A 56,287-nucleotide genomic window follows, 5' to 3' on the forward strand; every position below is an offset into this window, starting at 1 on the left:
ATCCGCGACATCAACGAATCCAACTCGGCCACAACACGATCCAACACCACACAACACATCTACCAGCACCTACTCACACAGGTGTCGTTGCAGTACTAGTCGAATCCGTACCCATCATTGGGCACCATGTGAAGTTGCGCGTAACCGGTCCGATGGTCAGGCCGTGCCGGCGGGGAACAGGGCACGCGGTTCGAGGTCCAGGCAGGTGACCGGCTCGCCGTCGGGTGGGGTGAGGTTGAGCACCCAATCGCCGAAGCGGCTGATCGTGCGCGTTACGTACGGGGTGATCGTCGCGAGATCATCCGGATCCACCGGATTGTCGGGCATTTCGCTGGTGAGGCACGGGTGATGATTCACGTGTTGCGGACCGAAGCCCGCGGCGAGGGCCGGCAGTCCCTGGAGCCGCTACAGCCCCGGCACCAGGGGCAGCGGGGAGGGGTTTACGCGACAGTTGATTCCGCAAGGTCACCAGTGCCCCTCAAAATCAGGGCCGCGCCGGACCCGTTTGCCCATAGCGCCCAGATCCCTTCCTGGAATGATGAATTCCACAACACCTGTTGCCATTGCTGCTACGCTCCAGCAAGCCGCTGACCTGCACCGAGACCTTCGCTCGACTTACGCAACCTGGGGTCCCGGTAGTAACCGTGCGAAAAACAACGACAATGGCTTGACCAGCAATGATGGTCGGACCGCGGTCGTGGTCAGCGATGGGGGGTTTCCTTGCTGCCCAGTACAGGGGCTGGCAGACTGGCGCATGCTTGGTGAATCGAGGAGACGAGGTCGCTCGGGCTCGCGGTGCCACGGCGGGCCTGGCTGTCGGGTGTCGTGCTGGGTTCGGCCCTGGCGGTCGCCGTCATGTCGGCGCTGATCGTGGATCCGCAGGCGAGTGTGCCGCAGCCGGACGGATTCGCCGGTGCCGCAACGCTGCTCGTGCTGGTCGTTCCGGCGCTCGCCGGTGCCGGGCTGGGTGGCCTCATCGGCCGTCGTCGAGCGGTGCATCCCTGACCGCGAGGCACGGTCCTCTTACTACGCAGGGCGCGCCCGGAAAACGATCAGTCGTTCTGCGGGACTTCGACTTCTGCGAGAGTGCGCTCCAACCTCGAGCCGCGCCAGGAGCGGTGACGCAGTCCGGTCGCGGTAGGCGAGATCTCGGTCATGACACCGATCGCTGGAACTGCGGGGCCGAGATGTGCTCGGCGCTCATGACACTGTCCCACCAGGAGGCCAGCGGGCTCGGGTCCGGCCAGATGACCTGTTCCTGACGCTGATTGCTGATGGGCGGGACAGTGGTGTCACTCATGTGGATGATCCTCCTGGCGCACAGGACGCTTGTGATGGGGCAGCCACCACTTTGTCGCTGCTGTTCCACGATCGCACGGCAAGCAGGCCCACCACAGGAGCCGAAAGTCCGCGCTCGGGCTCCCGTCCGTCACACGGTGCACACCGACGAAGCTCGCGCTTCGCCGTGCCGCGGCCGCGCTCGCCGAAAGCTACGCACCGATGTGCCCACCGGCTGATCCATGAACTGAGTTCAGCCGATGAGCGAGGACGCGACCGGACCAAGGCTGTCACGGTCCTGCGATAGGCGTTGGCGGGCAAGGCGTTCGCCGAGTTCGGGCATGGCACCGACTGGGCTGCCGGCCAAGTCGGACAGGCTCCATCGCAGTACCGATTCCACCTGCCGGCGCGGTGTGGTGTTCCCGAACTCGACGCACAACCGTGCGACGGTCCGCGCGAACATTGCGGCATCGATCGTCGGTGTCGGCTCCAGCTCACCAATCATGATCACGGCTACAGGCTGCTCGGCATACCCACCCCCGCAGCAGAGTCGAAAGACTTCACACCACCTGCCTTGGCCACCAGGGTCCGCGACCGCGCGAAAACCAACTGATATGGCCGTAATCCGCTGGTAGGTGGAGTTCTTTTCGGTTGGGCTGCGTGTCCGGGCGGTTTTGTGCTCGGCTTGTCTGTGGCGTATCCGCACAGGGACAGTCCAGGTTTGATCGGACGCCGACGATGGTGACCTGGAAATCGGTGCGGACCAACGGGATACCGCAGACGGCGGTGTCGTCACCGAATTCGCCGGTGCGGCCGAGGGCGTCGGTCACGGCTTCCAGCCCGCCGCGATCGCGACCACCGGGCACTGCTGCGCGGCGGCCAGGCCGCTGGTTTCCAGCGAGGAGGTGTTCACCCGAGATTGGTTCGTACGGCCCAGCAACAAAGTGGCCTTGGACCCTAGACTGGTCTACCGACCAGCTGTCCGGTCGAGGAAAGGGGTGCTGCCGTCATGTCAGATTCGACAGACGCTCGCAACGACCACGGTTACGCCGGCGCCGGCGGTGGCACGATTCGGGAGACGTTGTCACAGCTGCGGTTACGGGAACTGCTCGCCGAGGTGCGTGACCGCATCGAGCAGATCATCGACGCCCGCGACCGGGTCGACGGCCTGGTGGAGGCGATGCTCGCCGTGACCGCGGGCCTGGATCTGGAGGACACCCTGCGCCGGATCGTGCGCACCGCGATCACGCTGGTAGATGCCCACTACGGCGCGCTGGGGGTACGCGGCCCCGACGGGCAACTGGCCCGGTTCATCCACGAAGGCATCGACGCCGACACCGCCGCGGCCATCGGGCACCTGCCCGAAGGCAGAGGCGTGCTCGGGTTGCTGTTCGCCCAACCCAAGGCGATCCGCCTGGACAATCTGGCCGATCACCCCGACTCGGTGGGATTCCCGCCCGGGCACCCGCCGATGCGCAGCTTCCTCGGCATGCCGGTGCGCATCCGCGGGGAAATCTTCGGCAACCTGTATCTGACCGAGAAGGCCAACGGGATGCCGTTCACCGACGACGATGAGGTCGTCGTCGCCGCGCTGGCGGCCGCGGCCGGTGTCGCGATCGACAACGCCCGCCTCTACGAGACCGCGCAGGCCCGGCACGCGTGGATCGCGGCCACCCGCGACCTCACCACCGCCTTCCTGGCCACCACCACCCCCGACACCGTGCTCGGACAGGTCGTCGACCGGGTCCGTACCCTGTCCGACTCCCAGTACGCGTGGCTGGCGGTCCTGCCGGACCCGGACCTGCCCGCCGGCGAGGCCACCGAACTGGCCATCGCCGAATGGTCCGGGCCCGGCCCCACCCACCGCGGCGAGCAGATCCCGATCACGGGCACGATCCTGGCCCGAGCACTGGCCTCGGCGACACCACTACACCTGGACACCACCACAGACGCCGATGCCGAGCAACTGCCGATCGGAGCAGGCCCCGCGCTGGTGCTGCCGCTGCACACCGGCGAGGCCACCCTCGGGCTGCTCGTGGTCCAGCGCGGCGACACCCGCCCCTACACCCGCGAGACCGCGGAGCTGACCGAAGCCTTCGCCGGCCAAGCCGCACTGGCCATGCAACTGGCCGCAGCCCAACAACGCATGCGCGAGCTGGATGTGCTCGCCGACCGCGACCGCATCGCCCGCAACCTGCACGACCACGTCCTGCAACGGTTGTTCGCGATCGGCATGGCCGCCCAGGGCACCGCCGCCCGCACCCGCAACCCCGAGGTCCGCCAACGTCTCAGCGACCACATCGACGACCTGCAAACCGTCATCACCGAGATCCGCACCTCGGTGTTCGACCTGCACGCCGGTGAGGGACCCACCCGGCTGCGCCAACGCCTCGACGAGATCATCCGCCAGCACACCGCCGACACCAGCCTGCACACCAGCGTCCGCGTCACCGGTCCCCTCGACGTCGTCGACGCGGCACTGGCCGACCACGCCGAAGCCGTCGTCCGTGAAGCGGTCTCCAACGCGGTCCGCCACTCCGGCGCCGACACCCTCACCGTCGAACTCACCGTGAACGACGATCTGGTGATCGTCGTCGAGGACGACGGATGCGGCCTGCCCGACGGGCTGACCCCCAGCGGCCTGACCAACCTCGCCCACCGAGCCCACACTGCCGGCGGACACTGCGAACTCGGCCCCGCCACCGCTGCCGGACCCCACGGGCCCGGCACCCGCGTGCACTGGTCGGCACCGCTGTAAACCCAACTATGGGTTCACAACCCCCAGCAGGCCCGGACCTGCGGGCCGTGCAGCGCGATTCCCGCAGTTCGTCGGGGTTCCGGACTGGTAAGGCCGCGTCTTCAAGTGTCGACACGATCGGGTCTTGTCCTTCCCGTTCACGACGAAACCGGGGGGTCGTTTCCAGATTCACCACAGAAGGGATGAGTGTTGCCCAGTCCGTTCGCACGCCGACTCAACACCTTGTTCGACCAGTGGGAACACCGCCACGGACGGTCACTGTCGAATGCGGACTTCTGCAGGCAACTCGCCGCGCGTGGGCACCCGGTCTCCAAGCCCTACCTTTCCCAGCTGCGCTACGGCCGCCGCGCCAACCCCGCACCCGCCCTGGCCTCGGCCATGGCCGAGTTCTTCGGCATGGAACCCGACCACTTCAGCCACCCATCCGCCCCCGACGCACCCGACCCCGCCACCCTGGCAACGCAATTCAGGACACCGGGTTTGCGGCGGCTCGTCGCCACCGCCACCGGACTCTCGGCCGAGTCGCTGGACCTACTCGCCGACATCGCGACCCGATTGCGGCACGTCGAGGACCTACCCCCCGACAACCACAGCGCCCAGCCCTAGCACCATCTGCACAACGGCGCGGAAACAACGATGTTCGACATACCGCCCTATCGCTACATCGGTGTTCGGAAGACGATGGTCAGCCGACCTTCCTCGCGTATTCGGCGGCGGTGAGCAGGCGGTCGGTAGAGGCACCCGCCGCCAGCCTGATCCTGTACAGCCACGTGCCGTACGCGTCGGCGTTCACTTCCCCGGGAGAGTCGACGGCGTCGGCGTTTGCGCGATGACCTCACCGGTGGCCGGGCTGTAGATCTCGGAGACGACCTTGACCGATTCCAGGACGCCGACGGCCTCACCAGCCGTGACCTGCTTGCCCACCGCGGGCAGCTGAAGGAACACGATGTCCGCGAGCGTGTTCTGGACGGGGTCGGTGAAGCCGATCGTCAGCGTGCCATCTGCTTCGGTGCGCACCCACACGTGGTCGTCGGTGTACTGGAGGTCGGCAGGAACATTCACCGACGAGGACGCGATCAGCGGTGTTGCCCGGCGGCGCCTTCCCCACCCGTCAGCAGGACGCCTGGTACGGGAAGCACGGCGTCAAAACGACGATGCCCGACATTGTCGAGTGCGATCGGTCGGGCCGGGCGCATGAGGTTGTTAAGGATCTTGAAAGCTGGCCTGGATACTTTCGCTTCGCGTCGGACGGAAGATGTTCGGCTACAACGGAAGTCGCTCCAGGATGTGGGATGCGATGCGGAGGGGAACGATATGAAGAAGTCGCGTGTTACTCGAGTGGGTCAGTCGGCGGACGATTCGTCGGCGCAGCGGGGAAGTCGGCAGCCGGTGCGGCTGCTCGGGACAGGAGCCGCGCTGGCCGCCGCGGCAATGGTGATCTGCGCGCCGTCGGCCTCGGCGGCGAGTATGACGCTGGTCAATGGGCTCGTTCAGGGCACGTGTCTGGATGCGCAGACGATGGACGGTGTCACATTGACGGGGGTCGCTCAAGTCATCACCTGCAACAGTGGGCCCGCGCAGCAGTGGATCAACGGATCCGCCAACAGTCTGCGAAACGGCCTCAACCCGGGTATGTGCCTCGACGCGCAGACAATGGACGGCATCTCCCTGACCGGAGTCGCTCAAGTCATCCCGTGCAACGGCGGCCTCGTGCAGGAGTGGTTCACCGGCCCCGGCAACACTCTCCACAATGGCCTCGACGGAGCCATGTGTCTGGACGGCCAAACCCTCGAAGGCAGAACCCTCACGAGCGTCGTTCAGGTCATCCCGTGCAACGGTGGACCCGCGCAGCAGTGGTGACCGCGGGCTGAACACTCGAACCAAATTCCTGCCGATTCCCGCTCAGGCCGGGCTGTTCGGAAAACGATCGGCAGCCGAACGCGAGAAGCCCTGCGCGGCGGTACGGCGTTCCCGCAGGAGGGAGCGTTCGGAAATCCGTCCGTATGGGGTCAACCCAGCGCCATACTCCGACCTGCGCCGAAAAGTGCGACTCGCAGCGGTAGATGGCAGTGTTGTCGCACCCCTCAGGTGGCGCCCGGCGCCTGAGGGGTGCGGCGCAGAACGTCCGCTCATGCCGATTACACGATGTTCACGCTAGGGGCCCGATGAGCCGATGGTGGCGTCCATATCTATGGATCCTGGGCAGGGTTACGGCATAGGTGAACCCGACCGATAGACATGCACCTGTGTCTCCGCCAGCGTGGCCAGCTCCAGAAACCGTTCGACCTTGTCGGTACTCAGGAATCCAAGAGTGTAGCCATCGCCACCGACATAGATCCCAACCAGTGAGACTCCAAGTTCCAGGCAGCGATCGGCCAAGGGCCACAAGAAGTCTTGGAGATCGCTCGAATCCCAATCCTGGATGGTGCTCCAGTCCCACCAATCCCAGGTCAATCCATGCGGATAGGTCGGAAGGTCCTGCAAGTAATCGCGGTGATCTCGCGAGGGCGACGCCCGGGGGCCTGGTCGCGGCCCCGGGCGCGCGCCTTGGATTCAGGGCTGTGCAGCAGAAAGGGGCGGACGGTGCTGCGACCATGGCCGTAAGCGCTCGAATGCTGCTGCCGCACTGAGTACTTCGAGGTCGGCTCGGATGCGGCCGGCGATCTGCAGGCCGACTGGGAGGCCTGTGGCGGTGAAGCCGACGGGGACCGAGATCGCAGGAGCGGTGGTGAGGTTGAACGGGTAGGTCAGTAGCCAGCCCATCAGCTGTTGTCGCAGGGGCGTTCCCGTGAGCGAGTCCGGACAGAACTGATCGGCGGGGAATGCGGGTACGGCGGTCACTGGGGTCACGAGGTAGTCGAAGTCCTGCATGAAGTTGGTGTACTGGTCGACCATGTGGCCGCGGGCGGCGTCGGCGCGTTGGATCTGCCGGGCGGTCAGACGGTCTCCCGCGTGCATGAGTTCGATCAATTGCTCATCGACGCGGCCGGTTTCGCGATCCCAATCGGTTACGTCGAGCATTGCCGAATAGAAGGGCGCCCACAAGGCCTCCCATGCCACCTGGTCGGGGGCCTGCCAGCCCGGATCGGCTTCGGCCACGGTGCAGCCGGCGTCGGCGAAGGCGCTCAGCGCCTGTTCGCACAGGGCCCGGACCTCGGAATCGACGTCGCTGCAGCCCAGATCTGGTGACCAGGCGATACGGGCGCCCGCGATGTCGGCATCGAGGGCCGACAGGTAGTCGATATTCGAGTCTGGAAGCGAAAGCGGGTCTGCCGCATCGAATCCGGCCATTGTGTTGAGCATCAGCGCGGCGTCGCCGACGGTGCGGGTGATGGGGCCGTGGAATACGAAGTTCACAAATCGGCCCGCGGTTCGGGTCTGTGGGATTCGTCCCAGTGAGGGCTTCAAACCGACGACGCCGTTGAGCGCGGCGGGAATTCGGATCGAGCCGCCGCCATCGGTTCCCTGTGCGAGCTGGCCCAGGCCCGCGGCGACGGCCGCGCCCGCGCCGCTGCTGGAGCCGCCCGCGGTCATGCCCGGGTGCCACGGGTTCACCGTGGTGCCGTAGAGATGATTGGAGGAAGTGGCCTTGTATCCGGCTTCGGCGACATTCGTTTTGCCGAGGAACAGTCCGCCCGCGGACTTCAAACGCGCCGCGACAGGTTCGTCGCGCTGCGCCACGACTCCACGTTGGGCGACCACGCCCGAGGTCGTGGGCGTACCCGCTGCTCCGCAGACTTCCTTGAGGCTGTAGGGAATACCGTGCAGCGGCGATATCGGCTCGCCCCCTCCGGCCAGCTGCTCGGTGAGCGCCTTGGCATCACGCAGGACCCGGTCCGGATCGTGATAGACGAAGGCATTCAACAGCGGATCCACCCGCTCGATACGCCGCACGACGACTTCGGCCACATCCAGGGGCGACACCTCCCGCGCAGCGATTCGCGCGGACAGTTCTACCGCCGACATCCAGCACAGCTCTTCGTTGTCGGACATGTGGATTTCCTTTCTGAGTGATATTCGAACTGTACAACTCCTCAGATGACCTGATGTGTTGTACGAAGGGGTCGCAGATCTGCGACCAGGTCAAGCGAGCAAGCATCCCGTAGAGTCATATGAGGACCAGAGGAATTGCCGGGCCGTCTCACATCGAGGCGCGAAATCGAGGAGGTCAGCGTTGTCGGTACGCCCCGTGCAGCACTCCTCGCTGGCCACGCAGGCCAGCGTGGAGCTGTCCCGCCTGATAACCAAGGGTGAGTGGCCGGTGGGGTCCCGCTTGCCCAATGAAACCGAGCTGAGCCTGCTGCTCGGGGTTGGGCGTTCGACCTGCCGGGAGGCCGTTCGCGCCCTGATCGCCTCCGGACAGCTGCAGTCCCGCCACGGGTCGGGAACCTACGTTTTGTCCGCGACCCCCGTGTCGGAATTCGACCGGCAGTTGCGCCGCTCCAACGTCGACGAGGTCTACGAAGTCCGATTGATGCTCGAAGTCGAGGCCGGTCGCCTGGCCGCCCGGCGCCGGACCGGCCGCGACCTCGAGGAGCTGGAAACCGCTCTGCGGCAACGTGAGTCGGCCGCCGATCACACGACCTTCATCGAAGCTGACTTACGGTTTCACACTGCGGTGGTGGCCGCGGCACACAACACTGTTCTCACCACCGTCTACAGCTCACTGCGCGATGCGTTGCGGTCCACCGCCGAGGAGGTCGTCGAGACCGCGGTGTTCGGTGACTCCCGCTCGTCCCAGCGTGACGCCAAAGCGCACGCCGACCTTTTGGCCGCGATCGAAGCGGGTGACGTGCGCGCCGCGGGGACGGTCGCTCGACGGCAGATGACCTGTGCACTGCGAGCACACTCGAGTCGGACCGCGTAGCCGGGCCGGAATGGGCGGCGAGCGAAACTGCCTGGCGCGGAACGCCTCAACGTTCGGCGACGATTTCGAGTTCGCGGTCCGTCTCGGCAGCCGAGGCGAATTCGTTCTCGGGCACGCGATCACGCAACGTCCACGCCACCGCCGAGGCGGCGAGCAGTACGGCGACCGATGCCGTGATCGCGACTCGCGGTCCGGAATGATCGGCCAGTACCCCGAACACGGGAGACATGACGCCACCGACCGACATCGCCAAGCCCAAGGTGACGCCACTGGCGGTCCCCGGACGGTTGGGCAGATAGTCCTGAGCCAGAGTCACCTGCGGAGCGAACGGCAGGAACATCGCGATACCCGCCACCACGACCGCCACCAGGGCCACTGTCGTCGACGGAGCGCTCGCCAACCCCAGTAGCGCCACGGGCGCCAGCGCGAATCCCAGTCGCACCGCGGCGATCCGCCCCCACCTATCGGCGACCAGGCCACCCAGCAGCGTGCCCACCGCATCGCCGATCGTGAACAGCGACAGCCCAAGTGCGGCAATGGATGTCGATCCACCCAGAACGTCGAGCACGAAAGGCGAAACCAGCGTCAAGGCCGTCACGTACGGTATCGACCAGCACACTGTCACCAGCACCAGCCTCGCGAAAGCACCCCAATCGTCGACCAGAGCCGACCGAGCCACCGCGACACACTCGTTCAACGGCGTCACCAGACTGTAGCCGCGCAGCCGAGCCCACGATCGTCGCGAAACCCACATCACCGCGACTACCAGCGCGGGTACCGTCAGCAGGACACTTCCCGGCAGCCCCAACCGTCCCACCACCAGCGTGACGAACGGCGGCGCAAGCGCCGCACCCACCGTGCCGCCGACCGAGAAGGCGCTCATCGCGACCTGTGATCGACCACCGGCGGCACGCGCCTCGTTTGTCGCCGGCGGGTGATACGCGGCGATGCCGATACCCGCTGCCGCCATGCACAACCAGGTGACCCAATAGCTCGACCCGAGCCCCGCCCCGGCGATGCCCGCCGCAGCCAGCAGAAACCCGCCCGGGATGAGCCATCCACGATGTTTCCGGTCGACGACCATCCCGAAGATCGGCTGCACCACACTCGACAATCCCGTTGCCGCCAAGGTGATTCCGGCTACCGCCGAATAGCTGTACCCGCGTTCGACCATCATGAACGGCAGCAGCGCGGGCACCGCGCCCTGATACAGATCATTCACCGCATGGGTACCCGCGAGAAACGCAACTTGACCTCGCTTCAAAACAACTCCTCAGAACATCGCGCCACCTTGCGCTGCGGACATACGTGCCCACAAGGAACAGGAAAAGCGGTGTCAACCAGCGGACCACGCCGCGCCCGCCCATCAAATTACTCAGGTCATCTGAGGACTTTGACGCTAGCAGGCCTCTTCGCTCGAAATAAGGCCCACCTCACGCGATGTGCCGGAGGTCACATTCCATCCGTGCAGCCGCGTGTCAGGATCCTGATCGCCGTGCCACCCACAGTGGTCGTCGAGCTCGATGGGCAGATCATGCTGTGCGACTGAACGACTGACGGCCACTCCCATGCTCACTCTTGGCGGCCTGCTCGTCGACCCCGGGCTGTTCGCAGCGGGACGTACGGCCGTCGGCGACTGCTCCAACTCATACGCGAGCGGTCCGTCGCTGTACCGACTGCATCTTCTCCGGTCGCCGCGCCGGCACGAGAAGTGTCCAACTGAGCCGCATGGCCTAGCCGCCCCGGGAAAGCTGTCGCTCGTATCAACAGTATGTTATTAGCTTAGGAAACAATTGATCAACTGGATGGGACGGAGTCTCGGCTTTGGTGGATGTACCCGCGTATTTCGATGAAGTGGACGGCGGGTTCATGCCTACGCGGTCGGCGGTGAGCGCATGGTCCGCTGAGCAGGTTGTGGGTCCTGCTCTGACCGGTCTGCTCGCCCGGGAGCTGGAACGCGAACACGCCACCGATGGCTTCGTGCCGGTGCGGCTGACGGTGGACCTGTTCAGCCCCGCTCGGCTCGACCACACCACCACGCCGACCGTCCGGGTGCGAGATGGCAGACGCATACGTGTCGCTGACGTCTCCGTGGTGCAGAACGGGGTGGTGGCTGCCCGTGCCTCTGCGGTGCTGCTCCAGCCGTCGCAACAGCCGCCGGGCGAACTCTGGCATCGTGCGCGCGAGCCGAAGCCGCCGTCACTGAAAGTGGCTCCGACCTCGGAGCTGCCGCAAGTGCCGCTGTTCAGCAGTGGCGCGGACGAGGAAAGCTGGTCGACCACACCGACCGATCATGAGAACGCCGAACGGAAACGAACCTGGCAGAACCCGATTCGTGTCGTCACCGGCGAGGAACTGACCCCGTTCGCCCGCGCCGCGATCGTCGGCGAGGCCGCCAGCATGATGACCAACTGGGGCGACAAGGGCATCGGTTTCATCAACACCGATATGACACTGGCGCTTTCGCGAATGCCGGAAGGCTACGAGATCGGCGTCGAGGCCGACAGCCACCTCAGCGAACACGGTTTGGCCGTCGGCGTGACGACCCTGTTCGACCGCCACGGCTCCTTCGGCAGTGCCATGGTGACCTCGGTATCCAATGCGGGCCGCCAGATCAGCAATGCCCAGCTCGACGTCGCGGTGACCGCGCACATGTGAGGCTCGGATCCATTGCCGGACCGAGATCGTGACGCACCGCTCTGGATTGGCGCGACGCAGGTCAGCGGGAACAGAGAGTCCGCTGACCTGCTTGGTTTCGCTGTAAGGGCTCACGCTGAGTTCGACATAGAGCGGTGCGCCGGCATTCGATACGCCGGCAGCGGGTCGTTGTCCCCGTGGCCCTCGAGCTCCCGCGAAGCCCACAACCTCAAGTCGTCGGACCCGGTGACGGCACCGAGCATGAGGCACTTCCTCAGCAACCCCGCCAGGGGTTCGTGTTCGTCTCCGACGTGGTTTCGAAGATCGCGGAGCAGACCGGCATCAGCCGTGGGGGAAACTTGCCACTACCGGCCGCCGAAACACCGTGCACACCCCGCGGACAGGCTCGGCGGGGGTTAGAAGTCCCAGTCTTCGTCTCGGGTGGGTTGCTGGGCTCCGATGACGTAGGAGCTGCCGGCGCCGGAGAAGAAGTCGTGGTTTTCGGCTGCTCCGGGGTCGAGGGCGGACAGTAGTTCGGGTGCCACGCGGCAGTCGCCGGGTTCGAAGGCGGGTGGGTAGCCGAGGTTGGCGAGGGCTTTGTTGGCGTTGAAGCGCATGTAGGGCAGGACGTCGGGGGTCCAGCCGACGCTGTTGTAGAGGTCGTGGGCGTAGTCGACTTCGTTGTCGTAGAGGGTGTGCATGAGGTCGTAGGTGTAGTCGCGGTGGTCGCGGCGTTCGGTGTCGGTGAGTGCGGCCAGTCCGCGCTGGCATTTGTAGCCGATGTAGTAGCCGTGGACGGCCTCGTCGCGGATGATGAGCCGGATGATGTCGGCGGTGTTGGTGAGTTTGCCGCGCGCGGACCAGTACATCGGCAGGTAGAACCCGGAGTAGAACAGGAACGACTCGAGCATGACCGAGGCGGCTTTGCGTTTGAGCGCGTCGTCGCCGCGGTAGTAGTCGACGATGATCTGGGCCTTGCGCTGCAGGTGCGGGTTGGTTTCGGACCAGTCGAACGCCTCGTCGATCTGGCGAGTGGAGCACAGGGTGGAAAAGATCGAGCTGTAGCTCTTGGCGTGCACCGATTCCATGAACGCCATATTGGTCAGCACGGCCTCCTCATGAGGTGTGGCGGCGTCGGCGATCATCGATACCGCTCCGACGGTCGCCTGCGCGGTATCGAGCAGGGTGAGCCCGGTGAACACGCGCGTGGTCAGCCGCTGTTCCTCTGCAGTCAGGGTCTGCCACGAGACCAGATCATTGGACAGCGGTACCCGTTCGGGAAGCCAGAAGTTCCCGGTCAGCCGGTCCCATACCTCGGCGTCCTTGGGGTCGGGTAGCCGGTTCCAGTTGATCGCGTGCACGCGATCGACCATCCGCCCGCTCATGAGCGGACCCCGCCGTCGGGGACCAACAGCCCGCTGTGGCGGCCCTCGCACGCCGCCGCGAAGCGCTCGCTGACATCAGCCCAGTTCACCAGAGACCACAACCGTTCGATGTAGCCGGTTTTGACGTTGCGGTATTGCAGGTAGAACGCATGTTCCCAGGCGTCGAATACCAGCAGCGGGGTGCTGGTCGGCGCCACGGTGATGTGATGGTCGTGGATCTGGTGCACGACCAGTCGCGCACCGAGCGGATCCCAGGCCAGCGCACCCCAACCCGATCCTTGCACGCTTGCGGTGGCGGCGGTCAGCTCGGCGCGGAAGGCGTCGAAACCACCGAAGAACTCGTCGATCGCGGCGGCGAGTTCACCGTCGGGCCGGTCGCCGCCGTCCGCGGACAGGTTGGTCCAGAACATCGAATGCAGGCTGTGCCCGGCGAGATGGAAGGCCAGCGTCCGTTCCAGCCCGGGAAGCTGGGAAAGATCGCGCGCCTGGCGCATCTCGGCGAGCTGCTCCAGCGTCGTGTTCGCGCCCTTGACGTAGGCGGCGTGGTGCGCGCTGTGGTGCAACTGCATGATCTCGCCGCTGATCACCGGTTCCAGCGCACCGTAGTCGTAGGTCAGATCGGGCAACCGGTACACGGGCATCGCAGGATTCTCCTCACCTGAACAGGTCTTCGGTCGACGTCCGGCACGCTAACTTGAGTTCGGCTATCCGAACAAACTAGTTTGGACTGCCTGTTCCGCTGTCGGAGCGGCAGCGACAGTGGTCAACGTGCATTGCTTGATCGCCACCAGCGTCAACAACGACGGCGACCCCGAAATCCTTGGCCTAACTTCCGGTGAAGACGGGGCCGGTCGGCTGGCGTTCTTCCGCGACCTGGTCGCCGGCGGCTGCCATCGAAATTCCTTGGCCGGTAAGGCTTTTCGTTCGATCGGTGCCCGGTGGGATGAACTCTGGGGGTCGACCTCGATGGAGGCCGTCGAAGCCCTCACCCGCGCCGGTTGGCGCGGGTGGACCGGGATAGGAAGGATCGTTCGTCCCGTTTTGTGTGCTCCACACTCCACGATTGCGGTTCCCTGGAACGAATCAAACGGTGGTTCAGCTCATGCGTATCGGGAAGCTCGCCATCGCCGCGGTCCCCGCGTGATCCTCGGTGATTTGGTGGCAGGCCATCTTGCCTCGGGCGTGCGCGGCGCGGTCGATTTCGCGCGTCGCCGCCTGAGCGGGGACTACCGGCTCGACGAGTTCGAACTCGACGAGCAGCTGCTGGAGTCGCTGATCCTGATCAAGCCCATTGCCGGGCCGAGCGTTGGCCGGGTGGGTATTGGTCAGCGACTCAGCGACTGGACGCCACTCGCAGTACTGGCCATTCCGGGCCATCGCCGCGTGCCGCTCGAACTGGGGGCGGTGCGGGACGCCTCGCGCCGAGCGTGCAAAGCCCACCTGAATGGCTCCGACTGGGGGCAACCTATCGGGCGCTGGCCCCCTGCTACCGCGAATGCTTGTGCGTGGCAGACGAATTCGGGGTGGCCACCGTGGCATCCCCGGCCATCTCGGCCGACGTGTACGGCCGGCCCATGGATGACGGCGCCGGCATCGCCATCGAGACCGTGCGCGTCGCCGAGACCCGGGTGCGGGAGGTGCGGTTCCAGCGCGGCGGCGATATTGGCTGGGCGAGGTGAGCTGGGCGCACCTGCTGCGCGCCGACCTGGTCACGCTCACCGGGCCCAGCGGGCTCCGGCGCGCCTTCCCGACGTGGTTCTCCGGTTATCTGCTCGCCGCCGAGACCGCCTGATCAGTGCATATGGCGAACACTGTTGGATCTTCGGCGAGTCCGGAACCCCTGTAACAGCCATCAGTGATGAATCGCGTGCAGTAGCTCTCTGCTCGTCTCGATGCACCGCTCGGTCGCCTGCGCGCACAAGCGGCAATGCTCATGCGCCTCGGCATGAACGCCACACAGCTGTCGGCTGCGTTCACACGCCAGCAGACACGCCTCGAGCTGCGCACTGATCACACTGGTGTCCGAGCCCGAATGTCGGGTAAGGAGTCTGCGCGTGGCTGCCACCACATCCGCACAGTCCAGATCGGCGGCCACCGCCGTGATCAGTGGGCCCACATTCGGTTCCGACAACATGCCCGCCGCACAGGCGGTGACGGCTTCCTCGCATTCCAGCAGAGTGTCCACACCGGCCGCGATTTGTGCACCGCTGAAGCCGCTTCGGATATTCAAGCTCTCGAAGAGTTCATGAGTACGAGACATACCGGCCTCCCGTATGGAGCTGATTGGTGTTCCTCATTCTCCGCCGCAGACCAACGTTCCGAAACACCGCACGCATTTGTGGCGGCGGTCAGTCGATGTGTCGGGTTCGGGTTGCCAGCGGCGCTCGACCTTGGGCGAATTCGCCCGAAATTGGGGCGAAGGGGACCGTGAGAACGGGACTGCTGCATGGACAGGTGACAACCGAGTTGGCTTGCCCGATGGGCGGGCCGGAAGGATGCCACTGTGCCCAAGCCGTATCCCCGTGAGTTCCGCGACGTCGTGCGTGTCGCTTGCAAACGCGATGCCGGGGTGACCCTGGAACGGATCGCCGCGGATTTCGGGGTGCATCCGATGACGTTGTCGAAATGGATGCGCCAGGCCGATGTCGACGAGGGAACCAAACCGGGCACCAACACCAGCGAGTCGGCCGAACTGCGGGCAGCGAAACGCCGAATCCGGTTGCTAGAGCAGGAGAACGAGGTCCTCAAACGGGCTGCCACCTATTTCGCGCAGGCGGACCTGCCGGGAAAATGACTCTTCTATGGGGTGCCGTCAAGCGGTCTCCATGGCGGATTGCAGTTGTCAACATCGAAGACCTGGACCTGGCCGGGCGCTGCTGCCCGGTGAAATCCAAAGGCGCCACACCACGCACCCCCCGTGACACGCAACAAGTGGGTGATCTGGCGAGGGCATCACACGGAACGGTGGGTGCGATTCGCCGATGGGCAGTGGTACGCGGCGGTCATCTTTGCCGCCGATGCCGCCGGAATCCCTTACCGGTGGCATCGCTACCCGCAAGTGGGACGACTGGGGCCGCTGGATCGGCGAGATCCGCGCCCAGGGCTACGACACCCGGGTCGTCGCGTTCAACTCCATGCACGCGATGCCGCGCCGCTGCCGCCGCGCCCCACAGTCACGGGACCGCCTGTATGTGGCGCACTGGCTGAAATCGCTGGGCCGCCAACCCGACTGGAACAAGTGGCTACGTCCCCACGCCTACTGCCCGACCTGCGACCGCGTCGTGGACGCCGTGCAGGTGTTCAAGGACCCGACCAAGGACATGGGCCGCTACGGCAAGCACGGCCAATACGTCTACCGGTGCCCGGCCATCTCGTGCCGCAACCAGATCGTGGAGCCGTTCACCGCGCGGGTGACGGAGGTCCGGTCCTCCCAGCTCATACCGTAGGTAGCGTCACCCGGCCCCGGGTTGTAGACAACGTTCTTGCTGACCTGGTGCATGTCGCTGAAGGTGTACCAGTGGCGGGCGATCTTGGCGATAACCGGGCGACTGACGGCGCCCATGCGATGCGCCAGCCGCTCCTTGTAGGGGCTGTGGGTTACGTCCACCTCGGGGACGCTGCTCGCCGGCTCTGCCCTCCAGTTCTTCCGCTGGGTCGACACGACGGCCGCCGAACACGGTGTGCCGCTGCTCGACAGCAACGCTCGCACCGCGGTGGGCGGCGATCCCGGCGAGGACGAGGCCGCCGACATTAGCGACGTGGTGTCCTTCGGCATATTTGACGCGTACGCCAGGCCGAGAAATGGCAGCCCTCCGCACGGCGGTACCCGGCCGCCACCGATGCCGAACCGATTGGTATCTATCCGGAAGGCGAAACAGAATGAGCGGCAACAGAATTGATCAGCGCGTCGTCCACACCGAGTACAGGTAACGTGACCGAATCGTCTGCGTTGCGGCAGTTGATCCTGCAGTTGCCGGCGCCGGTCGTCGCCTGGACGGCTCGGCTACACCCATGAGCAGACCGCCCGCCTGGCCGCCGAGGCCGGCCGGCAGTCCTTGGAGCCGCTACGGCCCCGGCACCGGGGGCAGAGGGGGGGGTTTACGCGACAGCTGATTCCGCGAGGTCACCGCACAGGTCAGCCTGAGTTCGCCCATCAGCCGTTCCACGGGTGCAGCGTGCCACCTTGATGCCACCCGGTTCAAGGCCGTTCAAGGCCGGCCACACCTTGCGCGCCCCGTGCACACGACCGCATATCATTGACTCGCCAAAGCACGAGACACTAACGCAGTTAGGGGTTGCGCGATGGATCCTATGAACGTGGACATATTCGCTGATGCGAAAGAAAATGAAGCCTTTCGTCGTGTTGTAGCGACAGGCCAGCATAGCCAGGTCGTGTTGATGACCGTCCCGCCGGGCGGTGACATCGGCGAAGAGGTGCATCACGTTGACCAAACGTTGGTATTCGTCGAGGGTGACGGTTCAGCAATCATCTCCGGTGAGACCACACCGATTCACACTGGAAGCCGCATTCGTCCCGGCTGGAACTAAGCACAACTTCGTTAACACAGGCTCGTCGCCCCTTCGGCTATTCACGATCTACGCGCCGCCACAGCACGCGCCTGGCACGGTGCAGCAGACCAAGGCCGACGCCGAAGCCGCGCAGCATTAGCGAAGGTCCTGAGACGACACACGACAATTGGTTCCCGGAATTCTTGAGGGGCACTGGAATAGGCCCATGAGGTCCTGCCCGTTCCTGCGTGCGGAAGGTGTTCGGGCTGGTGCGCTTGAAGGCTGGCGACCCAACTCGGTCACAACACGATCCCGCACGGTGGCCAATTGTCATTGTTGAATCCGTGATCACTTGCTGACGGTTCTCGCCGATCGAAGTGGAAGCCAACTGCCGGGAAGTCCAGTTGGGAGGAGGGCTGTTTGGCGCTAATCCGTCGAATCGTGGCAGTACAACCCATAGCGGCTCTGGTGCGCTGGTGACTGAATGAACGCATGACGGTTGATCATGACAGTGGAAGCTCCGGCAACACACCCCTCAAGCGGCGCGCGGTGCTGGGCGGCGCCATCGGAGCGGCAGGCGCTGCCACACTCGGATGGGGTGGCTACGAACTGCTGAACAAGCCCGAGAACAGCACAGCTGCACAAGCGAGCGAGCCGACGCCGCTGTCTGGTCCCACCGATAGGCGCAAGCTCGAGATCGCCATCCTTGTCGCTCCGGGCTACTGGCCGGTGGACATCGTCAGTGCGTACACGGCATTCGGCATGATGCCGGGCGTGAATACACATCTCGTTTGGAAAAACACAGACGAGGTGGTGATAGGCGTACCAACCTTTCCGACACGACCGACCACCAGCTATGAAAATTGTCCTCACGACTTGGATGTTCTCTACGCAGGCGCAACCAGCAGCACCAATTTCGAAGATACTCAGACTCTCGAATTCCTGGCTGACCGCGGTGCCCGAGCCCGCTGGATCGCAGGTTCGTGTACTGGTCCCCTGCTTTTGGGGGCGGCAGGTCTGTTCAAGGGCTACCGGGCCACCGCGAACTTCCAAGCTGTGCACCTGCTGCCCTATGTAGGTGCGATTTATTCTCCCGGCAACGTGGTTGAGGATCGCAATCGCATCACCGCAGGTCCTGCGACGGGAGGTTTCGAGATTGCGGTGCGGCTGATTCAAATCCTATACGGCGATGAAGCGGCACGTGAGGCTATCCTGCAAGCTGAATACGCGCCTGCTCCTCTTTTCAATGTGGGTACCCCGGAGCTGGCTGGGCCGGAACTGACCGCCCGAACGAAGGCGCGCACAGCCCCGATGATCGGCTCATTGCAGGAGGTCATGAAACGCGTCGCCACCAGGCTGCACGTGTCCTGAGATCGTGGGAACGCAATCTCGTTGCTGATCCCAGACCCGCAATTCGTCATCTTCGAATTCGATAGTGGCAACGGAACACCGATCCCGGATTTGGCACGTTTTTACCTGATTGATGATCCATTCCAAATACGCTCGCACGCTCGATAGTATGCCAATGGACACATAGGTCTGGATTGGCGTTCCGTTGACAATCGGTGCGGATCCGGCGCAGGCCCGCAGGCCTGTGTATCGGGCGGAACGGGGAGCGGTCGTCGCCGACCTCGGAGAGCGTAGCGACCAATGCCGAATCGACGGCGGCTCCGGGTCGCTAAGTTCAGCTGAAAGTGCGCCGGTAGGTCTGCGGGCTGACGCCGGTGGTGCGCTTGAAGCGGTCGCGGAAGGCGGTGGATGAGCCGAAGCCGACCTGGCTGCTGATGCGTTCTACGGAGTGCTCCGTGGTTTCGAGAAGGTGCTGTGCTTGGCGGATGCGAGCTCGATGAAGCCATTGGAGCGGGGTGGTCCCGGTCTGGTCGCGGAAGCGCCGGATCAGGGTCCGGGTGCTGGTCCCGGCCCGCTCGGCGATCTCGGCGAGGGTGAGGTCGCGGGCCAGGTTTTCCTGTAGCCAGGCGAACAGCGCCTCCAGCTCGGAGCCCTGCGGGGTGGGGACGTGGTCGTGGACGATGAACTGCGCTTGTCCGCCCTCGCGTTCGAGAGGCATCACCGACAGGCGGGCGGCGTGAGCGGCGACAGCCGAGCCGTAGTCACGGCGAATCATGTGCAGACACAGATCCATACCCGCGGCGGCGCCGGCCGAGGTGAGGAACTGACCGTTGTCGACATAGAGGACGTCCGGATCGACGTCGATGTCGGGATGGGTGGCGGCCAGAAGCCCGGCCGCACGCCAGTGGGTCGTGACGCGCAGCCCGTCGAGAAGACCGGTGGCAGCCAGCGGGAAGGTACCCGCGCAGATGGAGGCGATCCGGGTGCCGTCAGCAGCGGCCGACCGCAGCGCCTCACAGACGGCGGGCGAGAGCGAGGCAGTGGGATCGGTGACGCCCGGCACGATGACCGTGTCCGCGTCCCGCAGGCCCTCCAGACCCCAGGGAGCGCGAAGGGTGAAGGCTCCGGCGTCAATCTCGTCGTGCTCGGCGCAGACCCGAACCTGGTAGCCAGGTCGCCCGTCGGGCAGGCGGGTCCGTGAGAAGACCTCGATCGGGGTGGACAGGTCGAACGGTATCACCTGATCCAGCGCGAGAACGGCAACGGTATGCATGGCGAGAACCTACCTCCCCATCGGATTGAGTGAACCCCGGCCAATGCCTCGGAAGCTCCATATCAACGCAGTTCAAACCGACTGGGGAGGTGTTGGCATTATTCCGTTGGAACCTGTCACTAGTGCCACTGGGCGATCATGGCGGCAGCCTGTTGACTTCGGAGCGTCCGATAGAAATCGACCCCGAGGGAATCATCCATGCACATCCAAATTGTCCTGTTCGACGGCTTCGACCCACTCGATGTCATCGCCCCCTACGAAGTGCTGTACGCCGGCGGCTCGGCGTCGGGCGGCGCGGTAACCGTCGAACTGGTCACCGCGGAGGGCCCTCGCGAGGTGATCAGCGGCACCGGAGGACTGGCGCTGTGCGCCTCCGGCAGCCTCGATCTGGAGCGGGCGGACATCATTGTGGTGCCCGGCGCTTCGGGCCGCGTGGGCGAACCCGGCGAGGTCCCGGAAGAAGAAGTGGGCGCCGGGGAGTGGAAGCAGGACGAGTTCATCCCGGTGCTGCTGGGCCGGACGCTGACCACCGAGCTGCCCGCGCTGCTCGAGCAGGCGATGAAAGACCCGAACATCACGGTCGCCACCGTCTGTGGCGGTTCGCTGGTGCTGGCCATGGCCGGTCTGCTGGAGGGGCGTCACGCCACCACCCACCACATGGGCCTGGACATGCTCGACGCCACCGGCGCCCACGCGGTCGCTGCCCGCATCGTGGACGACGGCGACCTGATCACCGGCGCCGGCGTCACCTCCGGGCTCGATCTGGGCCTATACCTGCTCGAGCGCAAGGTGGGTCCCCGCATCGCGCACGCCGTCGAGGAACTCTTCGCCCATGAGCGGCGTGGCACCGTCTGGCGCGCCCAGGGTCTGACACCCGCCACATTCTGAGCAGTCGGCCCCTCGCAGATCAGCTGCTCCGCTCACCATCCCCATTGCACAGTCAGGAATCACATCACCATGTCCGTGGTAGGCACCTGGAACATGTCCATCTCCACCCCCATCGGCAAGATCAAGGCCGTTGTCGAACTCCGTGAGCACGACGGCATTTTGACTGGCGTCGCCCACGGCGCCGGCGAGGACGTACCACTCACCGATATCTCCCTCGACGGAGGCCGGCTGACCTGGAAGCAGGCCATCACCAAGCCCATGCGGCTGAACCTGGCATTCGACGTGACCGTCGACGGCGACAGCCTCCGGGGTACATCCAAGGCCGGCCGCCTGCCGTCCTCGAAGGTCACCGGCGAACGCCAGACCGCCCCGGAGCACCAGCCGTGACCAAGTTCCTTCTGTCCGTGCACGTCCTGGCCGCCATCATCGCCATCGGTCCGGTCACCGTCGCCGCGAGCATGTTCCCCGCCACGCTGCGCCGCGCCCTCGGCGACCCCGGTGACAGCGACGCCCGCACCACCCTGCGGACGCTGCACCGCATCTGCCGGATCTACGCGGGCATCGGCATCGCGGTTCCCGTCTTCGGCTTCGCCACGGCCAGCAGTCTCGGCGTCCTCGGCCACACCTGGCTGATCATCGCGATCCTGCTGACCGCGACGGCCGCCGCCGTACTGGCACTGCTGATCCTGCCCGCCCAGGACCGAGCCCTGGCCGCGACTGCAGGTTCCGCGTCGCCGTTGCCAAGCGCCTTGACGCCGGGCCGCCTCGCCATGCTCACCGGCATTTTCAACCTGCTCTGGGCGACGGTCACCGTACTGATGATCATCCGTCCCGGCTCCACCACGGGAGCATGACCATGCACCTCCAGCCTCCGCGCCACCTGCGCATCGCGGCTCACGCCGAGCTGATCTCGCTGATCATGATGCTGGCCAACCTGTTCACCGTCCACCTCGAGCCCATCTCATCCTTGCTGGGCCCCACCCACGGCTGCGCCTACCTGCTCGTCGTGATCACGACCTGGCGCCTCGAACAGGCTCCGGCCGCCGCCAAGGTCCTGGCCCTCGTTCCGGGCGCCGGCGGACTGCTCGCGCTGCGACAGCTCGACCATGTCGCTGCGACCCGTCAGACGGAAGACATCGTCCCCTCATGAAGCCTGTATCACCGAGTCGGCGCCGCCGATGACGGCCGCGCTCATCGCAACCACGCCAAACGCGGCACGAATCACGTTGCGCGACAATTTGTATGCCACATTCCGAAATCCTTACCGCGATGAATGGGGTGGTGGGGCGTCAGCGCACGACCGAGTAACGCACGCAGGCGAATTCGCCGTTATGGGCGACTTCCGTGGTCTTCAGTTCGAGACGGCGGGGAAGCAGGGGTGCGCCCGCGCCCAGCGTGACGGGGGCGATGGAGACGATGATTTCGTCCAGCAGGCCCTGATCGGCGAATTGGCCGACCAGCTCGCCGCCGCCCATCAGCCAGAGGTCTTTGCCGTCGGCGGCCGCGGCCATCTCCTTGTGTACGACCTCCACCGGCTTCGAGGTCGATCGGACGTCGCGGCCGTCGTCGAAGGCCGGGAACTCGCGATGGGTGAACACCCAGGTCGGCATGTTGTAAGGCCAGGGCTCGGTGGAATTCTCATTGATCCATTGATAGGTGCTCGAGCCCATGGCGATCGCGCCCGCGCCAGCCGCGAACCGGTTCAGTCCCAGCGGGCCGTCCCAGTCGACCTGCCGAGACAGCAGCCAATCCAGGTTGTGGTCGGGGGTCGCCAGGAATCCGTCCAGGCTGGTAGCGGTGTGGTAGACGGTCTTGAAGGTCACGTCATCCTCTCTGGTGTAGCCATTCGATGGGATCGCCGTCTCCGATTTCGGTTCCGGCGATGGATAACTCGGTTCGCAGCCAATGCCGTACGAGATACCTGCGGTGGGTGGAGTAGCTGAGGATGTGGGCGATCACGCTGCCGATGACGAAGCTCTGCGGCGGCTCGCACAGCGCATCGATCAGGGTGTCGTCCCACCCGCCACGCCGGGTGAGATCGCGGATGGTATCCAGCCACCGAACCGCTACGCGCTCATGGCGTTTCACCAATTCCGGGAGGGCGTCGTCGGCGTCCGTCGGGATGTCCTCGCCGTCGATCGCGGCCAGCCACACCTCCTTCGACTCGATGAGATGGGCGAGCACGGTGGCAATGGATTCCTCGGGCCCCCGGAACGACTCCACCAGCAGGCCCGCAAATCGCACCCGCCGGTACTGCGATTCGTCGAGTTGCGCTGCCATACTGAGGAGTTCGCGGGTGTCGTCGATATCGTGATGGATCAGCAGGGTCGTGGGATCCAGCACGGCCTGTTCTTTCGGCGCACTCGTCACCCACAGCGACATGGGCGGGTGAAAGTGGATGCCATTGCTCGTGGGCAACCACCGTCGGCGCTCGTCCGCGGGAGTCAGGCTCGGCGGATGTCCGAAGGCGGCGCTGAACGCGCGGCTGAAACCCTCCACTGAGTCGTACCCGGCCGCGAACGCGACGTCGGTCACCGACTTACCCGTCGACAGCTCCCACGCCGCCCGCTCCAGCAGCACCCGCCGCTTCAGCGCCACCGGCGGCTCGCCGGTACCGCGCGAGAACTGCCGGGTGAAATGGAACGGCGAAACGAAGGCATCAGCCGCCATCGCACCGAGCGTGGTGTTGTTCTCGTCCAGCACCGCGTCGAGCAGTTCGCGTAGTCGATCTCGTCCGGTCTTGGCCACACGACGAGTCTGCCAACGCGGCCCCGAAACCCGCTTGACCGATCTTGCTCAGCCTCCGACTCCACCTCGGGGCGGGGCCCGCTCGCCGAGCTGACCGCGGTGCGTGACACGCCGCGCCGGCAGCCGGGTGCGGCGATCCGGCGGTGTGCAGCGAGAACCCGGACCGACCGGTACCTACGCGGATCAGCGAGCGGATTCGGAGCTGAAGGTCACCGGGTTGCCGAGGTCCATGCGCAGGAATTCGGTGATGCGGAACAGCTTCGGCGGGCGGGCGGCATCCGCGGGCAGCGCCTGGAATGCCTCGGTCTCCCCGACGATACGCGGGGCGGCGAGTTCCACGTCGCGGCCGCCGATCCGCAGAGATGCGCCACCGGCCGCCAGGACATTGCGCACCCAGTCCGCGCGCGAGCCGTAGACCAGCACGAACAGATACCCTCCCGGGACGGGATAGGCGTCGAGCGGGGTGCGGTAGGTCTTGCCCGAGGTGCGGCCGATGTGCGTCAGCACCGGCCACTTCCCGTTCGCGATCGCGCGCGGGTTGAACAGTTGCTTGTTGACGTGCCCCCACCATCTCGGCATCGGCATCGGAGTCTCCTTCTCTTACGGGCGTAAGGTTGACTTACAGCTGTAAGGTAGGCTTACGGGCGTAAGCCTGTCAATACCCTTCGAACCGGGAGCCGCCGTGCCACGAGGATCGCAACCGCTCAGCCGGGAACGGGTGCTGGATGCCGCCATCCGGGTCGCGGATCGCGGTGGCGCGGAATCGATCTCGATGCGGCGGGTGGCCCAGGAACTTGGGGTGGAGGCGATGTCGCTGTATCACCACGTACCGAACAAGGAGGCCATCCTCGACGGTGTGGTGGATGCGGTGTTCGCGGCGATCGACCTACCCGATACCGGCCGCGTGGACTGGCGGGACGCGATTCGGGTACGCGCCCATTCCGCCCGGCAGGTGTTGTCGCAGCACCGCTGGGCGCTGGGGCTGATGGACTCCCGCCGCAATCCCGGCCCCGCCACGCTCCATCACCACGATGCGGTGCTCGGAGTCCTGAAAGCGGCCGGGTTCACTCTCGCCGACGCCTCGCATGCCGTCTCCCTCATCGACAGCTACATCGGCGGTTACGTTCTGCAGGAAGCGAATCTGCCCGCCGCGACCCCTGCCGATGTCGAGGACGTGGCGAGCGACATCCTCGAGCGTCTGCCCGCGGATCGGTACCCGCACCTGCGCGAGCTGATCACCGATCACGCCCTGCGACCGGGCTACGACCATACGGGCGAGTTCACCTACGGCCTGGATCTGATCCTGGATGCGCTCGAAGCTCGCCGCGGCCCCGGGCAAGCCGGAATACCGTGACTCGCAGCGGTGGATGACAGATGGCTGCCCGACGAGGGACACCTCGCCCCCGAGGGGTGGTCAGTTGAGCACTGGCGCCGCCATTCAGTTCGGAAAGGCCGCTGGCCCTGCCAGTGACGCCTCTGCTCTGTACGGAGGAGCCGAATTGCCCTGTTTCCGGGGCATCGTGCTGGGAGACAATCAACAGGTCGATACCGCGCGTTGCGTCGGTTCACACATCAGGAGCTGCTCATGATTGCGCCGGTCATACCCCACCGGCAACGGTCGACAGCACCAGAGCGCTCGGCTACCAGAGCGCGCGGCCACTGCCTGTGCTGGGCCATGTCCCGAAATCGCCGCAGAGAACACAATGACGACATCTCGCGACCGTGACTCCTGGTCACAGGACCCCGCACACCAGCATGAGCTGATACATCGGCACGAGCTGACTGCCCGCCACGTCACCCGTACGGCTGGACAATACAAACACAGTGGCGGTCACCGCAGTCGGTCGGTGCATCCGCCGAAGATTCTCCGGACTACCACCGTCATACTCGGATCCCTTGCAGCCGCGACAGTGACCGCGTTCGGTGCGTCGGCGAATACGCCGACCATCGAACTCCCACAAGTGCCCAGCAGTTTCTCTGGCGAACTGTGCGGGGGCAACCTTGGCACCTGCGCGGGTATCAGCCCGGACTCCCGGGGTCGTGCTGGCATCCTGGTCTGCTCCTTCGACGGTCCGGAGGCAACGCATACGCCGCCTCCGACAACCACCACCACCACACCGCCGTTGCATCCGCCACCGCCGGTGAATCCCCCACCGCCGGTGAATCCCCTCGGTGCATCACCGATATTCTAGGTCTGAGCATCGACATCGCTCGCAGGGTATGAGGCGCAATCAGATTCGGCCGTCGCGGACCAGCCGCATCAGCGCCTCGAACCCGAGGCAGTTGCGCCAGCCCGCCGTGACGGTTGTTGTCATTCCTTGCTCCTGATGGCCAGGGACCGAACACCAGAATTCCTGACCACCGGCCCCCAGTGTCGTAGTCAGTCGAGCGCTGGCGCCGCCGAGGGCACGGCTAACAAACGCTGCTCCCAGTACAAGGGCTCAGACAGTGCCGACGTTCCCTCCGCCTATGAGCGAGGAATTGGCAGGATAGCGGTGTTCGGCGGCGGAGAGTTCACGACCAGGCGGGGCGTCCCGCATTCGGCATGAGCGCGCACTGCCGGCGGTCGTATGACGCTCTGCCGGTGGATCTTCCGATGCCCCACGCTGGCCGGTTCGGTCAGCGCCGTGCGCCATGAGAGCGCGTTCGTCAGCGAAGGGCGTCGTCTCTCGCGAATGTGTTCCGGCGCCACCTATATAGGGCAGATTCTGGCGGAGGTGTCTTCGGTTCATCCGGAGGGCACCGAATCACCAACAGTGCCCACGAGTCGTCGTGGCCTCTCAATTCCGACGGGGTACCCGCCCTCGCCTTGCCCATCGCGGCCGGCCTCGCCGTCGGCGTGGGTCTCGCCGCGCCGACTTGTCGGTCCTCCGGGGTAATTTGCATCGTGTTGCGGCAATACTGTTGCAATGCTTGATATTTCGACGCCCCGGACATCGGGGTAGATAGTGGGTGACTCTGTGGGATCACGGGGACGACGGCCGACGCACGCGGTCGTCAAGTGTGGAATCGTGGCCGCGGTGGCGGTCGCGACGGTGACGGTGACGGTGGGCGGAACGATGGCGACGGCCGGCGCCGACCAACCGGCCTCGGGCTGCACCTATGCCTCGGGGTCGAACCCGGCCAACCAGCCCGCGGTGTCCAGCACAACTCCGCAGGTGAATTCGACCTATACGGTCAGCGCCGCCGTACTGAATCCGAACACCACCATCGCCTTCAGTGACGTCGGTCCCGACGGGACGAGCGTGGCGATCGGCTCTCCGGTTGTGATCGCCAATGGCGTCGGCACCTCCGCCAGCGTTCAGTGGACTCCCGCGACGGCGGGCACCCACCGGCTCTATGCCGCGGAATCCGGCCCCGGCTGGAACTTCACCTACGGCCCGACCACCTGCGCCGTCGCGGCAGCATCCTCGGGAACCGGTTCCGCCAACGGTATTCCGTTCCTCAGCGGGCTCTGAGGGCTCACTGGCCGGGTAACGCGCCGCCGCGGCCCCCGGCGCCGGGGGCAGCGGCGGCGCGAATCTCGGGACAACCAGCGACGAGTGGGAACAGGCGTGCCGGCCCATGGAAGCGGCGATGCCTCACCGGGCACCAATTCGACACATTGGTCGGCTATTCGGATCTGGGCCGTTCAGGTTCTGCGCGAGATGAACATGATGTATTCGCAGGGAGCGTTCGTTCGGTTGGCGAAGCCGTGGTCCGCGTCGGCCTGGAAGAACAGGGAGTCGCCTGTGTTCAGGGTCTCGCTGATTCCGCCGATCGCGACGGTGAGGGTGCCTTCGAGTACCACAAGTTGTTTCTCCGTACCGGGCGGATACGCGGGCAGCAGCCCGGTAGAGACCTGCGCAGGGAGGTAGTGGGCGACCATCTCGGCTCCTCCCGCGCCCGGGGCCGCTGACACCATGTGCCGTTCGAAGCCGGTGTCCGGGTCACGGAAAACGGGGCGATCGTTCTTGCGCAGGACAACGGCCACACCGGACGCGGCAGCAGCCGCCCCACCGATCAGCTCCGAGAGCGACGCGTCGAGCGCGTGGGCGATCCTGGACGCGACGCCGATCGTCGGGCTCTTCTCGCCGCGTTCGACCTTGGACAGCATCGCCCGGCTGACCGACGACTGCGTCGACAGCTGTTCCAGCGTCAGGCCCGCCTCCTCGCGGCGTCGCCGCACGTTGGCGCCGAACGCGCCGGCCAGGTCGTCACCGCGCTGCGGTTCCGCGTTTCCGTCTTGCTCGACCACCATGCTCCTCGATCGATGGGTACCTTGCCGCCCACAGTGTAGATTTCTCCTAAAGAAGATGTACTCTTCTATCGGAGACGGATATGCGCCCAACACGACGGAGGTTCCATGCGTTTGATCTCGAGTGGCCAGCACCATGCCACGTTCGAATTCGGCGATCTGCAGGTGATCTCGTTGCGAGACGGGTATATCGACATGCCGCCGACACGGCTCCGCGACGAGGATGGGCGTGAGCTCGTTGAGCTGCCGGCGGCCGTGCCGCTGGCCGGCGACAACTTGCGGCTGTCGGTCAACGCCTTCTTCGTCACCGACGGCACGCGGTCGGTTCTCATCGACACCGGCGCGTCCAACGTCTGGCACGACCCCACCATGGGATTGATCTACGCCGCGCTCGACGAAGCGGGCATCGACCGCGCGCACATCACCGATGTGGCCATCACCCACAGGCACGAAGACCACGTGAGCGGCCTGATCGCGCCGGACGGTTCAGAGGCGTTCACCGAACTCGAGCGCGTGTGGATCGGCGCGGGCGACACCTCGGTGTTCACCGGGCGGCTCGAGCCGATCCGCGACCGGGTCGTACCCGTGTCGGAGAAGGTCGCGATCAACGACTGGACCACCGCGATCCCGACACCGGGCCACACACCCGGTCACACCGTCTACGACGTCAGGAGCGGCACCGGCCACCTTCTCCTCTGGGGCGACACCGTTCACGTTCCCACGCTCCAATTCGATCAGCCGAACGTGTCCTGGGAGCTCGACGGCAACCAGTCCCAGGCCCGCGCCGCGCGAGCGGCCCTCCTCGAACAACTGACCCAACCACACCACTTCGTAGCCGGCGCCCACCTCGACTCACCCGGCATTGCCCGCGTAACCCCCTCCGGCGATGGTTATGCGCTCGAATACCTCGCACCACCGATCGGCTGATCGAGCCTGCCGATTCCGGGCGTCGAATCCGCGAAGCTTCGAGGGCTTCCTGGCCGGTTGAGCGAAAGCGACTCGACGGCTTGGCGATTCGGCGGCAAGATCGACAATTATGAGCGATATCGCGCTGGTCACCGGCGGCAACCGCGGGATCGGCCGGGAAGTCTGCAGGCAGCTGGCCGAACGCGGGTTCACTGTGCTGCTGGGTGCGCGGTCGGAGGAAGCCGGGAAGGCCGCGGCCGCAGAGGTGGGGGCACTCCCGTTGCTGCTGGATGTCACCGACAACGCCAGTGTCGTGGCGGCGGCCCGGGAAGTGGAAGGCGTGCACGGTCGACTGGATGTCCTGATCAATAATGCCGCAATCACCTACGACACCTGGCAGCGCGCGGCGACCGCGGATCTGGCGGTCGTGCACGAGGCCGCGGAAACCAATCTCTACGGCCCCTGGCGCATGGTCCATGCCTTCTTGCCGTTGCTGCGCAAGAGTTCCCACCCCCGCATCGTCAACGTCTCCAGCGAAGCCGCCTCCCTCACCGGCATGGGCGGCGGCACCCCCGCCTACAACACAACCAAGGTGGCCCTCAACGCTCTGACCCGCATGCTGGCCGCCGAGCTGCGCTCCGACCACATCCTGGTCAACTCCATCTGCCCGGGCTGGGTGGCCACCGATATGGGCGGCCCCGGCGGCCGCCCGGTCGCCGAGGGCGCGGCCGGAATCGTCTGGGCCGCAACCCTTCCCGACTCCGGCCCCACCGGGGGCTTCTTCCGCGACGGCCACCCCCTGCCCTGGTGACAAGCTTTCCCGCAACAGAGGAGTTTCATGAGGCACCTGGTAATCGGAGGCACGGGCCGCACCGGCCGGCAAGCCGTCGAGCTGCTCCGCAACCTCGGTCACGAGGTGGTCGTCGGCACCCGGCGTCCTCGGGATGAGCAGAGTGTCGCGGTCGACCTGGCGAACCCGCTCGATCCCCGGTTGCTGTCAGGCGTCGACGGCATCATCGTCTCGGTCGAGCCGCCCGTGGATGACGCGGCCGCCGACGCGGTGATGCACATCGGAGTCGGACAGCTCGCCGAACTGGCCGCCGCACAGAAGATCCCCGTTGTTCTGATCTCCCAGATCTACATCACCCGCGCCGCCGAACATCCCGACATGGCAGGCATCATCCGCGCTCGCGGAGCCGGTGAACAGGCGCTGCGGAACAGCGGCGCACCCTATGCGATCGTCCGCCCCAGCTGGCTCACGAATTCACCTGCCACCGGTGTGCATCTCGAACAGGGCGATCGCGGCGACGGTCGCGTCAGCCGCGAGATCGTCGCCCAGGCAGCGGTCGCGGCCCTGCTCTACCCCGAATCCCAAGGCAAGACTTTCGAACTGTATGACGGGCATGCCCCTGTGGACTGGCCCACGGCCTTCACCGCCCTGACCGCTGATTGACCCGAACTGGCCGCCATCCGGCATCACGGCGCCTTCGGTCGGCCCCGGATGGTCACGGCCAGTTGATCTTCCGTCCCCCGTGCTGGCCGGCTCGGTCAGCGGGTGCTCGCTTTCGGCTGCCCAGACAGGCGCGGCTGGTTCGCCAATGGGATTGTGTCGCCGCTAGCCACCCCCAGAAGCCGATGAGGTCTTTGTCGGCTGCCTTCGATTCGCGCAGCCACTCAATGAAGCGTCGACCGTAGCGTCGCCGTAGTCGGGATCTTCGGCAAGCCTGCTCTCCCAATGGTTCAGCTCCTCGGCGCAGTCCTCCTTGCTCATGTGTCCGATCCCACACGCCCTGATTCACGTTGCGACCGGCCCAGCCTTGACTCGGGTGAATCAAAATGATTCGATCTGAATCATCATGGTTCCAGTGAATCAACCGACAGAGGGCGCGACGGTGGCGGCGGCGGTAACCGCCGCGAATTCCGTTGCGCGCCAGTCGCACCCGCGCCAGCAGTTGGCCGCGGAGCTGCGCCGGTTGCGGGACATGGCCGGAATCTCCGGGCGGGAGTTGGCCAAGCGAGTCGGAATCAGCCAGTCGACGTTGTCTCGGATCGAAGCCGGCCAGGTGGTTCCCCCGCTACCGCAGGTGCTCGACTGGGCCAAAGCGGTTGGGGCAGAAGCGGATTCTCAGGATTCTTTGCGCACTCTCACCGCAGCGGCGCACTCGCCCGAGGTGCAGGACTGGGCGGCCTCACTCGCAGAGCGCCCGCACTTGCAGGACGACGTACGGGCGTTCGAGGAGGACGCGCACGTGGTGCGGAACTTCCAGCCCGCACTGGTGCCGGGTCTGCTCCAGACCGCAGACTACGCGCGCCGGGTGTTCGCCACTTTCGATCCACCCTATGCGCCCGACGCTCTGGCGGCCGCGCTCGCCGCACGCCTGGATCGCCAGCGTGTGCTGTACGACCCCGCGAAGCGCTTCGAATTCCTGATCACCGAAGCGGCCCTGCGCTTTCGGCCCGGCCCGCATCGCGTGCTCCTCGCGCAACTGGACCGGATCATCTCGATCGAGACCCTCGATACGGTCACCATTGGGGTGATTCCGCAGGATATCGAGGCGAGCACCACGATCCCGCACGGTTTCGTCATCTACGAGAACGAGGACCACGCACTCGCCTCGGCGGAACCGATCCCGGGAAGCATGGTCACTCGCGGCCCCGAACTTGTCGACGCCCATCGCCGCCGCTGGGTTGCTTTGACTCGAATGGCCGTGTTCGACACCGATGCCCGCGTATTCCTCGCCGAACTCCGGGACGAAATCCACGGCATCGTAACCAATTGACCTGTTTCCAGCGGCCGTCGAGGGGTCGGCCGCACGTGGGGGTGGTGGTGTCGCAGCGAACTCGCTGCGACACCACCTTTCCCGTCAGAGGCCGAAATCGAATTCGCCGGCCCGCACACCTGACATGAATGCTCGCCACTCGGATTTCGTGAACCACAGTGTCGGACTGTGCCGATCCTTGGAATCACGCAATGCGATCCGGCCTTCGTGGTACGCGACCTCGACGCAATCGCCGCCACCGTAACTGAAACTGCTCTTGGCGAACCTCGGGCCGCGATGCTCCCCGCGAATCATATTGCGGTTCATGACATTCATTCCTTCCCCCGGAGGGCCACTCCCCATGACCCTTCGTCCGAATCACTTACGACAAACACAGTGCTATCCGAACCACCGGCCGCGCAACCGAATTCGTCCCGGCCTGCGCCCCGACACATCGAAATGCTCATGAACGCAACTCTACGGCGACCCACCGACAAACCACCGTGGCGCACGGATCGCAGGTACGAGACGCATCTGCCACAGGCGGGCCGCTACGTGGCCACCAGCCGCCAGTTCAGGCTGGTATCAGCGGAAAGCCGCAGGTCACGACCGCGTAGGTTCGAACCCCACCCACCAAGACCCAACGCAGAGCCGGCACCCGGCCACACCCAGATACTGCACCGACAAGACCCCTGCCCTGGTAACAGAGCAGACCGACGCTGGCAAACAGCAGGCACGATCGGCCCCACCGGTCAGACACCCCCAGCGCGTCGATCTCGCGCGGACCCGCCAGCGGGGCAAGCGGTCCTTCCGTCCGCTGCGACAACCCAACACCACGCGAGTTGTTTTCGGAGCGTTGACCTTCCGACCGAACCACGTGGCCGATTCCAACTGCGCAGCATGCGGCGGAATGGTGAGTTTCGTCGATTGAGGAACAGTTCGAACGCCGCAAAGATCAAGTGTGAGAATGAGATGGCCCCTCGGAGTCCCGGCCGGAAACCGGTGGGACTGCTCCCATTTCGGAGAAGCTCAACACCACGACGACGCTCGACCCCCGTGCCGGGCTGCAGGGTGCGCCAGATCGACTACCTCGCGGGTTCTACCCGTCGCCGGCCGACCCGGTCGGGACAGTGCAGCCGCCCTGCTGGCGGGTGCCCCAACTGCCGCCGAGAAGGGTGCACAGGATGATGCGCGTTCCCGCGACTGGCAGAACCGACGGCCGGCTGATCGAGAAGCGAGGGCATCGTCGGGCAATCAACAGCGTTGCAGCTCTGCTGGGGCGTGACGAGTCCAGCCGAGCCCGGCCCGCGCCGCCTTCTGGTAGACAGGGACGGCCCGGACGCTGCGGAGACGGCGTCCGGGCCGTAGGTGCCCTGGCACTGCATGCGCTGCCCAGCGCTACCGCTGGACACTGGAGGTCCTACGGAGAGTCACCGGGGTGACGGGAGTCCGAAGTCCGCCACCGGTGACACGAGGGGTGTGTATTTCCTGCGCGGTGCCGCGCGCAGTGCCCGGGCTTTCCCGGCAGCACCGAAGTACGGCCGGTGCCAACGAGTTTCACGTATCCGGTCCGCCCGTGCACTTCGAAAACACTGGTAGGCACTGGAGGTCGCCGGTCTGGCACAACCGGTCGGCCTGTAATGCTGCAGCGCGCATGGCCCGCAATGGGAGGGTCTAGACGACCTTCGCGGCGATGAGCAGATTCCAGATTTCGGCTTGGTCGACGACCGCGACACCGAGTTTCTCCGCCTTGGCCAGCTTCGACTCACCGACTCCCCCACCGGTGATGAGCATGTCGGTGTTGGCCGAGACCGACGACGAGGCTGTCGCGCCGGCTTTCTCGCACAGGCGTTGGAATGTCGGGCGCGCGACTTTCTCACCGGAGCGCGGGTCGCTGATGGCGCCGGTGATCACGACCGTTTTGCCTTCCAGGGGCGCGCCGGCCGCGACGACCGGGGGAAGGTCTTCCTCCCGAACGTCCAGGCTGACACCGGCTTCGCGGAGCCGCTGCAGTTCCGGGCGCAGGCGGGTGAGGTGCGCGGCCAGGGAGGCAGCGACTTTCGGGCCGATGTCCTCTACCGCCACCAGGCGTTCCTCGCCTGCGTCGGCGACCTCTTCCAGGGAGCCGAACCCGGCTCGGGCCAGGCGCGCGGCGGTGCCGTCGGAGGCCATGGGGATGGCCAGTCCGATCAGTGCGCGGCGCAGGCCGACCTGGCGGCTGGCGTCGATCGAGTCGATCATGCGCTGCGCCGAGATCTCGCCGACGCGGTCGAATTCGAGCAGGCGTTCCTTGGTCAGCGTGTAGAAGTCCGACGGGTGTTCCAGGATGCCGGCCTCGGCGAGGCGTTCGATCCACACCTGCCCGATGGCATCGATGTCGGCGGCGGCGCGCGACGCCCAGTGGATGAGCCTGCGCACCGTCTGCGCGGGACAGGAAACGTTGGTGCAGAACAGTTCTCGGCTGTTGCCCTGCTCGCTCACCGGCTGCCCGCAGGACGGACACGCGGTGGGCGGCACGATCTCGCGCTCGGCGCCCGTGCGCTGGGAGGCGTCGAGCACGCCCGCCACGAACGGGATCACGTCGCCCGCACGGCGCACCAGCACCGTGTCACCGATCTTGATGTCGCGGGCGCGAATCACCTCCTGGTTGGCCAGCGTGGCCTTGGTGACCGTGGTGCCGCCCACGAACACCGGCTCGAGCCAGGCGACCGGGACGATCTTGCCCGTCTTGCCGACGTCCCAGACGACGTCGTCGAGCACCGTGGTCTTCTCCTCGGCGGCGAACTTGAACGCCAGCGCACCACGCGGGGAGTTCGACCGAGTCCCCGCCGCCGCGTAGGCGCCGCGGTCGGCCAGCCGCAGCACCGCGCCGTCGAGGTCGTAGTCCAGCTCGTTGCGGCTCTGCTCGATCGCGGCGATCGCGGTCTGCGCCTGTTCGGCGTCGGCGCAGTGCCGCATCTGCGCACCCGCGATGCCCAGCGCCCGCAACCCCTCCTCCAGGTCGACCGCGGCACTGTCGGGCGAGGTGTCCAGGTCGAAGCCGAAGAACTGCAGGCGCCGCTCGGCGACCGTGGCCGGGTCCTTCGCCCGCAGTGTGCCCGCCGCGGCATTACGCGGATTGATCAGTGGCTTGTCCGGATGCGCGGTGTTGTAGGCGGCGAAGGTCGAACGCAGCATCACCGCCTCGCCCCGCACCTCCACCCGCCCCGGGACGTCGATGCGCTCGGGAACACCATCGACCAGCGCACGGACCAGCACGGTCACATCGTCACCGGTGGTGCCGTCACCCCGGGTCACCGCACGCGCCAGCCGCCCGTCCTCGAAGACCAGGGCCAGCGATAGCCCGTCGAGCTTCGGCATCACCACCACCGGCTGCCCGGGAAAGCGGGCGAAGAACGCCTCGACCTGCTCGGGCTTGGTCGCCTTCTCGAGTGACAGCATCGGACGCGAGTGCCGGATCGGGGCGTGCAACACCGCGGGCGCGCCGACCTGCTCCAGCGGATTCGGGTCGGGCGTGAGGTCGGGATGCGCCTCGATCAGGCCACGCAGTTCATCCTCGACCGCGTCGTACTCGACGTCCGCGACCAGCGGCGAACCCTGGTAGTAGGCGTCACGCAGCGCCACGATCCGGTCCGCGAGTTCTTGTATACGTTCCCCAGTTTCCACGGCCCCCGACGCTACCGACACTCACCGACACCAGGGGGTGTCTGCGACGCGTGAATCGGCGCACCGTTGACAGGGGTCACACCTGAGTACCGAGGAGGCTGAAACGTGGTACCTGACGTTGCACCGGTGGCTCGGCGATCGAGGCACGGCGACCGACAGCAGCCTCGACGATCACCTGGCCTGGATGCGCGAGCATCAACTGGCCGGCAAGGTGTTGTTTTCCGGCCCGAGCCTCGACGGCGAACTCGGAATCATCGTCTTCGGGCATATGTCCAGGGCCGAACTCGATGAGCTGTGCCGCTGAGAACCGTTCGTCGCCCGCGGATATCGCGGTTTCGAAGTAATCCCATGGGAAGTCCACCAGATCCTTGGGATCGGCGGTTTCGACGTCAAGACGCTCACGGCGATGGCCCGTTCCGAGCGAGCGTAGGGATAGACACCGAACCGTCCTGCTCTCACAGCCGAGTCATTCGTCCGACCGATTTCGTTGAGGAGTGAACCATGAGCGATTCTCCACGTCTGGCCGGCAAGCGAGCACCGGTTACTGGTGGCGGGCGCGGCATCGGGCCGCGATCGCGGGACGGCCGGCCGCCGATGGCGCTGCGGTCGCGGTCGACTACGTCTCGAACCGGTCGTCCGCAGACACGCTCGTCGCCGAGCTGACAGCGGTCCGCCAACCAATCTCCCGCACAAGGAATTTCAATGAGCACCGCCTCGACTTACGCGTCGGCGCCCGGCTGATCATCGGATGCGCATGCGGATGCCCGCAGGGTTCGCGGCGAGGCGGTCCGGATCCGATTCACAGTCACCGCCATCGGCTGGGGTGCGCCGTTTCGCGACGCCATCACAACCTGCTCAGATTCATCGACCTACCGGATCTTGTGATGCGTCGAAGTCTATGAATCCGCCCAGGTGGCTGGTGTTCCGCCATTCGTCACCAGCCACCTGGCGTTCTTGTGAGGCGGTCACACCGTCGGCGCGCCTTACGCCCCGCCTTTGCAGCATTAATTACCTTTTCCGCATGGACTGGCTGAAACTGCTTGTTCCACCGGTTGCCGGTGCGTGCATAGCTGGCGTTGTTGGCCTTCTCGCTGCGTTAGTCGGCCCCGGAACTTACCGAGGCTGGCGGATCAAGAAACTACTGGACCTGGTGAAGGACCTTGATAGAGACCGATTTCCCGGACAGCGTGCGGTGCTTCTAGACCAGGTCGAGCATCTTGCGACGCAGATGGCGGCGATCTACAAGGTTCCTCACGAGCGGGGCCTATTAATGGCCAGTTATCTGCTTTATGGCGCATTGACGGGCAGCGTTTTTGCCTTTATCTCCCGGGCGGCGTCGGCGTCAGGGATGTTTCTACTACTGGACTCTACTGTCGTCCTAGTTCTCATTTTCGTCACCGCCGTCGCAATGAAGCCTGCCCAAGAAGCCTTTGATTACGTAAAATTTCACCGTGCGGAATTTGTTCGGCAAAGGTCACCGGAATCGTACGAGCTTCCACCGCGGCCAAGACCTTGGTGGTTCCGGAAATAGGGCCGTGGGGAATCGCCGCGAACTCGACCGACGATAGCCCCGCTGCGCCGGAGGAGTTCTCAACCTGCGCGCGGACATCCACCGCCACACGGTGCGTTCGGTGAACGCCCAGCGTCTCGGCGGTCAGCCGGACATGATCGCTGGACAAGCTGCCCTGCGCGGACAACTGGGCGAGCCGGTCCATAGCCGCCTGCCGCAGCGCACTTACACGCGTAGGAGCTCAGGCCCTCGTTCGCGAATACCCCACCTCCCGCGCACCTGGTTCCGGCCGCCGGCGCCCCGCGCTGGCCGGTTCGGTCAGTGCGGCATGCGGCAAAGTAGTGCGTTCAGGCGGACTGCCCGCACGGGGTCAATCGGTCGGAGCGAAGCGATAGACCCGTGATTCGCGTGGTTGGAATCCGAGCCGCTCATAGAGGCGGTTGGCGGCTGAGCGCGAAGCTCGCGAAGTCAGATCCAGCGTCCGCGCACCGGCTGCACCAGCCCGCGTCTTGGCCTCCTCGATCAAGGCCGCACCGATGCCTTGACCTCGAGCCGAGTCATCGACCACCACATCTTCCACTCGCGCTCGAATGCCCGACGGGATCGGGAACATCACCAAGCTCAACGTCCCGACAATCCTTTCATCGCTCCGCGCGACCAGGACGGTTGTCGACTCCGCAGAGGCCAACTGTGCCAGCGCTTCTCGACTCAATCGTTTCGCCGTTGCCGACAGTTGAGGCAGCAGTCGGTCGAAAGCCTCCACGATCTCGTCGTCGACCTCGGTCAGTGTTTCCACAGTGACAGCCACCACGGCACTGTACTGCGGGCCCACACCTTCCACCTTCTTCGAGCCCAGCGGGCGACACGTGCTTCGCGCACTATGCAACACGAGCGGATATTCGTGCCGAGCGCCGCTGGATCCGTGCGAAGGTGCCACGTTCTCGGCCACTCGGTCCGGACAGAACTCGTTGCCCTCGACGTCCTGCATCACGAGGCACGACTCGTTGACGCCATCGGCGCACGCGTACCGCGCTGAGCACGACCAGCCGTGCGCAGACTCACGTGCGGCCACGCGCTCGTCACCCACGAGCCCGGTGCCGACCCGAACGTCAAAGACGCAGCCGATTCTTCATGACCTTCCGCTCGAGGTGCCCGTCGTTGCCGCTGGGATCGTTGACTCGATAAGGCGGATCGATCACCGCGGCGACGGACGCGGGGTAACCGGTGCGTCAGGCGTCGGTACCGACTCCGTGGCACCAGCCCGATCGCCCGCCTCAGACCCGAGGATCGGTTGCTCGAGGTCATCGAGTGCATCGCGCACCCCGCGGGCGAACACCTCCACGTCCGGGCAGCTGTCCCGGTCAGCGGCGGCAGTGAAGTTGAGCTGGCCGTCGTACGACAGGGCGGCGACGACAAGTGTCAGGTTGCCCATGGGCGGCAGCACGGGGAACACCTCCAGCAGCGGCGCGCCGGCGAGATACAGCCGCATCGGCGGACCCGGGACGTTGCTCACGACCAGGTTCACTGACCGCTGCCGCGGAAACAGCCGGTACCAGATGCGCTGGCCGGCAACGAATCTGAAGATCCCGCTGCCCGCCTCGGGGCGAGCCCTGTCCCTCCGTGCGCATGTCTCTGCGGCGATCAATGCGAGCCGGCACAACGCGTTTGGCTCACCGACCGGCAGCGGCACCATCATCCATCCGGGAGTGTTACCTTGCGCTTCCCCGGGCCGCGCTTCGTGGTGGGAGATGGTCACCATCGCGCGCTGGACGAGCCCGTGAACATCCTCGCCGCGGCTTGCCAGCAGCCGGCGCAGGCCACCGGCAACCGCGGTCAGCACCACGTCGTTGACCGTGGCGTGATGTGCATGGGCGACGAGTTTGATGTCGTCGAGGCGGCCGCGGACAAGGGCCAGTCGGCGCTCGGGGCCTACGGGGTGGTTGAGACTGGTTCGTGGGGCGGGCTTTTCGGTAAGCACCTCCCGCCAGGCCGGCAACGCGCGGCGCGCAAGGCGCAGTGTTCTGCTCGGATGGACAAGGCCCGACCACCCGAGCCCCAGTTCGTGTCGGCGGCGTCGCAGGTTGTCGCGAAGCAGTTCACCGGTGGACGGGGTGGGTGCCGGCGTCCATGGCGGTGCACCCTCGACGGGCGCGTCGGCGGTCCGGTCGAGCAGCGCCCCGAAGGCCGCCATCGCGGCCGGGCCATCGGCGAGGACGTGATGCAGCTTCAAGAACACGCCGACCCGTTGGTCCGGCAGGCCGGGCAGCAGCCACAGCTCCCACAGCGGCCGGGAGGGATCGAACGGTCGCCGAGCCAGTTGCTGGCATATCTGCAGCAACTGGCCCTGGTCGCCGGGCGCGGCAAGCGCTTGGACGTGAATGTGCTCAGCGAGGTCGAAGTAGGGCGCGTCGATCCACAGCGGCCAGCCCAGCCCGAGCCGAGGCCGGCACAGCAGCTGCCTGAAGCGAGGCACCAAGTGCATTCTCGGCTCGAGGTGTCGCCGGACCGCGTCGAGCCGGACGCTGCCGGCCTCGTCGAGCAGGCATGTGCCGTCGAGAATGGCGAGCCCGCCGATGTCGGTGGACCAGCCGTAGTCGTCCCAGAGCAGCAGGAACAGATCCGAAGCGGTCACCCGTTCCAGCAGACGGGTCTCGGCCATGACCTCACGTCCCTTCCTCGTGACCTAGACAGCCGCCGCGGTTCCGAGACCCTGGAGGAACGAGTCGGCATCATCCACCTCCAGCCACCGCTCGCATTTCCTATGCCGGCGCAGTGATGCCGGTCCCCGTCGAGTCGGGAGTCTCTCGTTCGACTTCGATCGAGTAGTCCGCGGCGAGCGCGGCGAGCGCTCCGATCGCGGCCACTGTGGGCGCGAGGAGGAAGCCGACCACACCGACCGTCACGGGTACCTCCATCACGGTCTTGCCGTCGGAGTCCTTGATGATGATCCGACGAACGTTGCCTTCATGGACCAATTCCTTGACCCTCTCCACAAGGTGGCCGCCCTTTACGTCGATCTTCTCTGTCGATGTCGTCGTTTGCTGCGCCATTTCGTTCACCGCCTCCGTGCGCTGTCCGGCAGACCGCGTCCTCTCCGTTCCCGCGGCTCAGCCTCGATATCCGGCTCATGACCGGACCCCCTTCTTTTCTTCACATCGTCGTCTTCGGGACCGCCTCGCGGCAGGGCCGAAGGTCCACCCCTCACCGGGCCGAACCGCCTGACTGCCGGCATCCGCTACGTCGCTGACGCCCACCAGTTCCTCATGGCAGCGCTGGGCCACCGCGAGCACCAGCGAATCCCGGTCAGGGAAGACGCGGTACCGCGGCCGTGACGTGGTCCGTGTTGCAGTGCAGCAGATCTCGAGTGACGGACACTCCATAATCGTGGGCTACGACTGCGGCCGATAATGACGCCCGCATCATCCTCGGCCGCCGTAAACCGGGATGGCCGAAACAGTCGCCACTGCGTTGGGCTGCAGCTGTTGAGGGGAGAATCGGCGTGGTTATCGGGTGTGGTGGGCGGCGTGTCTGGTGAGGAATTCCAGCTCTACGCGGAGCACGTCGGGGTGGTCGAGCCCGCCCGCGTAGACGTCGTAATGCCCGCCGCGGCTGCGGTAGAGCTCGCCGCGGGGCGCTCGTGCGGCGGCCTGGGTGGCGGGTCCGGTGGGGGCCATGGTGTCGGATTCGGCAACGACCATCAGCAGGGGGCATTGGATTCGGTGAGCAGTTCGGACGGGGCGATGGACAGCGATGTCGAGCAGTGATCGCGCGGTGATGCGGTTGGGCCAGGGCTCGCCGTCGGTTGGGGTGAGTCGATCTAGTCCAGTCAGTGAGTCGTTTGTCGCGATCACGCCGAGGCTGTCGGGGCCGACGCTGAGCGGCAGGTATTTCGGCGGGTTGCCGACTACGCCCGAGAGCGCGTCTGCCACTGCGGTAGCGGTCAGGCGCAGCGCCCGCAGTGGAGCCACATTCCCCATCCCGGCCAAGCCGTCGACGAGGGGGCATTGCGCGATGGCTCCGGCCAGTGCCGGATCGGTGGCGGCGATCTCGAGGACGTGCATGCCGGCGAAGGATGTTCCCCAGATGAACAGGCGGTCGTTGTCGAGCGAGTTGTGGCGACGTGCCCAGGCGAGTGCGGTGCGGTAGTCCTCTCGCTGGCGGCGGATCGAGAGGAGTTCGCGCGGTGTGCCGCCGGATCGGCCCCAATGGCGGTAGTCGAATACGAGGGCGGCAAAGCCGTTGTCGGCGAAGAACTCCGCGAACGGGGCCAAGCCGGCGGCTTTGACTCCGCCGATGCCGTGGGCCATCACCACCGTCGGGTGCGGCGCCGGTGACGATGGGAGGTAGAGCCAGCAGTCCAGTTCGGTGTCTGCACCTGCCGGGATACGCACGTGCTCTCGGGTGGTGTCGGTCATCGCAGGTCCTTCGTGGTCGAGTCGAGGGTGATCGTGGCGCCCGCCGATCGGGCGAGGTCGGCGCCGAACAATGCGCCGGGGGTGAACGCACCGGGGCGGGCATCGCCTTCGGCCAGCCGGGCCGCGACCATGGCCGCGACACGGCTGGTGAACGCATAACCCTCACCGGTCTGCAACCACGCCTGGCGTGTTTCCCCGCCCTCCCATTCTGCGGATGCGTATGCCCACGACACCTCACCGGGCGTGGCCGGTGGTGTCAGTTGCCAGCGGTCGATGAGTCGGATCACGGTGCGCCGCAATGCTTCTACCCTCAGTATCGCGCCCACGATCGGTAGCGCGGCCCGAGCCATGCGGCCGGTGGGGACCTCACTGGAGGTCGCGATCACGTCACCGGCGCCCGAGCCTCGGAGTGCGGCTTCCAGCTCGCCGGTGGGTACCGCCACCGTGGCACGCGTCGTGCCGTCGGGCAGCGGAATGCGTCGCAAGTGAGCGCCCAGCCGGGTCCGCACAAGGCGGCCGTCTCGGTAGATCAGCCCGCCGGTCGCCGCCGCATCCACCACGCTGGCCAGCACCGCCGGTCCCAGGCCATCCACGACGGGCATCGCCGCCACCCGGACGCGGATCGGGGACGGGCGCCCCGCGCACAGCTCGTACACCAGCGCCTCGTTGGCCAGGGTGCCGAATCCCGCACCGGTGACCAGTGTCGACCCCGCGGCCCGGGCCGCGGAATCCATCTCCAACAACGAACGCACAGGCTGGAATTCGTTGGCCAGATCCACATAGTGGCTGCCCGCGACCACACAAGCCTGCGCGGTCGGGACCGTCGTCGTACCGAACGGCCCGACCGTGTTGACGACGACGTCCGGTCTGCCCGCAGCGATTTCGGCGAGCGGATCATCGGTGACCAGCGTCCGTGGCGGTACCCCGCCCGAGGCCTCGATCGTCGCGGCGGCCTCGGCCAGCCGCTGAGCATTGCGGCCGACCAGCACGATCCGATGCCCACCGGCACGTAATCCGGCACTGATGTTTCGCCCGGCGCGGCCGGTCGCGCCGATGATCCAGATTTCACCCATGCACATACGCTACGTTGTGTAGCGTATGTCTGGCAAGAGATAATCCGATACAATCCGTAGCGTATGTCTGACAAGGGTAAATCCGCCGGGATGGGCCGCCCCCGCAATACGGCCCTGGACACCGCCATCGCCACCGCCGTCGAACAGCTGTTGCTGACAGACGGTTACAGCGCAGTCACCATCGACCGCGTCGCTACCGTCGCCGGTACCACACGCACCGCGCTGTACCGCCGCTTCCCAGGCCGCGTCGCCCTGATCGCCAGCGCCCTGGCCGGGCATTTCGGCACCGATCCCGCACCCGACACCGGCACCCTGCGCGGCGACCTGATCGAGCTGCAACGCCTACAGGTCGAGTTCTTCCGCACCCCGGTCGTCGCCGCCGGCATCGCCGGCCTGCTCGGCGACATCAGCGGCGACCCGCAATGGAGTGCGTTGTTCCACGAAGCCTTCATGGCGCCACGCCGCCGATCAACACAAGCAATGTTCCAACGCGCCGTCGACCGCGGCGAGATCCCACCGTTCACTCATCCCACCGTCATCTCCGACATCCTCACCGGCCCCCTGCTGCTGCACGCGATGCTCCCAGCCACCGGCCCCCTCGACGACACCCTCGTCGCCGCCACCGTCGACGCAGCCCTGCACCTCCTCAACGTCGGCATTCGCGACGCGTAACCCGCCACACCCCGGAGCGTTCGGTCCCCGGCAGCCCAATATTCGAGCCGACTCGCCGCTGCCTACGACTGTCGAGCAACTGAGCCGCGCGTGGCCTTGGTCCCAGGTCAGACTGCGCCGCAGAGCTGCGGGCAATACTCGCGGCAGATGAGTACGCATCCTCGCCAGTCCGGGAACCCGGTTGCCCAAGTTCAGATTCGGGAAACCGGGCAGTAGCTCGTCGGAGAAGGCGGCAGCCTCGCCGAGGCGATGTCGTGGACCGGCGGTGCGATCAGTCGCGGCCAAATGTCATGCGGCGGTGGATACAGGTAGGCACACGCGTCCCGAGGCGGTCACGCCTGGTCGTGTCGGCCATTCGGCCAATGTCACAAGGTTCCCACGAGAAGCATTGTCGCGGATGAGCCGACAGACGAGGAGTACCTCACGATCCGCAACCACCGAACTCGGGATCCCTGTCATCAACCAGCAGGAGTTCGAACAGAGAACGCGAAAGTCACTCCGCCGACCGCGAACTCAGTCAAGTCCGGAGAAGAATCCGCCCGCTTGGCGATGCCTTCAAAACCAGTCTCGGCCGCCTGCAGAGCCCTCGCCGATCAACCGCAGTTCGGCGACCTGGAGTTCAACGCGCACCAATTTTTTGGGCCCCAGCGTCTGATCGACTCGGCAGGCGAAGTCATCGATCCCGGCAACACACTGACCATCGGTCGGGCGCAGGAACAATCGATCGTTCTCGACCTCGATACCGAAGCTGTGTTCATCTTCGACTTTCTGTACTTCCGGCACGGCCTGGACAGCGGCTTCGTTCTCCGGTGCGGCAGCGTCGCGGAGTTCATCAGCACTGTGACACTGGGCCCTCGGTATTCGCATATCCACGGCCCTCACGAGACCTGGGGCGGGGCCTGGTGGTTGGCCGACCCCTGGTACCTCTACCTTCAAGAACTCGCCTTCGCTTGAGATCGGTCCGATGTACCCGCTCATCGGCAGTAGCGGACGTCCAGCGGCGCAACGGGTTTCGGCCGGCGCCGCGCTGTCCGGTTCGGTGAGCGCGGTCAGCGCCATGTCAGCCCGTTCGCCAGGTCGGGCACTTACCTCGATGCGGCCTCGTGCCATGCAAGGACACCGCGCCCCGTTCAGCGCTCGGCGAGGACCGCCGCATCCACATACCTTGGATCGCGGGCGATCGTCGCCAACCTCGACTCGCACTCGGCGCCAACCGATTCCTCCACCTCGGCCAACTGGGCGAGCAAATCGAAGTAGCTCGCCTCGGCCGCCCGTAGCTCCGCGACCGTCGCCGTGAGATCGAGGTCGGCGACGAAGCGCGCCCCATCGACACCCACCGACAGGGTCGCCAGCCAGGCGTCCGAATCGGCTGCGAACATCGACCCGCTGGTCTCGGCCCAGAACAACACCACGCTCGGCGTCCCCTCCGAGCTCGACGGCCCCGCCGCGGAGAGCATTACCAGCGCGGTATAGATGTTCGACTCACAGAACCCGAAGTGCATCAGATACGCCTCGAGCGCCCCCTCCCGATACCTCAGTACATAAGTCAGTCCGCCGGTGTCCTCTCCGAAACAATCGGCGAAATGCTCCCGTGGCGTCAGCCCCCGCTCGGCCTGCCGCCAATCCGGTGTCTTCCCGTCCCAGAACCACCCGTCATACATCGCACCGTGATTCTCGATGGCCTCTGGGCCCGGCGCCGGTGTCTCCAGCCACTGCTCGAATTCCGCCCGCCTCATAGGAATTCGAGCGGCAACAACGAACGTGTCCGACACAACCGGCTCCTCATCGTTCTCGAGCCATCCTAAGATCTCAGCGCCCGTACCTCGGCAACCTGATCATCGATCGCTAATCGGCATGAGCGCGCACTGCCGGCGGTCGTACGGCGCTCTGCCAGTTGATCTTCCGATGCCCGGCGGTCAGCGCGGTCAGCGGCAGAATAGTGCGTTCAGCCTGGCAGGTTCTCCGATGGACTCGGCTACCAGCTGCTCGTCCTGTCGTGGTCGCCCATTACCGTTGTCGCAGTACCGGACCAGCACTCGGGGTAACGGCACCTTCGTCCACCCCCACGGAGGGTGCCGCGAACCGATCCGCCGTAGAGGGGAAGCGCGTGGATGACCTGCTGGAGATCGCCGCGGCTCTCCTGCCTGGTGTCCGCCTCGATCGGGCCGTCCTCGCGGCCGACGGCAACATCCATGACGTGCTGCTGATCCCCGATGTCGCCGCCGTCCGGGTCAGCAAGCGACCGTTGGCTGCTGCCGCGATGCCACAGCGGGTGGAAGTGTTGCGCCGGTTGGCCCGCGCGGGCCTGCCGTTTCGGGTTCCGGAGCCGTTGACCTCTGTCGCCATGTTCGGCGACCGGGCCGCTGTTGCTGTCTCGTGGATCGACGGCGCAGCTCTGCCCGAAGGTGTCGGCTCCGTCGCCCAGATCGCCGAGGTGCTGTCGGCTGTCCGCTCCGTGCCTCTCGACAGTGATCTGTTGACCGTGCTCGACAGCCGAACTCAGGGCCGCCACTGGTCGGAGATCATCACCGCGGACATCGTTCCCCGCCTACCGGTCCGGTGGCAGCCCGAGGTCCTGCGTCGGCTCGACGCCGCCCTCGCCTTGGAACCGGTCCCCGATGCCTTGGTGCACGGCGACCTCTGTGGCCCCAACGTCCACTGGTCGACCGACGGCAGGTTGCTCGGCATCCTCGACTAGGACCTGGCCATGCCCGGCGACCCTGCCCTCGACGCGGCGATGATGGCCTGGCACGGGTGGGACACCGTCCGCCGTGCCGTTCCCACCGAAGTGTTTCACCGCGCCCGCATCTGGGACGACCTTCTCGGTGTCGGTCATCTCGTCGCGTGCATGAACGGCCGCCCCATGACCAACCCCGACAGCTTCGTCCAGGCCGTCGTGCCGTGGCTGGAGTCAGAAGCGAACCGCCACCCCGAACGCTTCGCGTAGCCGCACCGTACCTCGGTGCGGCTACCGCCCCGCACGCCTGCCCGGCTGACCATCCTCGAATACCGGACAGTTGAATACGGCTCTTCGCTGTCATCTGACGCCGTTACTGCCACTGCTGACTCGTTAATCGCACGAAAATCGGCATGAGCGCGCACTCTTGCTCGCTACATCCAGCTTTGAGCGGCCCGCGCTGGAAGCCTCTGAGGCGAGTGAGCCGTGCCCACATCGGATTGAGTCGTCGGCGGGGCGGTCTAGCGCGGCGAGTCGGAGATATCCAGGCCGGCCGCGCGCAGATGGTGGCGCAGTTCGCGGGCATTGAGGTCGGCCAGATAGCGGTTGTATGCGTCCATCGCGGGATCGGGGTCATCGGGGCCGTTCGAACGGAGTGGCAGCAGTTCGCTCGTGATTTCTCGAGTCACGTTGTCCTGGAACCGGTTCCGCACCGCAGTGGCGGAATCACGTTCCAGCTGCCGGAATCGGATCCGTCCCCACGCCAGAAGCCCAGCGAATAACGGCCACAACAGCAGGTATCCGATGTTGTTGTCGATCGAGTCCCCGGCCGGGCCTTGATTCCACGCATGCCACCCGAACGCCGCCATCGTCAGTGCGCCCAGCGCCACCACGGCCAGGACAGTTCCGCTCCGCTTGTCCAGCACGTCGACCATACTAGCCGTCTTCTACTACGGGACGTAATACGCGTGGTTCCGGCGTGCCCGCTGTGTGCGTCCTGCTGCGCGAAGATCCAAGCTCCCCGAACTGGCAGGTTTGGTTAGTGCGGTCGGCGCCGGGCCCGCGACCCACACCCAAGAATCGATCACTGGCGGACGCAACGTAATCGGTAGTAGCGGATGTTCCGCTGGCCTTGGATCGGCACGGCCAGTTGATCTTCCGATACCCGCGTTGGCCGGTTCGGTAAGCGCGGTATGCGGCTATGAGAGTGCATCCGAGTTGCTGGTAGCGATCTCGGATGCCCTGCCTGCTGCGCTGTCAGGCGGATTCGACCCGAAAGACTGCGATCCGATCCGCTGCGGCCGCAACTGACTCCGCGGTGGCTTCCGCCGCGAGACCGCTCCTGACGAACAGCTGTGCCACTCGCGCTGGACTGTTCGCGACTCACGAAGCAGCGGCCGGCGCTCCTCCACAGGCAATTCCACCAGGCGAACCGTAGCGGCACGTCGTCCCCGGCTCAGCGTCACGGTCTGGGCGTTGCGCGCGTTGGCCACCCAGGCCGCCTGCGGGTAGGCCTGAATAATGTAGCGCTGTCCGTCGATAGGCACGACGGCGATCGGCGCGGTGCGCGGCTGTCCGCTCTTGCGTCCCGGCGCGGTGAGCAGATGCATCGGCCCGAAGGCGATCCCCGCCCTCTGTAGTGCCTCGATGACTTTGGTTGGATCACGTTGGCCGACAAAGGATATCAAGGCGCAGACACGCTGCTGACCCCGTACAAGGGCAGGAACAAGCCGGAATCGCAGGAGGTCGCCAATCGTGCTCATGCGAAGCTGCGTGGCTGCGGCGAACGAGCGAACGCCCAGCTCAAAACATGGCGGGTACTGCGGAAACTCCGCTGCCGCCCCGACAAGGCCGGATGACTCGTCAAGCCGATCCACGTGCTACAGAACCGCGAACTTCAAGCCGCCCGACAAGGATGAAAAGGCTCAGTGTCTCGGAGCCCGATATGGCACCAAGGCGCTCCCAGTTCGTCCTTTCCATCGATCCATCCGTTCGCGGGGTCGTACGTGCCGTAGACGAAGAAGTAGCCGCGGCCTTCCTCTCCGACCTTGTCCGACCATTTGAGGTATCGGATGATAGCGACACCGACTGTCACGGAGGGCATTTCGGGTGACTCCGAGCAGCAATCCGATGTGATCACCGGTCGATCATCCAGTCGATTCGCCACCACGGCAACCCATGTACTTCGCGACCGATCCGAACAACGCGCCACGTGGCAGAATAGTGCGTTGGGCGCACCGAGATGATTTCGACCATCCGAAGAGGTATCTCATCAGTCCGAGGCGACCCCCCGAGAACTCGGCCAGCTCAAGGCTTGTCCGCAGTCACTTGCCGGTGCTCGTACCAGATTCCCGGGACGACCGATCCGTTCGGCAACGGCTGCGCTCGCCGATCTCTTTCCGTCGCACCGATCCTGTCGCAGATGCGCTGCACCGCGAGATTCGACTCGGTCGTTCCGATCTCGACGGTAGGGAAACCGGCGTCGTGGATCGCCTCGACCAGCGCGGCCACCACTTCGCTCGCATAACCGGCGCGGCGATGCTGTGGCCCGATCCACCAGCCGAGAGTTCGCGACGATTCGTCGCTGTCGCTCGGTTGTACGCTCGCGCCACCTACCAGAGCCCCGTCCGACCTCGCCTCGAACACGAGAAGCCCCGGAGTCGGGTGCCCCGCCCCGACGGCCTTCACCATTACCCGAGCATTGCGTTCGGTCCACCCGTTCCCGGCGAGCATCTCCGCATCGATCGTGGCGGCGAGCGCGACCGCGTCCTGCGGCACCGGCGGACGCACCAGCAGGCGTGCGGACTCGACCTCCCGCAGCACGCCATAACGCGCCCTGATTTCCTTGTCGACGAGCCCACTGACCCGCCACGCCCAGAGCCCACCCGCGACAAGCACGACCGCTACCGCGAGCACCACCCAGAACCCGATCACGAGTCCCTTTGCGGCGGAGTCCGATACGACCGTCCCGACCGTGAACGCGAGTCCGACAACCACCGCCGGTGCCCCGACCCTCACGATCCAACTCACCAGCCCACGAACGGCGACACGCCAGGGCGCTTGCTGAAGGGCCGCTCTGAAATACGTGATTCGCCACATGAGAAACATGCGCGAACCATATTCGATGCTCTCGACCGGACGCGGAACCCGGCCCAGAAGCCACGAAGGCTGTGGTTCGGCGACCTACACCGGTGGCGAGATCAACACATAATCGGCATGAGCGAGCACCACGACGGCCCCGAGATGACCCGGGGCCGTTGATCTTCAGCTAGGTCGCGCTGGCCGCTGCGGGCCGCGCAGGGATGCGGCACAATCGCGCGTCACAGATGGCTACGTGGTCAGCTCGATAAACGGTAAGACATCACGGAAGCGCTGGAGCACATCAGGTCTGGTCACCAGCGCCCGCTTCGCCTCGGCTCGGCTCAGCGGCGGGTCGAACACGTCCCTCCCTCGCTGAAAAGCGATGCCGTACAAGGCATTATCTTCCTGTTTCGGAATCCCGTTCGGAGCGAACTCGATGATCTCTGATACTCGGGCGGGTTCATCATCAACACTGACTAGATCGAACATGTACTGAGGGATGTTCTGCATCTCGTTGGTGATGACGACGTGTTCGCACCACCTGCGAAGCTCGGGCATGTCGATGGCTTGATCGAACAAGCAGCTCAGGACAAACCCGATGGTTCCGCTGTCTTCCTGCGTCAGCCCGGTAACCGTCTCGGCCACGACCACCCCATCCCTCGAACTCGGCCAGCCAACCCTACGAGTCCCCCACGACATCCTGGAATCGGCAGTTGCGGACGTTCTGCGACGCACCAGGTTCCGGCCGCCGGCGCCCCGCATCGGCCGGTTCGGTCAGCGCGGTATGCGGCATTACGGTGCGTTCGGTCGGCCTCGGATGGATACGGCCAGTTGATCTTTCGTCGTCCAGCGCTGGTCACTTCGGTCAGCGGTATGGGCGGAACCTCGTCGGCCGTGTGAGGGGAAGTCGGCTGCGGTGAATCCTTGGCGCCGGATTCGCAGTTTTGGGGCGGACGACTCCGACGCACCTCCGGGTCAGAGAATTGCGGCCTGGATCCGGGCGAGGTGGGCGGCGAGGATCTCTTCGAAGGCGGCTCGGCGGTCGGCCCCGAGGGGGCGGATCTCGCGGGCGAAGTGGGCTAGGGCGGGGAAGCGGTCTGGGTCGGCGCCCAGGACCGCGACGCGGAACTGTTCGATGCCCTGTTCGTACTCACCGGGGGTGAGGGTGTCGATGCCGGCCTCGGAGGCGATCAGCGCGGCGAGCAGGATCACGATCCGGTGGTAGTGGCGCGGAATCTCCTCATCGGGCAGGCCTGAGGCCCGCAAGGCCTGGAGCACCTCCTCCATGACCAGCCGGGAACCGGTGCCGCCGGAGCCGTAGCGTCCCCAGAGCGCGGCGAGTTGGGGGTGCCGGCCGAAGGCCTCTCGCAGGCGCAGGGCTGTGGCGGTGATGCGCTGCTTCCAGTCGCCCTCGGGGTGGTAGCCGTCCATCGCGGCCGCCAGGATCCGGTCGGCGACCGCGCGCAGCAGCTCGGTCTTGTTGCGGAAATGCCGGTAGAGGCTGGATGAGTCGGTCCCGAGCGCCGCGGCGAGCTTGCGCACGCTGAACGACTCGGCGTCGCTCGTGCGCAGCAGCTCCGCCGCCATGTCCAGGATGTCTTCGGTCGACCAACGCCTTCGGCCTGTCATCTCGCCCCTCTCGTCCAGGCTCAGGGTACCCGATGCACTTGCCGGTGCACGCGGTGCGTGCAACACTGTGTGCATCGACTGGCCGAGCGGCCTGACCAGGAGAAAGTAGAGAGACGGACATGAGCAAGACCACCGCTGTGCAGCGGCCACCCGCGCCGGATTTCTCGGCGATGACACCCGAGAAACTGATCGCCTACCGCGACGCCGAGAATCGCTGGCGGGCCTCCAGCGCTGCGTGGCCGCTCATCGGGGAGCCGGACTCCGGGGCCGTGATCGAGTGGCAGGAGTTGGCACTGCCGGGCCGCGGCCTTCCGGTCCGGGTGTACCGGCCGGCGTCGACGAGCGACGGCGGGGCCGACACCCGAACCGACCTGCCACTCGTGATCCACGTGCACGGCGGCGGTTACGTGGGCACAGCAGCGCAATGCGACTGGACCAACAGCCACCTCGCCGCCCACCTGCCCGCGCTCGTCGTCTCGGTCGAGCACCGCCTCGTCGGCCCGGACAGCACGCTCACGCACGCCGCCGACGACGGCTGGGACGTGCTCGAGCACGTGGTGCGGCACGCTGCGCAGTGGGGTGCCGACCCGGCTCGCATGGCTGTCTTCGGCGAGAGCTTCGGCGGGCTGATCAGCGCCCTGACTGCGATCCGAGCTCGGAACGCCGGCCTGCGGCTGGCCGCACAGGTGCTGGTCAACCCCGCGGTCGAGGTGACCGAGACGATGTACGACTATCCCTCCATTGCCGAGTACGCCGACAACCCGAGCCCTGCCGTGCCGGTACTGCGGCTCCTGCAGCGGTTCGCCGTCCCGTCGGGAACCGACGCCCGCGCATTCTCGCCGCTGTACGCGGACGACCTGAGCGGGCTCGCCCCCGCCCTGGTCGTGGTGCCGACCCGGGACGCACTCGCCGATCACGGCCGCCGCTATGCCGAGCGACTGCGGGCGGCCGGGACCTCCGTACGGCTCACCGAGTACCCGGGAGCGCGGCACGCGTTCCTCACCCTGCCGGGCATGGAACCGCAAGCCGAACTCGCCCAGGCGGAGATCCTCGAATTCCTCCGCGCGACCCTGGCAGTGTGACGGAGGAACGATGTACCGGAACACTTTTCCAACACGCTCAATTCGGCATGAGCGTGCGTTCGGTCGGCCGCGGGCTGGCTGATCGGAACAGCCTTGTAAGCGGCATGTGCGGATATCCACGGAGGAGAAGCAATGCGTCCCTGTCGTACTGGTATGGCACTATCCGCGATGGATCGACAACCTGTGAAACACGGATAGGCCGAACTGGATGACGCTTACACGCAATGAGGCATTGGCGCTACTGAGCGACTCGATCTCGGCGCGGCGGCGACGCGGCGCGAAACGGCTACGCGCGCTCGCGGACCCGACAACAGCGGCTCAGGTCCGCACCGCGCTCGAACGCGAACTAATGGACAAACGCACCTGGGAAACGCAGTACCAATTGATCATGGCGCTGGGAATGACCGGCAGCCGCGGAGATGTCGAACTGTTGAAAGAACTGGCGCTGCAACCCCGCTCGGCAACGATGGTCAACACTGCCCTCGGCTACGCCATCGTCCGCCTGGGGCGCGACGTCGACAACGACCCGGCTCCCACCCTGTGGTGCCTGCGACAAGACGTCGAACTCCTCGCTGACGGCGCGCTGCGCGCAGTCGCGATGCTGCGACTACACTTCCCCGACACCGCGGTAGACGCCGTCCTCGACTACGCCGAGGCCAATTTCCACGATCTCAACCACAAGTCCCTGGCGTACTGGCCCGCGGTCGCAGCAGCCGGTTGGACCGGGCCTCGCGTACGGGCGTTTCTGACCCGATGCTCGCAAGACAGCCGCCAGTACATCGCCGAAGCCGCAACAGACGCCCTCAACGGTCGCTATTCAAAAGGCGTGAGCGTGCTGTAACTGACATGGAGCCAAATGCACCGCAATGCCGGGCGGCGAGGACGGTAATCGGCATTACGGTGCGTTCGTCCGGACTCGGATGGCAACGGCCAGTTGACCTTCCGATGCCCGCGCTGGCCGGTTCGGTCAGCGGCTAGGGGATGAAGGGTTCGACGTCCATGCCATCGAATCGGCATCGAGAGATGTTTGGTCTCCGTCGGCATGAGGCCGCGCGGGGTGGTGGAGGTGTCGGCGTGAGCGAAACCGACTCGACCGCTTCCTGTGGGTGAGGATATCGTCCTGGCAGTGTCGCCTGTCTCGACCTTGCCCCTGTGGAAGCAAATCGTGTTGAGGCCCCCGCCGTGGCCGCTGCTACTCATCGCTGCCCGATGGTGGATCCGATACGGGCCTGGGATCGCGGTCAAGCGGTTGCTGTGTAAATGGCTCGATATCGGCCTTCAGCAGAGACCACGACTCCACAGAACAGTGCGCACCCGATACGGCCAGTGGTTCCTGGTTCCCACGACCAGCGACTTCATCGCCCGTACGATCTACACCCACGGCTGCTGGGAGCCTTGCATTTCCAGATTCGTCGCCTCCCGCCTCCAGCAAGGTGACGGCTTCGTCGACATCGGATCCGCCGAGGGGTGGTATGCCGTGCTGGCCGCACAATTCGTCGGCCCAACCGGATACGCCGTCGCAATCGAGCCCGCGGCACACGGACGATTGCGAGCGAATCTGGCGCTCAACGGCATCGACAACGTTCGCGTCGTCCCGGCCGCCATCACCCCCGAACCGACGACGGTGACCCTCTACACTCCGCACGCGAACGCTGGTGCCACTACTACGATCCGTCCCGACGCCTACCAGTCGACGCTCACTGCACCCGGCCTGCCACTGGCCCAGCTGCTACACCCCGGCGACCTGGAGAATGCTCGAATCATCAAGGTGGATGTCGAAGGTGCCGAGGGCACAGTCCTCACCCAGCTGGCCACCTCGATCCCTCGGCTGCGTGAGGACTGCGAGATCATCGTGGAAGTCACCCCGCACTGGCTGACCGCCCTCGGGCATGATGCGGAAATTATCCTGAAGCCGTTCATGGACAAAGGGTTTCGCGCGTATCGCCTTCGGAACTCGTACACGCCGCAGGATTTCCCGATCATGCTGCGGCAATCATTCGCGGCTACACCAGCCACCAAGCCCTTCCCCCGGCAAATCGATCTGTTACTCACGCGTGCCGAGATCTGATCTCAGCTGGTCGGTAGCGTCGTGACCGTCGTAAACCACATTCGGCAATAGCGCGCAATTCCGGCGGTCATACGGCGCTCTGCCCGTTGATCTTCCGATGCCACGCGCTGGCTGGCCGGTTCGGTCAGCGCGGTATGCGGATGAGCGGATGTGTGCCGTTCTGATCGCAGGGAGCAGGCCGAGATCTCTTGCACGCCTGTGGCGTACCGTTCGGGCATGACGGAGGTTCCGTTCCCGCGCCTGGCTGAGCGGGGTGGTGTGGAGCGACGTAGACCGTCCGGTTCGTATACCCTCCTCCAGGTCCACTTCGGAAGAGGGCGATCCGGCGTGGCTCGCACTCTTCTTCGCGTCGATGTTTGTATGGGGTAGAGAGATGGCGAGTAGCGACGTCGAGCTGGCAGCTCGTTGGTGGCAGTGGGCGATGGCGGTGCCGAACGCCAAGAATCCGGTAGTGGACAAGACCGGAGAGTTCGCCGCGATCGATCAGCCGACGGATGTCTGGTTCCTGGCAGGCACCTTCGGTGGGCGAGTCGAGCGGCGGTGCACGATTCCGCACGGCCGGTCGATCTTCTTCCCGGCTTTCAATATGTTCCAGAAGGTTCCGGACGGATTTTTCGCGCGTGGCGAGGTGCCGGTGGCGCCCGCGGCGTCCGGTCACGCCGCATTGAACGGTGTCCCACTGCCCGTGCGAGCAGTGACCAACGACAAGGCATTCCGGATCACCGCGGCAGCGGGCGGTCCCTTCGGTCACACCGGCCGGTTCAAGGCCAAAGCTTGGGGTCTGTGGGGCCGTCTCGATGATCTCGCGCCTGGCGACTACGTCCTCACCTTCGGTGGCGAATACGAGCCCGGCGGCTTCTGGGTCCAGAGCACCTATCAGTTGGAGATCCGCTAGCGCCGCGTCAGGACTCGGTTCATCTTTTCGATTAATGCCGGGTCGTTGCTGGACTTCCATGCCTTCGTGGACGACCACAACACCCGCCGGCCTTCAGGATTGCGCGCAGCGTCCGTGCGTTCGCGTGCCGGTCAGAACGCGCGGTACGCGGCAGAATAGTGCGTTCAGCGGAAGCTGGCAGCGCTATCCCGTATACCTGGGTCAGCGGCATCTAAGGCTTGGTTGAAGGCGCGTCAGGCTTGCCGTCCAACCCAGTTCGGAAGCTCGGAAGGTCCTGGTGTGCAGCGGAACTACGGTATTCGCACCAGAGTTTCTCTGGATTCTCCGCGCCGCTCGCGCGCAGCACCTCGTTGACTTTCATGGCGATATGGATGCCCGATTCGGGGCCGGGTGGGAACTCGGTCGCTTCGATGGTGTCGCCGGGACCGTGTACTTCCAGCCGGGAGCCGGTGTGAGTGAACTGGCCGCGGGTGATCCAGCCTTGCGGATCGTTGCGATAGCCGATCGTCCATTCGGCGGTACTCGCGTATGGGTGTAGGAGTGGTAGGTCGGCTGTCAGGGACTCGAACAATGGGTGCAGGTAGTCGTCCAGTTGCACCCATGAACGAGCCCTCGGCTCAGTTTGATCGAAACCAGGGTATTTCGACACCGTGGGTGACTCGTCCAGGGAATTCGGGAAGAGGTACCAGTAGTCGTCAGGCGCGTCTTCGAGCGGCCACTCGTCGTCCTCGCTGTTCTCCCACTCCCACTCGACCAACCCGTCGTGTGGGTAGGCATCGATGACCGACAGGTACAGACCCGCAGTATCCGAACCCGCGGAGAGGTCGCGCGACAACGTAATCCGCGAGCCATCGATCTCCCACATGGACTTCGCACCGGGACCGCCGACTCGTGGTGGTGCGCCGAGTAACCGCACACACTCGGACAGTGCCGTCGCGTATGCCGCGTCGAGCGCGTCTGGTGTCAGGAACTGACACAGCGTCAAACCATCGAACTCGCCGAAGCCCCAGCGGTCCGCATCCGCATGATCGGGCGTCGCGGAAGCGGAAAGATACAGCGACTCGAAGTCCGATTCGTAAGCGGCGGTGATGTTTTCGCGAAGAACACTGTCGGTTCTGATCGGCCAGGTCGTGGCGGTGACGGCACGAGTCATCGGGGTGCGGGACCAGTCGCCGAGTTCCGCGCGCACCAGCAACGGAATTGTCGCGATGAACCGTGATGAGTCGGTACAGCGTGCCGCTTGTGCCCGGCGGGAGCGAGCCCGCTCGATCTCGTCGGGGTCGGGCCGATCCAGCCGCACGAATACCGAGCTGCCGTCGAACTGCAGGCCCACACTCACCGTCGGGAGCGTCCAGACATCTCGCACCGTTCCTCGCGAATAGCCTGAGGGCTCGGCCCATCGGTCACGAAACACCTCATACAGCTGGCGGTAGGCGAGGCGAATCGCGGTGCGGTCCAGTCCTTCAGCGGTATCGGCGACTTTGAGGAGGACGCTTTTCAGCACGCGATCTTCGACTACGAAGGAAACGTCGGTGTTGGTGTCGCCGAGACCGGGGCGGCTACGCAGTGACCAGGCCCTCCGCTCGGGCACATTCCACCCGACCTGCGTGGCGAACCGCTTGGTATCCCCACGGGTCCATGTCCAGTCGAACTGCGCTGCGGTCACCGCGACCGCGAAGGCACCAAGCACATCGACCCGCTTGTTCACACTCACAGTAGGCAGGCTAACGGCCACCGCCCGAAAGCCCAGGACCGCACACGATATTCGGCAGTGGCGGACGCCCCGGACGCGCAGGTCGGCGCGGCCAGTTGATCTTCGCTGTACCGCGCTGGCCAGTTCGGTCAGCGCGGGTCGCGGCAAAAGAGGATGTTCGAACAGGTGCGCCCGGTTGGTCTGCTGCGACACCGGTTCTGGATGGGACCT

General features: G+C 65.7%; 58 protein-coding genes and 4 pseudogenes. 31 read left to right on the top strand and 31 right to left on the bottom strand.

What is annotated here, in order from left to right:
• Window positions 1–156: 156 nt before the first annotated feature.
• On the bottom strand, window positions 157–357 hold the full coding sequence (locus tag AB0L60_RS39640) for a hypothetical protein (RefSeq protein WP_364625143.1): 201 nt from the start codon (window positions 355–357) through the stop codon (window positions 157–159).
• Between the two features lie 438 nt (window positions 358–795).
• Between AB0L60_RS39640 and AB0L60_RS39645 the strand changes: the two genes are divergently transcribed.
• On the top strand, window positions 796–1,005 hold the full coding sequence (locus tag AB0L60_RS39645; RefSeq protein ID WP_364625145.1) for a hypothetical protein: 210 nt from the start codon (window positions 796–798) through the stop codon (window positions 1,003–1,005).
• 148 nt (window positions 1,006–1,153) lie between these two features.
• Here the strand turns inward: AB0L60_RS39645 and AB0L60_RS39650 are convergent, their stop codons facing one another.
• Window positions 1,154–1,300 (bottom strand): hypothetical protein, encoded by a 147-nt coding sequence (locus tag AB0L60_RS39650; RefSeq protein WP_364625148.1) that lies wholly within the window; start codon window positions 1,298–1,300, stop codon window positions 1,154–1,156.
• A 231-nt stretch (window positions 1,301–1,531) separates the two neighbouring features.
• Window positions 1,532–1,789: a hypothetical protein gene (locus AB0L60_RS39655; RefSeq protein ID WP_364625150.1), complete on the bottom strand. Its 258-nt coding sequence runs from the start codon at window positions 1,787–1,789 to the stop codon at window positions 1,532–1,534.
• A gap of 498 nt (window positions 1,790–2,287) precedes the next feature.
• Between AB0L60_RS39655 and AB0L60_RS39660 the strand changes: the two genes are divergently transcribed.
• Window positions 2,288–4,036 (top strand): GAF domain-containing protein, encoded by a 1,749-nt coding sequence (locus tag AB0L60_RS39660; RefSeq protein ID WP_364625152.1) that lies wholly within the window; start codon window positions 2,288–2,290, stop codon window positions 4,034–4,036.
• A 189-nt stretch (window positions 4,037–4,225) separates the two neighbouring features.
• The gene (locus tag AB0L60_RS39665; RefSeq protein WP_364625155.1) at window positions 4,226–4,642 is read left to right on the top strand and encodes a transcriptional regulator; all 417 of its coding nucleotides are present in this window, start codon (window positions 4,226–4,228) and stop codon (window positions 4,640–4,642) included.
• 79 nt (window positions 4,643–4,721) lie between these two features.
• On the opposite strand, the pseudogene gcvH reads toward AB0L60_RS39665, so the two are convergent.
• Window positions 4,722–5,098: pseudogene (gene gcvH / locus AB0L60_RS39670) on the bottom strand (glycine cleavage system protein GcvH).
• 252 nt (window positions 5,099–5,350) lie between these two features.
• Here gcvH and AB0L60_RS39675 point away from each other — a divergent pair.
• Window positions 5,351–5,896 (top strand): RICIN domain-containing protein, encoded by a 546-nt coding sequence (locus AB0L60_RS39675; protein ID WP_364625158.1) that lies wholly within the window; start codon window positions 5,351–5,353, stop codon window positions 5,894–5,896.
• Window positions 5,897–6,589: 693 nt separating this feature from the next.
• Here the strand turns inward: AB0L60_RS39675 and AB0L60_RS39680 are convergent.
• Window positions 6,590–8,029, bottom strand: a complete 1,440-nt coding sequence (locus AB0L60_RS39680) for an amidase family protein (protein ID WP_364625161.1) — start codon at window positions 8,027–8,029, stop codon at window positions 6,590–6,592.
• Between the two features lie 181 nt (window positions 8,030–8,210).
• Here AB0L60_RS39680 and AB0L60_RS39685 point away from each other — a divergent pair, with 181 nt between their 5' ends.
• Complete coding sequence (locus AB0L60_RS39685) at window positions 8,211–8,903, top strand: FadR/GntR family transcriptional regulator (RefSeq protein WP_364625164.1); 693 nt, start codon at window positions 8,211–8,213, stop codon at window positions 8,901–8,903.
• A gap of 46 nt (window positions 8,904–8,949) precedes the next feature.
• Here AB0L60_RS39685 and AB0L60_RS39690 read toward each other — a convergent pair whose 3' ends face one another.
• Window positions 8,950–10,125: an MFS transporter gene (locus AB0L60_RS39690; protein ID WP_364625167.1), complete on the bottom strand. Its 1,176-nt coding sequence runs from the start codon at window positions 10,123–10,125 to the stop codon at window positions 8,950–8,952.
• Window positions 10,126–10,730: 605 nt separating this feature from the next.
• On the opposite strand from AB0L60_RS39690, the gene AB0L60_RS39695 reads away from it, so the two are divergent.
• Window positions 10,731–11,561: an acyl-CoA thioesterase domain-containing protein gene (locus tag AB0L60_RS39695; protein ID WP_364625301.1), complete on the top strand. Its 831-nt coding sequence runs from the start codon at window positions 10,731–10,733 to the stop codon at window positions 11,559–11,561.
• A gap of 110 nt (window positions 11,562–11,671) precedes the next feature.
• Here AB0L60_RS39695 and AB0L60_RS39700 read toward each other — a convergent pair whose 3' ends face one another.
• From AB0L60_RS39700 to AB0L60_RS39710, 3 genes are all read right to left on the bottom strand, one after another.
• On the bottom strand, window positions 11,672–11,875 hold the full coding sequence (locus AB0L60_RS39700) for a hypothetical protein (RefSeq protein ID WP_364625303.1): 204 nt from the start codon (window positions 11,873–11,875) through the stop codon (window positions 11,672–11,674).
• An 81-nt stretch (window positions 11,876–11,956) separates the two neighbouring features.
• Window positions 11,957–12,925 (bottom strand): class 1b ribonucleoside-diphosphate reductase subunit beta, encoded by a 969-nt coding sequence (gene nrdF / locus AB0L60_RS39705; RefSeq protein ID WP_364625170.1) that lies wholly within the window; start codon window positions 12,923–12,925, stop codon window positions 11,957–11,959.
• Window positions 12,922–13,566, bottom strand: coding sequence for a superoxide dismutase (locus AB0L60_RS39710; RefSeq protein WP_364625173.1), 645 nt, complete (start codon window positions 13,564–13,566; stop codon window positions 12,922–12,924). Before AB0L60_RS39710 ends, nrdF begins: the two co-directional genes overlap by 4 nt.
• Window positions 13,567–13,678: 112 nt before the next feature.
• On the opposite strand from AB0L60_RS39710, the pseudogene AB0L60_RS39715 reads away from it, so the two are divergent.
• Window positions 13,679–13,813: pseudogene (locus AB0L60_RS39715) on the top strand (transposase); the annotation flags it as partial.
• A gap of 207 nt (window positions 13,814–14,020) precedes the next feature.
• Here AB0L60_RS39715 and AB0L60_RS39720 read toward each other — a convergent pair.
• Window positions 14,021–14,365 (bottom strand): hypothetical protein, encoded by a 345-nt coding sequence (locus AB0L60_RS39720; protein WP_364625176.1) that lies wholly within the window; start codon window positions 14,363–14,365, stop codon window positions 14,021–14,023.
• Window positions 14,366–14,400: 35 nt separating this feature from the next.
• Here AB0L60_RS39720 and AB0L60_RS39725 point away from each other — a divergent pair.
• The 5 genes and pseudogenes from AB0L60_RS39725 to AB0L60_RS39745 all read left to right on the top strand — a co-directional run.
• Window positions 14,401–14,604, top strand: a pseudogene (locus AB0L60_RS39725) (macro domain-containing protein); the annotation flags it as partial.
• An 824-nt stretch (window positions 14,605–15,428) separates the two neighbouring features.
• Window positions 15,429–15,719 (top strand): transposase, encoded by a 291-nt coding sequence (locus AB0L60_RS39730; RefSeq protein WP_364625179.1) that lies wholly within the window; start codon window positions 15,429–15,431, stop codon window positions 15,717–15,719.
• A gap of 223 nt (window positions 15,720–15,942) precedes the next feature.
• Window positions 15,943–16,371, top strand: coding sequence for a hypothetical protein (locus tag AB0L60_RS39735; protein WP_364625182.1), 429 nt, complete (start codon window positions 15,943–15,945; stop codon window positions 16,369–16,371).
• A gap of 871 nt (window positions 16,372–17,242) precedes the next feature.
• Window positions 17,243–17,473 (top strand): hypothetical protein, encoded by a 231-nt coding sequence (locus AB0L60_RS39740; protein WP_364625185.1) that lies wholly within the window; start codon window positions 17,243–17,245, stop codon window positions 17,471–17,473.
• 453 nt (window positions 17,474–17,926) lie between these two features.
• Window positions 17,927–18,805, top strand: a complete 879-nt coding sequence (locus AB0L60_RS39745) for a DJ-1/PfpI family protein (RefSeq protein ID WP_364625187.1) — start codon at window positions 17,927–17,929, stop codon at window positions 18,803–18,805.
• A gap of 313 nt (window positions 18,806–19,118) precedes the next feature.
• On the opposite strand, the gene AB0L60_RS39750 is transcribed toward AB0L60_RS39745, so the two are convergent.
• Entirely contained in the window at window positions 19,119–20,057 is a 939-nt protein-coding gene (locus AB0L60_RS39750) for a helix-turn-helix domain-containing protein (RefSeq protein WP_364625190.1), read from the bottom strand.
• Between the two features lie 198 nt (window positions 20,058–20,255).
• On the opposite strand from AB0L60_RS39750, the gene AB0L60_RS39755 reads away from it, so the two are divergent.
• The 4 genes from AB0L60_RS39755 to AB0L60_RS39770 all read left to right on the top strand — a co-directional run bounded on the left by AB0L60_RS39755 (window position 20,256) and on the right by AB0L60_RS39770 (window position 22,095).
• Window positions 20,256–20,945, top strand: coding sequence for a DJ-1/PfpI family protein (locus AB0L60_RS39755; protein ID WP_364625192.1), 690 nt, complete (start codon window positions 20,256–20,258; stop codon window positions 20,943–20,945).
• Window positions 20,946–21,014: 69 nt separating this feature from the next.
• Window positions 21,015–21,332: a hypothetical protein gene (locus AB0L60_RS39760; RefSeq protein ID WP_364625195.1), complete on the top strand. Its 318-nt coding sequence runs from the start codon at window positions 21,015–21,017 to the stop codon at window positions 21,330–21,332.
• Window positions 21,329–21,799 carry a hypothetical protein gene (locus AB0L60_RS39765; protein ID WP_364625198.1) on the top strand — a complete coding sequence of 157 codons (471 nt, stop codon included), beginning with the start codon at window positions 21,329–21,331 and terminating at the stop codon, window positions 21,797–21,799. Before AB0L60_RS39760 ends, AB0L60_RS39765 begins: the two co-directional genes overlap by 4 nt.
• Window positions 21,796–22,095 carry a hypothetical protein gene (locus AB0L60_RS39770; protein WP_364625200.1) on the top strand — a complete coding sequence of 100 codons (300 nt, stop codon included), beginning with the start codon at window positions 21,796–21,798 and terminating at the stop codon, window positions 22,093–22,095. Before AB0L60_RS39765 ends, AB0L60_RS39770 begins: the two co-directional genes overlap by 4 nt.
• A gap of 139 nt (window positions 22,096–22,234) precedes the next feature.
• Here AB0L60_RS39770 and AB0L60_RS39775 read toward each other — a convergent pair whose 3' ends face one another.
• The 3 genes from AB0L60_RS39775 to AB0L60_RS39785 all read right to left on the bottom strand — a co-directional run bounded on the left by AB0L60_RS39775 (window position 22,235) and on the right by AB0L60_RS39785 (window position 24,278).
• On the bottom strand, window positions 22,235–22,768 hold the full coding sequence (locus AB0L60_RS39775; RefSeq protein ID WP_364625203.1) for a dihydrofolate reductase family protein: 534 nt from the start codon (window positions 22,766–22,768) through the stop codon (window positions 22,235–22,237).
• Between the two features lies 1 nt (window position 22,769).
• Window positions 22,770–23,693, bottom strand: coding sequence for a helix-turn-helix domain-containing protein (locus tag AB0L60_RS39780; protein WP_364625206.1), 924 nt, complete (start codon window positions 23,691–23,693; stop codon window positions 22,770–22,772).
• 183 nt (window positions 23,694–23,876) lie between these two features.
• A complete protein-coding gene (locus tag AB0L60_RS39785) occupies window positions 23,877–24,278 on the bottom strand; it encodes a nitroreductase family deazaflavin-dependent oxidoreductase (protein WP_364625209.1) in 402 nt (133 codons plus the stop codon).
• 97 nt (window positions 24,279–24,375) lie between these two features.
• On the opposite strand from AB0L60_RS39785, the gene AB0L60_RS39790 reads away from it, so the two are divergent.
• Window positions 24,376–25,047 (top strand): TetR/AcrR family transcriptional regulator, encoded by a 672-nt coding sequence (locus AB0L60_RS39790; protein WP_364625212.1) that lies wholly within the window; start codon window positions 24,376–24,378, stop codon window positions 25,045–25,047.
• Between the two features lie 1,657 nt (window positions 25,048–26,704).
• The gene (locus AB0L60_RS39795) at window positions 26,705–27,151 is read left to right on the top strand and encodes a hypothetical protein (RefSeq protein WP_364625215.1); all 447 of its coding nucleotides are present in this window, start codon (window positions 26,705–26,707) and stop codon (window positions 27,149–27,151) included.
• 173 nt (window positions 27,152–27,324) lie between these two features.
• On the opposite strand, the gene AB0L60_RS39800 is transcribed toward AB0L60_RS39795, so the two are convergent.
• Complete coding sequence (locus AB0L60_RS39800; RefSeq protein ID WP_364625219.1) at window positions 27,325–27,930, bottom strand: XRE family transcriptional regulator; 606 nt, start codon at window positions 27,928–27,930, stop codon at window positions 27,325–27,327.
• Between the two features lie 108 nt (window positions 27,931–28,038).
• Between AB0L60_RS39800 and AB0L60_RS39805 the strand changes: the two genes are divergently transcribed.
• From AB0L60_RS39805 to AB0L60_RS39820, 4 genes are all read left to right on the top strand, one after another.
• Complete coding sequence (locus tag AB0L60_RS39805; protein WP_364625222.1) at window positions 28,039–28,857, top strand: MBL fold metallo-hydrolase; 819 nt, start codon at window positions 28,039–28,041, stop codon at window positions 28,855–28,857.
• A gap of 109 nt (window positions 28,858–28,966) precedes the next feature.
• Window positions 28,967–29,647, top strand: coding sequence for an SDR family oxidoreductase (locus AB0L60_RS39810; protein WP_364625225.1), 681 nt, complete (start codon window positions 28,967–28,969; stop codon window positions 29,645–29,647).
• A 27-nt stretch (window positions 29,648–29,674) separates the two neighbouring features.
• A complete protein-coding gene (locus AB0L60_RS39815) occupies window positions 29,675–30,289 on the top strand; it encodes an NAD(P)H-binding protein (RefSeq protein ID WP_364625228.1) in 615 nt (204 codons plus the stop codon).
• Between the two features lie 403 nt (window positions 30,290–30,692).
• The gene (locus AB0L60_RS39820; RefSeq protein ID WP_364625231.1) at window positions 30,693–31,616 is read left to right on the top strand and encodes a helix-turn-helix transcriptional regulator; all 924 of its coding nucleotides are present in this window, start codon (window positions 30,693–30,695) and stop codon (window positions 31,614–31,616) included.
• An 84-nt stretch (window positions 31,617–31,700) separates the two neighbouring features.
• Here the strand turns inward: AB0L60_RS39820 and AB0L60_RS39825 are convergent, their stop codons facing one another.
• The 9 genes from AB0L60_RS39825 to AB0L60_RS39865 all read right to left on the bottom strand — a co-directional run bounded on the left by AB0L60_RS39825 (window position 31,701) and on the right by AB0L60_RS39865 (window position 42,259).
• Window positions 31,701–31,922, bottom strand: coding sequence for a DUF397 domain-containing protein (locus AB0L60_RS39825; RefSeq protein WP_354851270.1), 222 nt, complete (start codon window positions 31,920–31,922; stop codon window positions 31,701–31,703).
• 1,347 nt (window positions 31,923–33,269) lie between these two features.
• Window positions 33,270–35,261, bottom strand: coding sequence for an NAD-dependent DNA ligase LigA (gene ligA, locus AB0L60_RS39830; RefSeq protein WP_364625236.1), 1,992 nt, complete (start codon window positions 35,259–35,261; stop codon window positions 33,270–33,272).
• 76 nt (window positions 35,262–35,337) lie between these two features.
• On the bottom strand, window positions 35,338–35,622 hold the full coding sequence (locus tag AB0L60_RS39835) for a hypothetical protein (protein WP_364625238.1): 285 nt from the start codon (window positions 35,620–35,622) through the stop codon (window positions 35,338–35,340).
• Window positions 35,623–36,655: 1,033 nt separating this feature from the next.
• The gene (locus AB0L60_RS39840; protein WP_364625241.1) at window positions 36,656–36,976 is read right to left on the bottom strand and encodes a hypothetical protein; all 321 of its coding nucleotides are present in this window, start codon (window positions 36,974–36,976) and stop codon (window positions 36,656–36,658) included.
• Between the two features lie 165 nt (window positions 36,977–37,141).
• Window positions 37,142–37,579 (bottom strand): GNAT family N-acetyltransferase, encoded by a 438-nt coding sequence (locus AB0L60_RS39845; RefSeq protein ID WP_364625244.1) that lies wholly within the window; start codon window positions 37,577–37,579, stop codon window positions 37,142–37,144.
• A 387-nt stretch (window positions 37,580–37,966) separates the two neighbouring features.
• Window positions 37,967–39,430 (bottom strand): wax ester/triacylglycerol synthase family O-acyltransferase, encoded by a 1,464-nt coding sequence (locus AB0L60_RS39850; protein WP_364625247.1) that lies wholly within the window; start codon window positions 39,428–39,430, stop codon window positions 37,967–37,969.
• Window positions 39,431–39,530: 100 nt separating this feature from the next.
• Window positions 39,531–39,821: a DUF4342 domain-containing protein gene (locus AB0L60_RS39855; protein ID WP_364625306.1), complete on the bottom strand. Its 291-nt coding sequence runs from the start codon at window positions 39,819–39,821 to the stop codon at window positions 39,531–39,533.
• Between the two features lie 453 nt (window positions 39,822–40,274).
• On the bottom strand, window positions 40,275–41,186 hold the full coding sequence (locus AB0L60_RS39860; protein WP_364625250.1) for an alpha/beta fold hydrolase: 912 nt from the start codon (window positions 41,184–41,186) through the stop codon (window positions 40,275–40,277).
• Window positions 41,183–42,259 carry a saccharopine dehydrogenase NADP-binding domain-containing protein gene (locus tag AB0L60_RS39865; RefSeq protein WP_364625252.1) on the bottom strand — a complete coding sequence of 359 codons (1,077 nt, stop codon included), beginning with the start codon at window positions 42,257–42,259 and terminating at the stop codon, window positions 41,183–41,185. Before AB0L60_RS39865 ends, AB0L60_RS39860 begins: the two co-directional genes overlap by 4 nt.
• Window positions 42,260–42,322: 63 nt before the next feature.
• On the opposite strand from AB0L60_RS39865, the gene AB0L60_RS39870 reads away from it, so the two are divergent.
• Both AB0L60_RS39870 and AB0L60_RS39875 read left to right on the top strand, forming a co-directional pair.
• Window positions 42,323–42,931: a TetR/AcrR family transcriptional regulator gene (locus tag AB0L60_RS39870; RefSeq protein ID WP_364625255.1), complete on the top strand. Its 609-nt coding sequence runs from the start codon at window positions 42,323–42,325 to the stop codon at window positions 42,929–42,931.
• Between the two features lie 543 nt (window positions 42,932–43,474).
• Entirely contained in the window at window positions 43,475–43,885 is a 411-nt protein-coding gene (locus AB0L60_RS39875) for a hypothetical protein (RefSeq protein WP_364625258.1), read from the top strand.
• Window positions 43,886–44,061: 176 nt separating this feature from the next.
• Here the strand turns inward: AB0L60_RS39875 and AB0L60_RS39880 are convergent, their stop codons facing one another.
• Window positions 44,062–44,703, bottom strand: a complete 642-nt coding sequence (locus AB0L60_RS39880) for a hypothetical protein (protein ID WP_364625261.1) — start codon at window positions 44,701–44,703, stop codon at window positions 44,062–44,064.
• Between the two features lie 335 nt (window positions 44,704–45,038).
• Between AB0L60_RS39880 and AB0L60_RS39885 the strand changes: the two genes are divergently transcribed.
• On the top strand, window positions 45,039–45,629 hold the full coding sequence (locus tag AB0L60_RS39885; RefSeq protein ID WP_364625264.1) for an aminoglycoside phosphotransferase family protein: 591 nt from the start codon (window positions 45,039–45,041) through the stop codon (window positions 45,627–45,629).
• Window positions 45,630–45,638: 9 nt separating this feature from the next.
• Complete coding sequence (locus AB0L60_RS39890; protein WP_364625267.1) at window positions 45,639–45,878, top strand: hypothetical protein; 240 nt, start codon at window positions 45,639–45,641, stop codon at window positions 45,876–45,878.
• A gap of 251 nt (window positions 45,879–46,129) precedes the next feature.
• On the opposite strand, the gene AB0L60_RS39895 is transcribed toward AB0L60_RS39890, so the two are convergent.
• Both AB0L60_RS39895 and AB0L60_RS39900 read right to left on the bottom strand, forming a co-directional pair.
• Window positions 46,130–46,501 carry a hypothetical protein gene (locus AB0L60_RS39895; protein ID WP_364625269.1) on the bottom strand — a complete coding sequence of 124 codons (372 nt, stop codon included), beginning with the start codon at window positions 46,499–46,501 and terminating at the stop codon, window positions 46,130–46,132.
• A gap of 306 nt (window positions 46,502–46,807) precedes the next feature.
• Entirely contained in the window at window positions 46,808–47,371 is a 564-nt protein-coding gene (locus tag AB0L60_RS39900; RefSeq protein WP_364625272.1) for a nitroreductase family deazaflavin-dependent oxidoreductase, read from the bottom strand.
• Between AB0L60_RS39900 and AB0L60_RS39905 the strand changes: the two are divergent.
• Window positions 47,309–47,467, top strand: a pseudogene (locus tag AB0L60_RS39905) (IS5/IS1182 family transposase); the annotation flags it as partial. The gene AB0L60_RS39900 and the pseudogene AB0L60_RS39905 sit on opposite strands and share 63 nt — an antisense overlap.
• 448 nt (window positions 47,468–47,915) lie before the next feature.
• Here the strand turns inward: AB0L60_RS39905 and AB0L60_RS39910 are convergent.
• The 3 genes from AB0L60_RS39910 to AB0L60_RS39920 all read right to left on the bottom strand — a co-directional run bounded on the left by AB0L60_RS39910 (window position 47,916) and on the right by AB0L60_RS39920 (window position 50,318).
• Window positions 47,916–48,716 (bottom strand): GNAT family N-acetyltransferase, encoded by an 801-nt coding sequence (locus tag AB0L60_RS39910; RefSeq protein WP_364625275.1) that lies wholly within the window; start codon window positions 48,714–48,716, stop codon window positions 47,916–47,918.
• Between the two features lie 222 nt (window positions 48,717–48,938).
• Window positions 48,939–49,334 (bottom strand): hypothetical protein, encoded by a 396-nt coding sequence (locus tag AB0L60_RS39915; RefSeq protein ID WP_364625278.1) that lies wholly within the window; start codon window positions 49,332–49,334, stop codon window positions 48,939–48,941.
• A gap of 330 nt (window positions 49,335–49,664) precedes the next feature.
• Window positions 49,665–50,318: a TetR family transcriptional regulator gene (locus AB0L60_RS39920; protein ID WP_364625280.1), complete on the bottom strand. Its 654-nt coding sequence runs from the start codon at window positions 50,316–50,318 to the stop codon at window positions 49,665–49,667.
• Between the two features lie 119 nt (window positions 50,319–50,437).
• Here AB0L60_RS39920 and AB0L60_RS39925 point away from each other — a divergent pair, with 119 nt between their 5' ends.
• From AB0L60_RS39925 to AB0L60_RS39940, 4 genes are all read left to right on the top strand, one after another.
• Window positions 50,438–51,400 carry an alpha/beta hydrolase gene (locus AB0L60_RS39925; protein WP_364625283.1) on the top strand — a complete coding sequence of 321 codons (963 nt, stop codon included), beginning with the start codon at window positions 50,438–50,440 and terminating at the stop codon, window positions 51,398–51,400.
• 208 nt (window positions 51,401–51,608) lie between these two features.
• On the top strand, window positions 51,609–52,241 hold the full coding sequence (locus AB0L60_RS39930) for a hypothetical protein (protein ID WP_364625286.1): 633 nt from the start codon (window positions 51,609–51,611) through the stop codon (window positions 52,239–52,241).
• 261 nt (window positions 52,242–52,502) lie between these two features.
• Window positions 52,503–53,468 (top strand): FkbM family methyltransferase, encoded by a 966-nt coding sequence (locus AB0L60_RS39935; RefSeq protein WP_364625289.1) that lies wholly within the window; start codon window positions 52,503–52,505, stop codon window positions 53,466–53,468.
• Window positions 53,469–53,841: 373 nt separating this feature from the next.
• Window positions 53,842–54,363: a hypothetical protein gene (locus tag AB0L60_RS39940; RefSeq protein ID WP_364625292.1), complete on the top strand. Its 522-nt coding sequence runs from the start codon at window positions 53,842–53,844 to the stop codon at window positions 54,361–54,363.
• Between the two features lie 211 nt (window positions 54,364–54,574).
• Here the strand turns inward: AB0L60_RS39940 and AB0L60_RS39945 are convergent, their stop codons facing one another.
• A complete protein-coding gene (locus tag AB0L60_RS39945) occupies window positions 54,575–56,077 on the bottom strand; it encodes a DUF6301 family protein (RefSeq protein ID WP_364625294.1) in 1,503 nt (500 codons plus the stop codon).
• Window positions 56,078–56,287: the final 210 nt, after the last annotated feature.

Source organism: Nocardia sp. NPDC051981 (assembly GCF_040680715.1).
In the GTDB taxonomy this organism is placed as follows: Bacteria; Actinomycetota; Actinomycetes; order Mycobacteriales; family Mycobacteriaceae; genus Nocardia.

Excerpts from the sequence above, each read along its gene's own strand:
- AB0L60_RS39650 (WP_364625148.1), bottom strand. The coding sequence starts at position 1,300 with ATGAGTGACACCACTGTCCCGCCCATCAGCAATCAGCGTCAGGAACAG.
- AB0L60_RS39660 (WP_364625152.1), top strand. The coding sequence starts at position 2,288 with ATGTCAGATTCGACAGACGCTCGCAACGACCACGGTTACGCCGGCGCC.
- AB0L60_RS39675 (WP_364625158.1), top strand. The coding sequence starts at position 5,351 with ATGAAGAAGTCGCGTGTTACTCGAGTGGGTCAGTCGGCGGACGATTCG.
- AB0L60_RS39680 (WP_364625161.1), bottom strand. The coding sequence starts at position 8,029 with ATGTCCGACAACGAAGAGCTGTGCTGGATGTCGGCGGTAGAACTGTCC.
- nrdF (WP_364625170.1), bottom strand. The coding sequence starts at position 12,925 with ATGAGCGGGCGGATGGTCGATCGCGTGCACGCGATCAACTGGAACCGG.
- AB0L60_RS39710 (WP_364625173.1), bottom strand. The coding sequence starts at position 13,566 with ATGCCCGTGTACCGGTTGCCCGATCTGACCTACGACTACGGTGCGCTG.
- AB0L60_RS39735 (WP_364625182.1), top strand. The coding sequence starts at position 15,943 with ATGCCGCCGGAATCCCTTACCGGTGGCATCGCTACCCGCAAGTGGGAC.
- AB0L60_RS39745 (WP_364625187.1), top strand. The coding sequence starts at position 17,927 with ATGACGGTTGATCATGACAGTGGAAGCTCCGGCAACACACCCCTCAAG.
- AB0L60_RS39750 (WP_364625190.1), bottom strand. The coding sequence starts at position 20,057 with ATGCATACCGTTGCCGTTCTCGCGCTGGATCAGGTGATACCGTTCGAC.
- AB0L60_RS39755 (WP_364625192.1), top strand. The coding sequence starts at position 20,256 with ATGCACATCCAAATTGTCCTGTTCGACGGCTTCGACCCACTCGATGTC.
- AB0L60_RS39760 (WP_364625195.1), top strand. The coding sequence starts at position 21,015 with ATGTCCGTGGTAGGCACCTGGAACATGTCCATCTCCACCCCCATCGGC.
- AB0L60_RS39770 (WP_364625200.1), top strand. The coding sequence starts at position 21,796 with ATGACCATGCACCTCCAGCCTCCGCGCCACCTGCGCATCGCGGCTCAC.
- AB0L60_RS39785 (WP_364625209.1), bottom strand. The coding sequence starts at position 24,278 with ATGCCGATGCCGAGATGGTGGGGGCACGTCAACAAGCAACTGTTCAAC.
- AB0L60_RS39805 (WP_364625222.1), top strand. The coding sequence starts at position 28,039 with ATGCGTTTGATCTCGAGTGGCCAGCACCATGCCACGTTCGAATTCGGC.
- AB0L60_RS39810 (WP_364625225.1), top strand. The coding sequence starts at position 28,967 with ATGAGCGATATCGCGCTGGTCACCGGCGGCAACCGCGGGATCGGCCGG.
- AB0L60_RS39815 (WP_364625228.1), top strand. The coding sequence starts at position 29,675 with ATGAGGCACCTGGTAATCGGAGGCACGGGCCGCACCGGCCGGCAAGCC.
- AB0L60_RS39820 (WP_364625231.1), top strand. The coding sequence starts at position 30,693 with ATGGTTCCAGTGAATCAACCGACAGAGGGCGCGACGGTGGCGGCGGCG.
- AB0L60_RS39825 (WP_354851270.1), bottom strand. The coding sequence starts at position 31,922 with ATGAACCGCAATATGATTCGCGGGGAGCATCGCGGCCCGAGGTTCGCC.
- AB0L60_RS39840 (WP_364625241.1), bottom strand. The coding sequence starts at position 36,976 with ATGGACCGGCTCGCCCAGTTGTCCGCGCAGGGCAGCTTGTCCAGCGAT.
- AB0L60_RS39850 (WP_364625247.1), bottom strand. The coding sequence starts at position 39,430 with ATGGCCGAGACCCGTCTGCTGGAACGGGTGACCGCTTCGGATCTGTTC.
- AB0L60_RS39855 (WP_364625306.1), bottom strand. The coding sequence starts at position 39,821 with ATGGCGCAGCAAACGACGACATCGACAGAGAAGATCGACGTAAAGGGC.
- AB0L60_RS39860 (WP_364625250.1), bottom strand. The coding sequence starts at position 41,186 with ATGACCGACACCACCCGAGAGCACGTGCGTATCCCGGCAGGTGCAGAC.
- AB0L60_RS39865 (WP_364625252.1), bottom strand. The coding sequence starts at position 42,259 with ATGGGTGAAATCTGGATCATCGGCGCGACCGGCCGCGCCGGGCGAAAC.
- AB0L60_RS39870 (WP_364625255.1), top strand. The coding sequence starts at position 42,323 with ATGTCTGACAAGGGTAAATCCGCCGGGATGGGCCGCCCCCGCAATACG.
- AB0L60_RS39890 (WP_364625267.1), top strand. The coding sequence starts at position 45,639 with ATGCCCGGCGACCCTGCCCTCGACGCGGCGATGATGGCCTGGCACGGG.
- AB0L60_RS39900 (WP_364625272.1), bottom strand. The coding sequence starts at position 47,371 with ATGAGCACGATTGGCGACCTCCTGCGATTCCGGCTTGTTCCTGCCCTT.
- AB0L60_RS39910 (WP_364625275.1), bottom strand. The coding sequence starts at position 48,716 with ATGTTTCTCATGTGGCGAATCACGTATTTCAGAGCGGCCCTTCAGCAA.
- AB0L60_RS39920 (WP_364625280.1), bottom strand. The coding sequence starts at position 50,318 with ATGACAGGCCGAAGGCGTTGGTCGACCGAAGACATCCTGGACATGGCG.
- AB0L60_RS39925 (WP_364625283.1), top strand. The coding sequence starts at position 50,438 with ATGAGCAAGACCACCGCTGTGCAGCGGCCACCCGCGCCGGATTTCTCG.
- AB0L60_RS39930 (WP_364625286.1), top strand. The coding sequence starts at position 51,609 with ATGACGCTTACACGCAATGAGGCATTGGCGCTACTGAGCGACTCGATC.
- AB0L60_RS39940 (WP_364625292.1), top strand. The coding sequence starts at position 53,842 with ATGGCGAGTAGCGACGTCGAGCTGGCAGCTCGTTGGTGGCAGTGGGCG.